Consider the following 57,671-nt stretch of genomic DNA (forward strand, 5'->3'; position numbering starts at 1 on the left):
CGCAGGTTACGCAAGCGATAATCCTCGATCTCCACGCCATCGAGCAGGATCTGCCCGGCATTGTGGTGATAAAACCTTGGAATCAGGTTGGCCAGGGTGGACTTGCCGCTGCCTGAACGGCCCACCAGCGCGATCATCTGCCCGGGCGCCGCCGAGAAGCTGATGTCGTGCAGCACCTCACGCTCGGTTTCCGGATAGGTGAAGCTCAGGTTGCGCACTTCCAGATGGCCCTTGACCCGATCCAGCTCCACGGTGCCGGTATCGACTTCAGGCTCCACATCCAGTTGTTCGAAGATGCTTTCGGCACCGGCGACACCCTTCTGGATGGTCGAGCTGACTTCCGACAGCTGGCGAATCGGCTTGGGCAGCAGGCCAGCGGCGGTGATGTAGGCCACCAGGTCACCTGCGGTTGCATCCCCGCGCAGCCACAGCACCAGGAACATCAGCACCGCCATGGCGGTATAGATGACCAGTTGCAGCATCGGCGTGTAGATCGCGCCGGTCTTGGTCATGCGCAGTTGTTTGTCGGTGTTGCTGGTGCTGGCGTTGGCGAAACGCTCTTCTTCGTACTTTTCGCCACCGAAGCTGCGCACCACCCGATAGCCCTGAATGGTTTCCGAGGCAACGTGGGTCACATCGCCCATCGCCACCTGGATCTTCTTGCTCTGCTTGCGGAATTTCTTGCTCGAACTGCCGACCATGACCGCGATCAGCGGCAGGATCGCCAGCATCACGATGGTCAGCTTCCAGTTCATCCACACCAGGTAAAGGAACAGGAAGACGATGGTCAGGCCTTCACGGATCACCACTTTGATCGCGTCGGTCGCAGCGCCGGTGACCATGGTCACGTTGAAAGTGATCCGCGAAATCAGGTGCCCGGAGTTGTGGGTGTCGAAATAGCGGTTGGGCAGCACCAGCAACTTGTTGAACAGTTGCACGCGCAGGTCGTGGACCAGCCCCAGTGAAACCTTGGCCAGGAAGTAGTTGCCCAGGTAAGAGCCCAGCCCCTGCCATGCGGCGATCAGCACGATCAGCAGCGGCACGGCCTGCAGCAGCTGCAGGTCCTTGAGGTAAGGAGTGTTGGGGAACAGCGCAGCTTCCGGGTTGGTCAGGCCATCGACGAAGTACTTGAGAATGCCTGCCAGCATGGGCTGGGTGGAGGCAAAGATAACGAAGCCAACGATGCTGAGCAGGAAAATGCCCACGTAGGGCTTCACATAGTTCAGCAGTCGAAGATAGATCTTCAGACTGGAGCTCTGTCCTTTATCGGACCCTTTGTCACTCATCGTAAAGCTCACTGGTTGAATTGAACGCGGGATTTTACCACAGCATGGCGCGGCGCCCTTGCCCATACCAGAACGCAGGCCAGGCCGATCGGCAACCAGCTGATGAACCATTCCGCCCGGGGCGACCCGGTCAGGCTGGCGGCGTCGAACTGCATGGCGCACGTCGAGAAGATCCAGACGCCCATCATGCAGCGGCCCAGAGCCGTCGAGCGCGCCAGCCATGCCTCACGCAGCACCAGCAGCCAGACCACGCTCCAGAGCACCAGCCCGGGCAAGCCCAGCAGGATGGTGGTATGAGTGAACAGGTTGTGGGAATGGTCGAAGACCTGGCCATCGGCAATGGTGACGCTGTAGTTTGTGCCGATTCCAAGGCCCTTCAGCGGATGCAGTTCGATCATCTGCAGCACCGCGCCGAAGATTTCAGGGCGGTAGGACGATCCGCGATCGGTCATCAGCGACTGGAACACGATCAGCCCGATCACACCCAATACCAGCACCGTGCCGCTGAAGATCCACGCACGTCGATCCCGCCACCAGAGTGGCAGCAGCGCCACGGTCAGCGCCAGGGCCAGCAACGCGCCGCGGCTCTGGGACATCACCACGAACGCCAGGCACAGCAGCAGGCTGCAAAGCCAGATGACCTGGGACAAGCGGCGCTGAGGCGGCAACAACAGGCTCCAGACCAGCGCCACGCCAATGACATAAGCGCCCAGGATCGGATGGCTCAGCTCGCCGATCCCCTCCAGGCGCAGGAACCAGGGTGCATGCAGGAAACCGTAGTAGCGGTACAGGGAATAGGCAGACGCCACACCCAGGCCCACGCCGCCCAGTTGCAGAAGGCGCACCACGTTGTCCGTTCGCCCCGCCGCGAGGATCGGAAAGAACAGGATGAACACGGCGATGTACAGCATCCGCTTGAGCTCACGGCTGCCATCGTCGGTCGCGCTCCACACCAGGCTGATGCTCGCCCACAGCGCCAACAGCACAAGCGCCACGCACAGCGCACGCTGCTCACGCCAGAACGTGCCCAGACACTCGCGGCCCGACCATGCCAGCGCAAGGGTGGGCAACCACAACAATGCCACCAGCCCCTGCTGGTAGATCTTGTTCGTCGGCGCGAAGGCTATCGCGACGACAAACCAAAGGAATCCCATGGACATCACAGCTTGTGCCCAGCGACTGGAATGCATTTTATCTCCCTAAAAACGAGTGGCTCAGCCGGCCGGCATGGTGAAAGCGTTCGCTTTTGGGCATCATGGCCCGTCAACCCGCTCGCAATCTCCACAAGGCTTTCTACTGATGCAATGCTCTCGGCTCTCTGAGGCCGCCTTAAATCAACTGATAGTCGGTGCCAATGTCCTGGAAGCCGACAGCTACGGCGCGAAAGTGTACAGGTTGCAGGACGGCAATATCCTTAAACTCTTCAGACGTAAGCGCTGGTTCTCATCTGCTTTGTTACGACCTTATTCCAGACGCTTCATCGACAACGCCGTCCAGCTGGAAAAACTGGGTGTTCCCACGCTCAAGGTCGTCAGTTACTACACCCTCGATCAGCCAGGCATGACAGCCGTACTCTACCAGCCGCTGCCAGGCCAGACGCTGCGTCAACTGGCGCAGGCGCCGGGTTTCAGCTGGACACAGGCACTCCCCGCGCTGATCGGCTTGATCCGCGAACTGCACCGTTCAGGCATCTATTTCCGTTCGTTGCATCTCGGGAATATCGTCGTCACCCCCAATGAGCAGCTTGGGTTGATCGACGTGGCCGACATGCGCTTCTTCAAGGCACCGCTTTCGCCGAGCCTGAAAAAACGCAATCTGCAGCACTTCGCGCGGTATATCGATCGTGAAAACCTGCACGCCGAATTTCCGTTGCGGGATCTCGAGCAGGCTTTGCTCGCCAACGGCTAGAGCGCCATCGGGCTGGGATTACCGGTCAGGGGTCAGCAAGGCTCGGGAATCGTTGCAGAACTCAAGCCACACCCGCTCTGGCGCCAGGGCGCGGTACTGGGAGGTCGAGATGCTGTCGCGCTCCTGATTGGCAAACTGATCGATGGCCGCCGCCCAGGCGGGCACATCCGCGACCGGCACATAGTGCCCGGCGGTGCCGAGCTGCTCGCGAAAGACTTCAAGATCGCTGGCCAGCACCGGCACACCGGCGATCACTGCCTCCTGCAACACCAGCCCCAGCCCCTCTTCGCGGGAAGGAATGACAACCCAGTCAAAGCCTCGATACAGCTGCGCAAGACCGGGCTTGTGGCCAGGCAGGAAGACCTTGCCCTGAAGCTTGAGCTGCCTGATTTTCTCTTCCAGTGATTTGCGATCAGGCCCCTCGCCGACGATGACCAGTTTGAGGTCAGGGTGATGGGACAGCGAGCGGGAAAACGCCTCAAGCAGATAATCGAAGCCCTTGTCCGGCACCAGGCGACCGATTGCCCCCAGCACGCGGGCGTTGTTGTCGGGAAGGTCCATCAGGCGCCGGGCCTGTTCGCGCTCCTGCAACCCCATGCAGAACAGCTTGGGGTCCAGCGCGCTGCGCAACGCGCGCACCGGCAGGCCCAGGACCGCCTGCATCGATGAAGCCAGGGTCATGGACACCGCCGCCAGGGTCAGCCGCTGAGCCGGAAAGCTCTGGAACAGCGCGCGCTGCTCTGCACTCAGGCGCGTGGCGCCATGAAACACCACCACCACCCGAAGCTCGGGCATGTTCATGAGCACGGGCAACAGCACCCGGGACGCGCCCAGACCGTCGAGCAGCACCACTTCGGCGCGGCTGTCGGACAGGGCCTTGCGCAGGCGCGCGTGCAGGATCGGCATGTAAAGCCGCCAGATGTGGCGCCCCTTCAGTTGCCGCGAGGTGAAACCCCACTCGCGGACCTCACCGGTCGAGCGCGCGGACTCGCTGTGCCTCCCCTTGAGAAACCAGGTCTTGATTTCGGTCGAGGGGTCGAGCTGCGCGACGATCTGTTGGTGAACCTTATGGACTGAAGAAAACGGCGCGCCGCTCGACCACATCACGTTTACGAGGCTCATTTTTCGCCACGTCCCGATGAGTAGGTCGCTACATCCATGCAGACTGAATCAATAAATGGTAAAGCCAATGCGCCCCCCAGGAGAGCAGCTTAATCTTGCGTCACAGACTATCAGCAGCCTGTCATCCCTTGAAATCAGTCAAAATCCTAAAACCGCCCGCACCCGCTCGACCCAGCTCAACGGAGCCCGCTCACGCAACGCTGGTTCGAGCTCGCGCACGATCCGTGCACCGATAGCTGCGAAGCTGAACTGCGACACTGCCAGATCGCGACCATTGACTGCAATACGTGCAGCCCGTGCAGTATCGTTACGAAGTATCGCAAGCTTTTGCCGCAGCTGTGGAATATCGCTGTAGAACACCACGTTCTGCATGTCCTGCAGGCCCAACGCGCGATTTTCCGCATCGCCTTGATCATAGGCAAAGAGCACGCATCCGCATGCCATCGCCTCGAAATTCTTGATCATGTATTCGCCCATGCCGACGTCGGCACTGACGAAGAAGCGAATGCGGTTCAGGGTGTCGCAATATTCCTCACCGGATTTGGTGCGCGTGACCACCAGATTCTCGACCTGGCCCAGTTCATCGAGCAACGCCTTGCGCCCGCTGTAGGCAACGCTGTTGGTGCTGCCGACGAACGCAAGCTCGATGTCGCGCTCGCGGCCCTGGTCGCTGAGCAGCGTCTGGTCGTAGCCCTTGGGCACGAAGACCGCGTCGAAGCCTTCCTGGCGCAAGCGCTCGCTGACCACGAAGCCGGAGCTCAAGACCCGCACCCACGGCAGCTTGCGATAGTGCGCGCTGAACTTGCCGGTGTATTTGCAGGGGATGTAATTCTGGTAGGCGTCGTGCTCCAGGATCACCAGATTGGGCACGGTGCGAATGAAGCTGGCCTGACGGATCTCCTGCTTGAAGCGCAGGAAGAACACGATGCGGTCGTATTTCGTCACGTCCACGTGCTGGCGGAAATAGCGCCGCAGGTGGCGTTGCTCGTCGGAGCTCAGCCAGCGCAGGTCGCATTCGCAGTTGGCGGCGACCCCTTCATAGAGACGATCCAGAATAGCGCGCTGCTCTTTCTGGACCAGAAATAGAACCTTCATGGGCTTCCTTTTAACACCGGATCTTTGTCAGCCCGGCCGCTCGACTCCAGGGAGTCGAGGGCGATCAGAGCTCTCTGCGCCAGAACAATTCGTGGCGACGCACGGCTTTTCTGAAAAATTCGTTTTCACCTTCCGCAGGCCAGCGTCGGCCCGCAAGAACTTTCTGCAGCCACCTTCGCACGCGACGCTTGAGCGGCGGCGATGGTTGCAGGTCATGCATCATACCCAAGGCCATGGCCTTGTCTCGCTGCTGTTGAACATCGAGTTCGATACTGTAGGGCACCAGCGTCACCGATGCATCGAACACCGGAGGCAGCGCGACACCGCTGTAGGCATTGCCCATGGGCCAGCGGTCATTGTCGTGCAGGTGATTGGCGTAACCCAGGACCGTCTGCGGCTGCCATTCGAGGCCTTGCAACGCCTCGAACACCGCTGCCTGCGAGCAGATGTGGTCCGGGTGCGGGTCGATGGTGGCGTGGGGCATCACCACCACGTCCGGCCTTGCGTGCAGCAACAGAGCGCGCAGGTCGGCGATCAGATTGTTCCACGTAGGCGCGCCGTCGGCGTCACCTGGCAGGGTCATGCTGTTGAACTGGCGAAACAGCCGGGTATCGCTCAGGTCGGCTTCACGGGAGGCGATCGGCTGATCCGGCGCCGCCTGCATGGCCGGCAATTGCAGGCAGAAGTAGCCCAGTTGCACGCAACGGGATTCCGGAACGCCCGCCCAGCGCGGCACGGTGATGCTGTCCCAGGCACGCAGGCGGCCTTTGATCCGCGCAGCATCCGCGCGGTTCATGCCCATCTGCTGATAGTGCTCGGCTTCGATTTCGCCGGCGGTCAGCGTGACGATCCAGCTTTCGTCGGCCTGGCTGTACAGGCCGAACGCAGCCAGCTCAGCGTCATCGGCATGGGGTGCGATCACCATCACCCGCTGGCGGCGAGCGTCAGCGTGCTGGAACGACCACAATTGCGGCGTGCCCTGAATCACACAGCGGCGGCCCCGAAGGCGCAACTGCCCGGCGCTCACCTGCGCGGCCAGACCTGTGAGATTGAGATAACGCAGGCCATTCACGCCCCGCTCGAACGCCTGGCTGTCGCTCACGCCGTCGCCTGTCAGCTCGATGGCAGGGTCGAAGAAACGACCCAGCAGCGTGGCTTTCACCCGCACGGCCAAGACCAAAGTCTGCGATGGATCCTGCGCCAGGGGCTGATCCAGGCACAGCCGGTCGCCTTCAAGCCGAACGCAGGGCACCAGGTTGCTCTCGGCGAACCGGTACTGGTAATCGTCAGCCGGCGAGTAGAACAGATGATCGGAGAACCAGGCTTCGTGGGCAACCCAGCCCAGGATCGCCAGCACCAGCGGCAACCACCAGGCCACCACGACACCGACCAGCACCAGAATGACCAATGCCAGCAGCAACGCCACCCGCTTGTTGCGGCGGTGGCGCTTGAGCAACTCCTGTTTGCGGCTCACACCTGAAACACCGGCATGGGGTTGCACCAACGATCCTTGTACTCACGATCGGCGCGACCAAAGGAGAAACGCAGCGTCTTGCCCCGGGCCCGGGCATCTTCCCAGGCGCTTTGGGTGTTGAGAAAGCTCAACACGCTGCCGGGGCTGAAGTCGCGGGTTTCGGGGTCAACGCCACCGTTGATGTATTCGATACTGACCCATTGCGGCGCTTCGACGCGGTAGATCAGTTGAATGGCAATCGGCGCATCGTTGAGGAAGATCACCGAACCGATCAACAATTCGCGCAGCAGTTCGACCACCTCGGCCATGCGCTCGGCACCCGTGGCCGCAAAGCCCCAGCGGCGCTGGAACAGGTCGCAGTACATGCGCGCGATCTCGGCGCTTGAGAAGTCGGTGATTGGCCGCACCACTCCGCCCGCCTCTTCCAGCAGGCGCAGTTCGCGGCGCTGGTTGTAGCGGAATTTCTTCGACAGGTCTTCCGGGGTGCGCGCCATTGCCAACGACTCGGCCTGCGGCTTGAGCTCGGCGAAGCGACCCTGATTCAACTCCGACAGGTAGCGGCCGCGATGACGCAGCGGTGCCTGGGCATCGACGGCCGCCGGCAGGATCAACTCGGCATTGCCCAGGTCGAACAGGCCTTTCTTGCCGTGGCTCTTGAGCACGTCCTTGGACAGCGCCAGAGAGCGGCCCCAGGTCGGGATCGCGGCTTTGAGCTCGCCACCCTGTTCAAAACCCAGGTAACGCACCGGGATATCGGCCAGTGCCGCCAGCCGTTCGACCACCAGCGGGTGAGTCGCGACGCTGCCGCCGAAACGCTGCCAGGCCTGTGCATAAGCAGGCGCGTCGATCTGCGTCCAGCCGCGTTCACGAATGGCTTGAAAACGATTGAACATCAGGACTCCGCAGTCAGGTCGGTGACTTGCGGCAGACGCCAGAACACCTTGCGCACGGCCTCATCGGAGAACCGCTCGCGCAGACGCTCCAGCATCATGTCGGCGCAGGACTGACGCTGCCCGGCATCGAGACGCGACAGGTGCACCAGGCCCTGGGCCAGATGCTCGGCATCGCCGAGCGGGAACAGGATGCCGACCCCCTCGACCACTTCTTTCGCACCGCCCGCCGAGGTGGCGATCAGCGGCACGCCGGCGACCATGGCTTCAAGCAGGACCATGCCGAACGGTTCGTGGTCCGAGCTCAGGGCAAAGGCATCGAACGCCTTGAAGTAACGGCTGGCCTCCGGCACCTGGCCCAGCAGCATGACCTGGCGACCGATCGCCAGCTCCATGGCCTGCTCCTTGAGGTCCTGCTCCAGACGCCCCTTGCCCATGATCACCACCAGGCTGTCGGCCGGCAGTTTGGACTGGGCCCGGGCAAAACCGCCGAGCAGCGTGGCCTGGTCCTTGTCCGGATGCAGACGCCCGACGTTTCCGACGATCCAGGCATCCTGCGGCAGCCCCAACACTTCCCGGGCCTGCTCGCGGGGCAACTGGGTCTTGGCCAGTTGATCGACGTCGATGCGGTTGTACAGCGTCTGGATGCGCCCGGTCGGCCACTTGGGCAGGCACTGGCGCATGTCGTCGCGCACGGCGTCGGACACGCCCAGCAGGCTCAGGCGCTGGCGGAACAGATGGGCAAACAGTTTGCGGCTGCGACGCTGGTAGTCGCCAAAGGCGTGGTGAACGCCGATGACGGGCAAGCGGGTACCGAGCAGCGCGATGTAGATCGGCTTGAAGCGGTGGGCGATGCAGAAGGTGAAGTTGCGCGAAGCGACGATCTTGCGCAGATCGCGGATGGCGCCCAGCTTCAGGCCGCGAATGGCCTTGGAGCTGTACTCCAGGAACAGCACCTCGTCCGAGGCGCAACCGTCCGCCACACCGGCGTCAGCCGCGCCGGTCAGGAATACCGTGGTGACACGGTACCCCTTGCCCGCAAACAGGCTGGCGTATTGACGGGCGCAGTCGAGAAACGGCCCGTCATAGCCGTGGCAGAACTGCAGCACATGACGCTCAGCCGAGCGTGTCATAGGTGTCCGCGCCGTCTTTGACCACCAGGATGTCTTCCATGATCAGGTATTGCAGGTCCGAGCCGAAGAACATGTTCAGCGCGTCGGTCGGCGAGCAGATCATCGGCTCGCCACGACGGTTGAGCGAGGTGTTCAGCGACACGCCGTTGCCGGTCAGGTTTTCCAGCGCTTTCATCATGTCGTAGTAGCGCGGGTTGTATTCGCGCTTGAGCACCTGGGCACGGGAAGTGCCGTCTTCGTGGACGACTTCCGGCACGCGGGTCTTCCACTCTTCAGCCACTTCGAAGGTGAAGGTCATGAACGGCGCCGGGTGATCGATCTTGATCATCTGCGGTGCGACGGTGTCGAGCATGGACGGGCAGAAAGGCCTCCAGCGCTCGCGGAACTTGATCTGATGGTTGATGCGGTCAGCCACGCCAGCCACGCTCGGGCAGCCGATGATCGAACGACCACCCAGTGCGCGCGGACCGAACTCCATGCGGCCCTGGAACCAGGCCACCGGGTTGCCATCGACCATGATCCTGGCGATCTGCTCGGGCATGTTGTCCAGCTTGCGCCACTTCGGCGCGCTCGGGTGACGGGCGCAGGCCGCGATCACGTCTTCGTTGCTGTACGAAGGGCCGAGATAGACGTGTTCCATCTTCTCGACCGGCACGCCACGAGCGTGGGAAACGTAGGCCGCAGCACCGACTGCGGTGCCGGCGTCACCGGAGGCCGGCTGAACGAACAGCTCCTTGACCTCAGGGCGGGCGATGATCTTCTGGTTCAGCTTGACGTTCAGCGCGCAGCCGCCAGCGAAGGCGATCTTGCCGGTTTCCTTGAGGATGTCACCCAGGTAGTGATCCATCATCTGCAACGCCAGCTTCTCGAACAGCGCCTGCATGCTGGCCGCGTAGTGGATGTACGGCTCGTCGGCGATGTCGCCTTCGCGCTTTGGACCCAGCCACTCGATCAATTTTGGCGAGAAGTAGAAACCCTTGCCCTTCTCTTTGTAGCGGCGCAGGCCGATGACGTTGGCGTACTCGGTGTTGATCACCAGTTCGCCGTTTTCGAAGCTGGCCAGACGCGAGAAGTCATACTTGCTGGCGTCGCCGTACGGCGCCATGCCCATGACCTTGAACTCGCCGTCGAGCATTTCGAAACCCAGGAACTCGGTGATCGCCCCGTACAGGCCGCCCAACGAATCCGGATCGTAGAATTCCTTGATCTTGTGAATCTTGCCGTTCTCGCCGTAGCCGAAGAACGTGGTGGCGTACTCACCCTTGCCGTCGATGCCCAGGATCGCGGTTTTCTCTTTGAAACCGGAGCAGTGGTAGGCGCTGGAAGCGTGGGCCAGGTGGTGCTCGACCGGTTCGATCTTGATCTTTTTCGGATCGAAGCCCAGTTGCTCCAGGCACCAGACGATCTTGTTGCGATAGCGCTTGTAGCGACGGTTACCCATCAGGATGGCGTCCAGCGCACGGTCCGGGGCGTACCAGTAACGCTTGGCATAGTGCCAGCGCGCCTCGCCGAACAGACTGATCGGGGCGAACGGAATGGCCACTACGTCAACATCGGACGGCTTGATGCCGGCCTGCTCCAGGCAGAACTTCGCCGACTCGTACGGCATGCGGTTCTTTGCGTGTTTGTCGCGCACGAAGCGCTCTTCTTCGGCGGCGGCAACCAGTTTGCCGTCGATGTACAGGGCCGCGGAAGGATCATGGCTAAGGGCGCCGGACAGGCCAAGGATCGTCAATGCCACTAGGGTCTAGCCTCTTAAGTCTGCTGGCAGGCGTCGTGCGCCTGATCAATAAGTGTGCCCGGCACAACGGCGGCGGGCAGCTAAAGGGCGGGATTATAGCGTAATGAAGACCGATATGGCGCTGGGCGAACAAAACCTGCGCCCGCAGCCTGGCAATACATAAGTACCGCACTGACATGACGCGCACGTGATTGATTAGGGGCCAATCACGCGAACCGTTCCGCGCCATACATGCCCATGGCAAATGGGCCCGTCAGGAAGTACCCAACATGCAAACATTTGATCCAGACAACGTCGTAACACTAAGCCCCCCGCAGGATCCCGCAGCCGCACTGCAATCGCTCAAGCGCTGGCAAACCGAACTGTCCACCGAACTCGCAAATCTGCCAAAGGCGCCCCAGGCGCTGCTCGATGCCTTGAAAGCGAAAGACGCCGGCCAGATCGAAACGCAGGTCGAAGCGTTCCTCCAGCAACTCAACGAATTCTGGCTCGCTCCCAGCGCCTTCAACAGCCCGCGGCGCAACTGGTTCGCCACCTCCCTGGCCCGGAGTTTCCGCGATGAGGTCGCGTTCAAGGCCCATGAACGTGAATTGAGCCGGGACGCCGCGCAGTGCCTGCCTGCTTTAGCAAAAGCCGGGCAGGAAAACCCGCAAGACTCGATAAACAGCCATTCGCTGCACATCAGAATCAACGACCAGACCCAGGCCGAAATCAAGGGTGCACTGGTCATGAGCACAGAAACCGGGAAGACCCTGCTGGCACTGCCGGGCAGTGGTCTGATCGAGTTCGCAACACGGGACGCCATGCTGGAAAAAGTCGTCGCCTGGCTCAACGACCCTGTGCTGCGCTGGGCATTGCTGGTGAATGCCGACCAACGCCATCAGGAAGCCGCCCTGGCGGTGATCGAGGACAGCCAGCTGTTCATCGAGGCCTTCAGCCTGTCAGACGTGCAACTGCAGGCCATCACCGTCGATCCCTATCGTCACGCGCTGGCCCGCCAGGCCAGCAAGCAGCGCAAGGACGTCCGCTACGTGTGCGGCGAAGGGCTGCTCGCCGATACGGCTCTGCATGCCCGCCAGATCGAGAGCGCTGCGGCCATGGACGGGCTGTTCGGCCCCTCGGGCATGCTCGTGCGCTGGCAGCAGGTACTCGACGAGCGCGAACTGAGCAAGAGCCTGCCGGACTGGCTCAAACTGGCCTCCCTGGATGACCGCAAGGCGTACATGGCCCGCATGGAGCGTTACGACCTGGCGCGCCTTGCCCTGTCGGGCGCCCTGAACGGCGCAGGTTCAGCCACTGAGTACGCGCAAGTCACCCTGCGCACTCACCTGGCCAGCGACCTGGGCTACGACCTGGCACCCGAGGCCATCACCGTCAGCACCCACCGCACCCTGCCTGTCACTGGCGAGGACTACGTCGTCAGCAATAACCTGCTGCAACTGGCACTGCATGGCCTGCATCCCGGCGATGAGCAGCCTGGCTCGGCATTTCTGACGCGAACCACCCTGAGCATCGGCAATGCACAGGCCGATGCCAGCCATCCCGCCCTGACCCCGACCTACATCGCCCGCCTGATCAACCAGCTCAAGCTGCGCGTCAGCTTCGGCCAGTACCAGTGTGCGGCCTACGCCAAGCAAGCCAACCAGACACTGTTGGCCGAGCAGATGCGCCTGCAACTGGGCGAGTCGATCCTCGCTGCAAAACTGCAAGGGCATATCACCCCTGAGGATTTCGAGCACATCGAGCAGTTCACGGCGTCCGCCGGCAAAAGCGCAAGACAGGTGACCGCCCAGCAGATCCGCATCAACGGCACTGACATCATGGGGCGCATGCTGGTGTTCAGGATTGCCGACAGCCAGGGCAATCTCGAACGACTGGTCATGTTCACTTCCCACTCGCCAAAACAGCAGTTCCATGGCTTCCACAACCAGACACAGTTGTTGCACGAACTGGTCGGCTGGACAGCCAGCCCCGACATGAGCCAGTACCTGCTGCAACAGGCGGCCGCTACCAACCGCCCGGCGCTGCAGGCGACACTTGAATCGTTGCGCAACAAACCCTTCCCCGGGAAGGACTTCCTCGAACTCGTCCCGCTGGCCAGCTACGACGACGCCTTGCAGGCCCAGGTCAATGAACTGATCGGCGTGATGCATTCCAATCAGGATGCCCACACACCGGACTGGCTGGTTACGGCAGACGACGCCCAGCGCCAGGAACTGGTCGCCCTGGAGGATGCGGTCAAAGGCGCAATCGACAACTACGCCGCCAAACCCCACACCCATGTCGAGGCCTTCGATGCGTACGTGCACCGGCGCGCCAGCCAGAGCATCAACAGGCTGCTGAACACGCCGACAGGCTCAGTGGACCCCGACCAGATCATCATCACCTCGGAACGCGAGACCCTGACCTACACCCAGATGATCCGCGACGGCTACGACGACTCCATCGGCCTGCTCACCCCCACCGCCGACACCGTGGCGACGTTCAGCGGCCCCGAAGGTGTCGATCTGAGCCGCCTGACGCCGGCCAACGTTACAGGCTCGGTGCGCGGCAAATGGCTGGCCGACGGCTACATCGAGCACATCAGAAGCACCCTGCTCGATCCCGTCTCTGCCGGCTATCGTTACCGCCGCCAGGCCAGCACCCTGATTACCCAGTTGCAGATGAAGGCCGCAGCGCTGCGCAGCGTGCTCAAAGGGCACATCGATGCAACCCACTACCAGTGGCTGCTGCCCTCGCTGCAAAACCTGCACGACGATGAACCGTCCACCCGCGAAAGCCATCCGGTCTACCCGCTGCAGATTCATATCGACAAGCCGTTCATCGCCTCGCGCACGCACCTGTTCGAGCACCTGGTCATACCGGACACCGACCTGAGCTACGTAGAGACTGTGCAAGGTTGCTTCGCCCTGCTGCCGACCACCATCAACCTGGCGGCCCTGCTCTACACCCCGCAAGCGCCTGACGGGCAAGAATTCCGGCTGTTCAGCAGCTTCGAGCAGTCTCTCGCCCAGCCGGGGATGATCGACTACTACAAGGACCGCTGCCGGGTCGACGCGCGCCGCATACTGTCGTTCTTCCTCAATGACATGAAACAAGGCAACGCCACCAAGGCTCCGCTGCTCAAGGACGCGATTCCGGAGTTCGCCCGGGCCTGCTTCGACCGCCCCATCGAGCGCAAGCTGCGTGATGTGGCCGACACCACCACCAGCCGCAGCGACATGCTCGAACGCCTGATCTGGAACAGCATCGATGTCATCGCCACTGTCCTGACCCTGCCCTTTCCGCCTGCCAGCTTCGCGGTCGGCATTGCCCTGTCCCTGCGCGACAGCCTGCGTGCACTCAAGGCGCTGACGGGGTCGAATCCCGAAGAGGCCGGCATGCACGTCATCGCTTCGGTGCTCAACAGCCTGGGCGCCGCGGGGGATCTCAGCGCAGGGCTGAAAGGCTTTGGTGGTGTGATGCGCAAGCTGTCCAGCGAGCCCTCTGCGGCGCCCCTGCCCGTCACGCTGCAACGCGCCTCGAGCCTGCCGACCTATGACGAACTGTTTCCCGTCCAGCTTCAGGATGAAGCGGCGTACGTCACCCGGCCCAACGTCAATCGCCACGTCGAGGTCTACAAACCATTAGGTTCCGGTTCCGACGAGGCCTATGCCACCCGGCACTACGCGGTTATGGATAACAACGGCGCATGGCAGCCTCTGGGCCAGGCCCCCGCTGTGCCACGCCCCCAGGGGCCGAGGGTGGTCAACGCTGACCGTGTAGTGGACATCTCGCTGGAAGGTTTGCCTCGGATCACCGAAGGCCACGCCCGAGGTGTCAGCCTGGGGATCAATGGCAAGTCGTACATCGAGATGGACGGTCTGGTCTACCAGGTCAACTACGACACTCATCTGCGCAGCTGGTACATCGTCGACCCTGCCAACCCCTATGCCTTTTTCGGTCGCCAGCCGGTGAGCCTGAACGACCAGGGTGGGTGGCAGTTGCGCCAGGCCCCGGCGCTGCGCGGTGGCGTCAACGGCAGGCATGGCACCTATCGCGCATTGGCCCAGGACAGCGCTGGCGATCAGGCAGCCGGCGTCAGTCGGGTCGAGTATGAGATGCCGGCCGACGTCCGGCGTGATCTTGATGTGATCCTGAAAACAGTCGAGGACGATCAGCTGGGGTTGGGACTGGGTGAATTCTTCGCGATCTACTACGGAGAAATGCGCCAGGTCTACGCCAGACTCAAAGGCAATCTCTACCGCGATGCCCAGGCGTTTTTCTCAACACCCCCCGTGCTGGCGCCAAGGCCAACGCTGCCTGCCGTCGATCCCTCGACCTCCGTGGGTAGCCTTCTGGAAAACCTGTTGACCCACAGCAACGGCCTGGTGCTCAGTGAGGGGCCCAAGTCCGTTGCCAGCAAACGCCTGTTGATCAGCCACATGCAGACACTGGTGGAGCAACGCGTGGAGGTTATCTACCTGCCGCATCTGTTCACTGACAAACACGTGAAAAAGCTGGCCAAATACCGCGCAAAGGGCAGCAAATTCCGCTCCGGATCCCATGAACTCAGGAATCACCTGGCCTCCATCAACGATGGAGCGCTGGACAACCTCAGCCAGGAATTCGACTACTACCACCTCATCAAACAGGCGCACCGTCACAACATCGAGATCCGCCCGCTGAGCGCATCGACGAGCTACCCGGTGGACGCACTGCCTCTCGCTGCCGCCGCCGATGACAGCACTGCGACGCAGAAGATGAGCAACTATTACGCTCACAGGGTCATCAGCGATGATGTCGCCAGCAATCCCGATCGGCGCTGGGTCGCGCTGCTCGAGCACAAGTTTGCCAACACCCGGGATAACGTGCCGGGCGTGGCAGAACTGGAAGGCGCAATCAGCGTCCACATCGCCGACCTGCCTGCCGACAGCGCGACGCTTATCCGCCGTGAAGCCGACCGGGCCCTGCCCGATGGCGGATTGATACGCAGTGACTACACCATAGGTTACGCCCGGTCAGTATCGGCCGAAGCGCCGCAATCCACCCTCGTGCAGGTGGAACACGCCGTGCAAGACACCCGCATCACCGACGGTGGCATGCGCTGGGACGGTATGTCAGGCTGGCAGCGCATCGCGCCTCAGGAGTGGGTACCCGTGGGTCCGCAAACGCCACTGCAACTGTCGCTGGCCGACGCTGCGTACGAAATGCCGGTGACCTCCAGGGACACACTTTACGAGCTCACGCTCTACAACCGCCGCGGTATGGACACCCGCTACATGTCTACCGATGAGCGCCTGCGCATCGTCGAGGACCAGTTCGCCACCTTGCGCGACAAACTTCGCGAAGACGCCGGGCAGGTCCTGACCGTCGAGCTGGCACCTCGCCCGACGATGCCAGTCATCGAGCCGCAGATCAGCACGCCGACCTTCATCGAGCGCCTGTATCAGCAAACCGACGGCATGGTCATCGGCGAGTACCACAGTTCCATCGGCAGCAAGAAACTCATCATCGACAACATGCCGCTGCTGGCTGAACAGAAAGTCCAGACGCTGTATCTGGAGCACGTGCTCACCGACCTGCACCAACTGGATCTCGACCGTTTCGCCGAGACCGGCGTGATGAACAAGCACCTGCTGCTAACCCTGCAAAAACTCGACACCGGCCATATGACCGATCCGGCCAAGGTGTATACCTTCGAGAGGCTGGTGGTGAAGGCCCGCGAGCACGGTATCGAAGTGCGCGCCATCGATTGCGCGGCCAGCTACCATCTCAAGGGGATGCGCAACGCGACAACGACCGCCCGCCAGGAAATGTTCAGCTACTTCGCCTCGCGCACCATCCGCAAGCACCAGGCAACGGTAGGCACGCACAAATGGGTAGCGCTGGTGGGTAACAGCCACAGCAATACGTTCGCCGACACCGTGCCGGGTCTGGCCGAACTGGAGGCTGCAATTGGCGTGCGGGTCAACGATGTGCCCCTCGGTTCACCTTCTGGTGTTTCCGTAGACGCCGGCGAGAACGTCGGAATTCACCTGAGCCTTCAGAAGCAGTTCATCAGAGGGGATTTCGAGGTGCGGGTCGAGGTGATGGAAACGCCCATTCCGATACCTGTCGGACCGATTGAGCGAGCCAAAGCAAAGCTTCCACTGCCAGGGATGTTCATCGTGGATCGCCAGGGCGATGTTCCGCTCATCGTTCACCGCTCACGGGATCTGGCGATTCATACCACGCCAGTGAAGATTGACGACGCTGGCAAGCTCTTCCTGGACCGCCCGACCTGGACAGCCGTGCATATGCAACCCTATGACGACATCGACGCACTGGTGCAGGCCCTGCAAGGCATGAACCTGACCCTCATCAAGTAACCCACCAGGGTGGCGACCCTCACGGGCGGCCACCCACCCCTCAAGGAGCCTTGGGCAGGCGCTGTTCCAGCAATTGGTGCAGCGCGCTGTCCGCCGGCCAGTTGCGCATGAAGCGTGCGCGATCCCTGGCGAAGGCCGCAGCGAAAGTGCTTTGGGAGCCGTGCTGACACATCGCATCCAGATCGATCAGCGCCCAGCGGTCCTGATGCCAGAACACGTTATGCCCCTTCAGATCGCCATGGCTGATTCGCTCGCGCAGCAATCTCGCGAACAGCTCGTCGAGCGCCTGCAACTCGCTTTCCGGTGCATCGCCCTGTGCGACATAGGGCGCGAAGCGCTCGATGATGTCCGGCCCCGGCAGGTACTCGGTGACCAGGTACGCCTTGCGCCGCAACCAGAAGAATCGCTGTTCCAGCAACGCAAGCGGCCTGGGCGTGGCGATACCGAGAAACATCAGGCGGTTGCCTTCGCGCCAGGAGTGCCAGGCACGGCTGGGGCGCCAGAAACGCTTGAGCCAGTGAGCGAAATTCTTGATGTTGTAGCGCTTGATGACCAGTTCACGCCCGGCCACGTCGGCCTTGGCGACGCTGGCGGCACCGCCGGTCTTGTACAGGTGGCCGCCGTCGATCAGCGCATCGGCCTGGTCGAGCACCGGCAGCATCGCGGGCTCTTCCTCACGGCGAATGGCGCGCAGGGCGAACGGGCCATCGGCCACGCTGAACAGGCTGCAGTCGCGGCCAACCTTGGTCAGGAAATCCTTCAGGCGCCAGCTGCTGACCTTGTCGATCTGCTTTTGCAGGGCCTCGACCGGCAGCGCATGCTCGCCGTTGCCCAGCAGGTAATAGACCAGCAGTTCTTCGGTGAAGGGCTCAAGTGACTTGGGCAACTGAGCGAAAAACACGCCGAGGTTTTCCAGCACCTTCTGCCGGGACAGCGGCTTGCCTGCTTCTTCAGCCCGGATGCCGGCGCCGTCGATCAGGTACAGCTTGCCGTCATGGCGCAGCAGGTTGTCCAGGTGCAGGTCGTCCTGCCACAGGCCCTTGGCGTGCATCTGCGCAACGGCGCCGAGTGCCTCGCCAATCACCGCCTGTTGCTCGTCAGCCAGGGGCGGCAACGATTCGACGGACTTCCAGGCATCGCCCAGGCTTTGCGCCTGATCGAGAAACTCGAACAGTAGCCAGCCACCTTCGCCTTCCTGCAACCCTTCGGCCAGCAGCAGTGGCGTGGTCAGGCCTTGCTCGGCCAACAACTGCACACCGGCGCGCTCACGCTGAAAATGCCGGGACGCCTTGCTGCCCACCAGCAGTTTGGCCAGCACCGGGCGACCACGCCAGACGCCGGCGCCCACGTAACGCTGCCCCGGCAGTACACGCAGCAAGCTGAGCAGTTGCAACTGCGCAGGACCTGCCGCATCGGCCAGTTCGATGCTCAACGGCAGCGCTGGCGTACGACCGGCGTTTTTCAGTTCAGACAAACGCATCGGCGTCCTCTTTATTCAAGCGAGATCGGTGACATTACAGGCCACGCATAACCTGTGGGAGTGAGCTTGCTCACGAAGACGGTCGATCTAACACAAAAGGTGTATGGGATGCACCGGCCCCTTCGTGAGCAAGCTCACTCCCACAGGTCCGCATTCCATTCCACACCATGTCTATCGGCCGCTGCGTTTATGGCTGCCGCGCCTTGCAAGCCGCTGCCACCAGGAATCCACCAGCCCGCTGTCGCTCGGCGCGTGCAGATAGGCGGCGAGCAGTTCGCGGATTTCGGCTTCGTTCCACATCGGCGCCCGGCGCAGCAGCGGCTCGATGTCCTTGACCCGGTCACGCTGGCCGAAGATCGACTTGCGGGTTTTCTCAAGGTCGATCAGTTGCGCCAGGTACGCGCCGCCGCGGGCCTTGAGAAAAATATGCTTGGGATAGAAACAGCCATGCACCTGCCCGGCCTTGTGCAGCGTGCGCGCCAGTTGGCCGCAGGCCTGCAGGATCGCCAGGCGCTGGGTCGCGGACAGTTCGGCCCACTGCGTCAGCAGCGCATCCAGGTCGGTCCAGCCGTCCAGGGCGCGGGTCATCAGGATCGCGCGGCGCTCGCCGTTGACCTTTTTCTCGCCGTAGAACACCGCATGCAGCGCCGGAATACCGAGCTTCTGGTACAGGCTGATGTTGCGGAACTCGCGAGAGAACGACGGCTCGCCGAACGGATGATGCAGCGTGTGGGTCAGGTAGTTGCTCTGGCGCTTGAGGTAATACCCCGAGCCCTCGAGCTCCAGACGAAACACGCTACTCCAGCCTCCGCGGCCGGTGTTGGGCTCATCGACGGCATCGAGCTCGACGTCCCACAATGAATCGAAATCCGCCAGGCCATGGCGCTCCAGCAGCGCACGGTCGGCGTCGGCAATGAACAGGCTCATTCGCGCCCCTCGAAAAAGCTGACGATATGACGAATGCGCTTCTTGTCCGAGTCATTCAGGCGCTCGCGCCCGCGGTATTGCAGATAGAAACGCAGGCGCTGGGTGGCGGACAGGTGATATTTGGCCACCTTGTCCAGACACGCCAGGTCCTTGGTGATCCGGTAGCGCAGCATGAAGCTGACCCAGAAAGCCCCGTTGGGGCAATCGATCAGGAACACCGTGGACTGATCGTCCACCAGCAGGTTGCGCCACTTCAGATCGTTATGGGTGAAGTGATTGTCGTGCATGGTGCGCGTGTAACGAGCCACCTGCTGACTGATGCGGTTGACCCACGAACGGTCCTTGAGACGTTCATCGTGATGCCGGGCAATTTCCGATAAATCCTCGGTGCGTGGCAATTCACGGGTAATCAACGCCCCGCGATCATAGGCCGCGCCATTGCGCTCCAGCCCCCAGGCCACCACTTCGGCAGTGGGAATGCCCCACTTGGCGAAGCGCTTTAGGTTCTGCCACTCGGACTTGACCCGAGGGCGCCCCAGATAGCGGCGCAGGCCCTTGCCCGCCGCGACGTAGCGCTTGACGTAGTAATTCACGCCACCGCGCTCGACGCGAATCACCTCGGACAGAGGGTCACGGGTCAGGCGCTCGCCCTGCAAGGCAAACACCGCATCCAGCGAGCCGAAGTCGTCAGCCAGCCCGGCGTATTCAGGTTCAAGGTTCCAACCCGCCATCAGAGCGCGTCCCCGTAGCGGAGTTTGCGCTGATACAGCTTCTCGGCCTTGGCCTCCAGCCACACCAGCAGCGCCGACTCCTCGGCGAGGATCTTGCGCAGCGGCTGCTGGAAGTAGCCCTTGAGAAAACGCAGCTTGTCGCGGCGGGTCAGGCCGATGTCCAGCGCCGAGAAATACAGCGCGGCCAGGTCCTTGTTGCGCCAGCGCATGGTGATCGCCGGGCGGGTCTGGGCACGGTGCAGGTCGATCACCGACAGCTTGAAGCTGTCAGGGGTGACCGGCGTGTCGGTGTGCAGCAGAAAGTGGCACAGGTAGCAGTCGCGGTGGTTGACCCCGGCGCGGTGCATCATGCCCACCAGGCGCGCCACTTCGGCAATGTAGGCCCGTTTCATGCGCGGCTCGGGCGGCTCTTTGACCCAATTGATGCTGACGTCTTCCATGCTGACGGTGGGCGCCAGCTCTTCGGTGACGATGAACGAATGCTGCGCCGCCGGGTTGCTGCCACGCTCGCCGTAGGCCACGGAGGTCATGGTCGGCACGCCGACTTCGGTGAGGCGGTTGATCGCTTCGAATTCCTTGCCCGCGCCCAGCACCGGCAGTTTGGCCGTCAGCAGGTTCTTGGCGACTTCGCCCCAGCCGATGCCGCGATGGATCTTGACGAAATAGCCCCGCCCGTCGACTTCGGTACGCAGGGTGCGGCGGTTTTCCAGCTCGCGATAGACCTCGCCCTGCAACTGCTCCACGGCGTCGAACGCATCGCGCCCGGCCCAGAGCGACTTGAAGGGTTCAGCAAGGATCAGTTTCATCCGTTGTGCTCCGCCAGAATCACATCCGCAGCGTGCTGCGGCATGCTGTAAAGGTCAGCCGTGTCGGCGAATGCCAGGCCGTTCTGGCCCCAGGTCGTACGCGCGGCATCGTCGGTGAGCATGCGCGCCAGGTACTGGTTGAGCTGGTTCTGCTCGAAAGGCTCGTCGAGCACCAGGCCGCTGTCGGCCTCGGCGATGTAATGGGCATAGCCGCACACCGCGCTCACCAGCACCGGCAAACCGGCCACCAGCGCTTCGAGCAGGACGGTGCCGGTGTTTTCGTTGTAGGCCGGGTGAATCAGCACATCGGCGCCCAACAGGAAACGCGGGATGTCACTGCGCCCTTTCATGAAGGTCACGTTGTCGCCCAGGCCCAGCGCGGTGCTTTGCAGCTGGAAGACCTTAGGGTCGTCCTGGCCGATGACAAACAGACGAGTGCGCTTGCGCAACGCCTGGGGCAAGGCCGCCAGCGCCTTGAGGCTGCGGTCCACGCCCTTGGTCTTGAAGCCCGAGCCGATCTGCACCAGCAGCAGGTCATCGTCGCCCAGCTTGAACTCACGACGAAACTCGGCACGAATCTCGGCGGCATTGGCCGGCGCGCGACGGTCTTGGGAAATCCCCGGCGGCAGCAGATGGAAGCGCGAAAGCGGGGTGTCGTAGTGCTTGATGAACAGCGGCTGCTGCACTTCGGAAATCATCAGCACTTCGGTTTTCGCATCCTTGGCGAACACCGCGCGCTCGTAGTCGGCGAAGTGGCGATAACGGCCCCAGTACTTGTACAGGCCGTGACGCAGGTTCTGCGCCTTGTCTTCATAGCAGCCGTCGGCGGCGTAATACACGTCCAGCCCAGGCATCTTGTTGAAGCCGATCAGACGGTCAACCGGGCGCCTGGCCAGGTCGGCGTTCATCCAGTCGGTGAGCTTTTCGTTGCGGCGGTGGTTGAAGATCGCCTTGACCGGCGCCACCAGCACCTCGAAGCCAGGGGGCACGTCACCTTCCCAGATCAGGGTGTAGACGCGGATCGAGTGGCCGCGCTGCTGACACTCCAGGGCAATGCGCATGAAATCGCGCTGCAAGCCGCCGAAGGGAAAGTATTTATAAAGCACGAATGCCAGTTGCATCAGGGATGTTCCTTTGCCGGCAGCAGCGCGACCAGTTCGGTCGCGACGCGCTCGGGAGAAAGGCGAGTGAAGCACAGCGGCCACTCGCGTTCGGTATCGAACCGGCGCTGGTCGGAAGCGTCAGGCCGATAGGTGCATTTCTTTTGCAGGCACGGCGCGCACGCCGGGTAATCGCCTGCCAGGTGAACCTGGGACTTGCCATACGCGCCGCTCAACCCCGGGTTCGTCGGGCCGTAGAGCGACAGGGTCGGCACGTCCATCGCCGCGGCCAGATGGCCAAGCCCGGTGTCCACCGCCACGCAACCCTGGGCACTGGCCAGCACTTTGGCGACGCCGGCCAGGTTCAATTTGGGGAGCACCTGGGCTTTATCAAGGCCCTGGGCGATACGCTCGGCGCGGGCCTTCTCCACCGGGTTGCCCCAGGGCAGGCGCACTTCAAGGCCCTGGGCGATCATGCGTTCGGCCAACTGACGCCAATACAGCTCGGGCCAATGCTTGGTCGCCCAGGTGGTGCCGTGCAGGAACAGCACGAAAGGCGCTGCGCGTTCGGCGTCCAGCAAACGGCTGCGGTCCAGGCCGTAATCCCCCACACCCTGGGGCACCTGATAGCCCAGCGCCTGGGCGAACAACTGGCGGGTGCGCTCAACGGCATGCTGCCCGCGAGGGACTGCGTAGGTCCGGTCATAGAAACGTGTGGCCAGTGGCTCGCGGGCGGAATTCTTGTCCAGCCCGGCAATCGGCGCCTTGACGTAACGGGTCAGCCAGGCGCTTTTCAGCAAGCCTTGGGCATCGATCACCAGATCATATTGGGTGTCGCGTAGACGCTGCTTGAACTGGCGCCACTGGCCGTTCTTGAAGGTCTGCCACAGGTTCTTGCGCCAGCGACGGATCGCCACGGGCACCACCCCGGCCACCGCCGGGTGCCAGGTCGGGATCTCCGCAAAGCCCTCTTCCACCACCCAGTCGAACTGGATGCCGGGGATCGCCCGCGCGGCATCGGTCAGGGCAGGCAGGGTATGAATCACGTCACCCAGCGACGAGGTCTTGATCAGCAGTACCCGCAAGTCAGGCAACCTCGACCGGCGTGCCGCCCAACTGGCCCAGCGCGTTGATCACCGAATCAGGCTCCAGCAGGCGCAGGCAGTTGTAGTGGCCGAACCGGCAGGTGCGTTCGAAGCACGGGCTGCACTCGATGCCCAGTTGCACGATCTCGACGTGGTCAGCCAGCGGCGGGGTAAAGCCCGGCGACGTCGAACCGTAGACCGCCACCAGCGGGCGGTTCAGCGCGGCGGCCACGTGCATCAGCCCCGAGTCGTTGGACACCACAGCATCGGCGCAAGACAACAGGTCAATGGCTTCGGCCAGCGAAGTGCCTCCGCTGAGGTTCACCGACTCTTCGCGCAGGCCCGGGATCAAGCGGTCACGAATGCTCTCGCCCACCGGGAAGTCATTCTTGGAGCCGAACAGCCAGACCTGCCAGCCTTCGCGAATCTTCGCCTCGGCGACCTTGGCATAGTGTTCGGACGGCCAGCGCTTGGACTCGCCGAATTCAGCGCCTGGGCACAGCGCCAGCACCGGACGATCCAGCGCCAGGCCGAACTTGGCCAGCGCGGCATCGCGGCTGGCGGTTTCGATCCGAAGGCTGGGCTTGGGATAAGGCCGCGGAATCTCGGTGCCCTTGTCATAGGCCAGGGCCATGAAGCGCTCGATCATCAGCGGGTACTGCTGTTTGTCCAGGGTGCGCACGTCACTGAGCAGGCCGTAGCGGAACTCGCCACGCCAGCCGGTGCGTTTGGGGATCCCGGCGAAGAACGGCACCAGCGCCGATTTCAGCGAGTTGGGCAGCAGGATGGCTTGGTCGTACTGGCCCTTGAGCGATTTGCCGATGTTGCGGCGGGTCGCCAGTTCAAGCGCGCCGTGGCCGAGCGGAAAGCTCAAGCCGTTGCGCACCTCTGGCATGCGCTCAAGGATCGGCCGGCTCCATTCGGGGGCCAGCACATCGATTTCGCACTGCGGGTGACGCTGTTTCAGGCACTGGAACAGCGTCTGCGCCATTACCATGTCACCGACCCAGCTGGGCCCTACGATCAGAATTCTCATGCTCAATCCAAAAACCACCAGAAACGAGCAGGGAGGCCTATCAGACTGCGTGACGCTTCCACACAGCCTGACGCCTCCCTGTCATAGCTTTATATAGATCCGTTGGGCGGACCTTTCAGTGTTCTTTCCGGCCTCTTCGCGGGCAAGCCCGCTCCCACAGGGTCATGTGATCACCTGTGGGAGCGGGCTTGCCCGCGAAGAGGCCGGCAGATCCGTCAAACAATCCTGCCTGTATCAACTCAACCCCAACTGCGCCCAGATCCGCATCACCTCATGCCGCTCGTCAGCGAACTGATCGCCACTGACCACCCCCGGATTCTTCTGCAGGGCCTGCTTGTGGGCGGCTGAACGGTACGCCTTGTACACCTCGCGCAGCAGGCTGGCATCGGCGGCGGGCATCAGTCCGACCTGCTCGAGACCTTCCAGAATGCGGATGTTATCGGTGTAACGGGACAGCTCGGGGTGCTCTCTGGACCACGCCAGGGCCGCGTATTGCACCATAAATTCGATATCGACGATACCACCGGCGTCTTGCTTGAGGTCGAACGACGACGTGGCGTCGAAGGCATTCGGGCCTTTGCCGGCCGCCGTGCCCTTGGTGCCGAGGTTGTCGCGCATCTTGGCGCGCATCTCGCTGACTTCCACCCGCAGCGTGTCCGGGTCCCGCTCGCGGCCCAGCACGGCAGCGCGCACTTTCTCGAAGCCCTGGCCCACATCCTGGCTGCCCACCAGCACCCGCGCCCGCACCAGCGCCTGATGCTCCCAGGTCCAGGCCTCGTTCTCCTGATAGCGCGCAAAGGCCCCCAGCGAACTGACCAGCAGGCCCGAAGCGCCCGAAGGCCGCAGGCGCATATCCACCTCGTAGAGCTGGCCGGAGTTGGTCTGAGTGGTGATCAGATGAATGATGCGCTGCCCCAACCGGGTGAAGAACTGCGCGCCGTCGATGGGCTTGGCACCGTCGGTCTCGGCCTGGGGGTCGCCATCGTGGACGAACACCAGGTCCAGGTCCGAACCATGCCCCAGCTCGATGCCACCGACCTTGCCATACCCGACAATCACAAAGCCCGGATCGCACAGGGTGCCGTCCGGACGCCGCGGCGCGCCGTGGCGTGCAACGGTGTGTCGCCAGGCCAGCGCCAGCACCTGTTCCAGAATCGCCTCGGCCAGCCAGGTCAGGTAGTCGCTGACTTTCATCAACGGCAGGCTGCCGGTGATTTCGGACGCCGCCACCCGCAGGCTGTGGGCCAGCTTGAAGTGCCGCAGCGCTTCCATCTGCTGTTCCAGATCATCCTCGGGGATGCGCGTCAGACGCTCGCGCAGTTCGGCGCCCAATTCCAGCGCCTGGGGTGGGCTGAACAGGCGGCCTTCGTTGAGCAATTCGTCCAGCAACAGCGGGAAGCGGGCGATCTGCTCGGCGATCCACGGGCTGGCAGCGCACAGGGTCAGCAGCCTGCGCAGTGCACCTGGGTTTTCGGTGAGCAGCACCAGGTACGCCGAGCGCCGGGCCACGGCTTCGACCAGTGGCAACACGCGCTCAAGCACCAGGTCAGGGTCGGAATGTTCCACCGCCTGGGCCAACAACCGGGGAATGAAGGCATCGAGCCGCTCACGTCCCAGCCGCTGCATCGAGCGCAGTTGCGAGCTGTTGCGCAGGTTGTTCAGATGGTTGAGCGCCTTCTGGGCGTCGGCGAAACCGCCCTGCTGCAACTGACGGCAGGCGCTTTCTTCATTTTGAGAATCTTCCCACAGCGGCAGCCACTCGCCGCCGACAACCTCTTCGCCACCGTCCTGAGGATTTTCCTCTTCATCGGGGTCGGCGATGACCTGACGAAAGTGCCAGTCCACCCGGCCACGCCAGTACATCAGCTTTTCATGGAAGCTGTCCCAGTCGGCAAAGCCCATGATGAGGGCAATGCGCGCCTGGTCCTGCGGGTCATCGGGCAGCATCTGGGTCTGGCGGTCGGCGATGGCCTGGATGGCGTGCTCGGTGTAGCGCAGGAATTCATAACCTTCGCGCAGCTCGCTTACCACCGCTGGCGGCAAGTAGCCCTGCCCTTCGAGGGTTTTCAGCACTTTGAGCAAGGGGCGCTGTTGCAGGCTCAGGTCGCGGCCGCCGTGGATCAACTGGAAGGCCTGGGCGATGAACTCCACTTCACGGATGCCGCCCGAACCCAGCTTGATGTTGGCGGCCATGCCCTTGCGCCGCACTTCCTGCTGGATCAACTGCTTCATGGTGCGCAGGGCTTCGATGGCGGAGAAGTCCAGATAACGCCGATAGACGAACGGTCGCAGCATTTCCAGCAGTTCCGCGCCCTTGGCCTGGTCGCCGCCGACCACCCGGGCCTTGATCATGGCGTAGCGCTCCCAGTCGCGGCCCTGATCCTGATAGTACTGCTCCAGCGCATTGAAGCTGAGCACCAGTGCACCGGACGAGCCGTAGGGGCGCAGGCGCATGTCGACGCGGAACACAAACCCGTCCACCGTGACCGGATCCAGCGCCTTGATCAGCCGCTGGCCGAGGCGGATGAAGAACTCCTGGTTGTCCAGCGGGCGCTTCACGCCCTGGGTTTCGCCGCCTTCGGGGTAGGCGAAGATCAGGTCGATGTCCGAAGACAGGTTCAGCTCCACCGCCCCCAGCTTGCCCATCCCGAGGATGACCATCTGCTGCGGCTCGCCGCTGCGCCGTCCGGTGGGCGTACCGAATTGCTGGCAATGACGCTCGTACAGCCATTTATAAGCAAGGTCGATACTGCCATCAGCCATGTCGGAAAGGTCACGGCAGGTTTCGACCAGATCCGCCTGGCGGGTCAGGTCGCGCCAGATAATTCGCACTTGCTGGCGCGTACGTTGCCGACGTAGATTACGCCCCAGCTCATCGTCGCTGGTGGCAAGATCCACTGCCGCGGCGATCTGCCCACGCAACTCCCCGGGCGCGAAACTGCGCTCCAGCTCGCCGGATTCGGCCAGCTCCAGCAACATCTGCGGATCACGGATGATGTGCTCGGCAACAAAATCACTGGCCGCACAGACGCGGTCGAACGCACCACGGCGCTCGACGGGCCAGGCAGCGAAAGCCGCCTGATCCGTGTCAGTCATGGATTCAAGAGCGACACCAAAGGATTGTTGTGCCCGTGTGACCAACGGCAGCAGGATGGCCGGCAGGTCAGCCAGCAAGGGAAGGCTCATGGTCTATCCTTGATCGGCGTTCAAAAGACTACCCGATGTGGTGGTTTTACCTACATAACAGGCTGGACTGTCGAACAAAGGTTAAAAATTGCTGACTAAAGATATTTATTGGTTGTCAGCATAACGTTTCACTTGATCTGTTTGTTGTTTCAACCAAAATCAGCGATTCGTTTCACAGCTTCACACGAGCGAAAACATCGTTCAGCTGTAGTTTTACTACTGTATATACAAGTCGAAAAGCTGAAACGGCCAAAGATTTGTAGTAAAACTACACAACGCCGGGTACAACGCCGGCGATCCAAGAATTTTTATACCGTCTGCCCACAAGGCCAGTCGCAACAAACTCAGGCGACCGATTCTGGAAGCCTTTCCGCCCTGGAGCAAGCCATGCAAGACCTCGATCCCGTCGAAACCCAGGAATGGCTGGACGCCCTGGAATCGGTTCTCGACAAAGAAGGCGAAGACCGTGCTCACTATCTGATGACCCGTATGGGTGAGCTGGCCACACGTAGTGGTACACAGCTGCCGTACTCCATCACCACGCCATACCGCAACACTATCCCGGTTACCCGCGAAGCGCGTATGCCAGGCGACCTGTTCATGGAACGCCGCATTCGCTCGATCGTTCGCTGGAACGCTTTGGCGATGGTGATGCGCGCCAACATGCAAGATCCCGATCTGGGCGGCCACATCTCCACCTTTGCCTCCAGTGCGACGCTGTACGACATCGGCTTCAACTACTTCTTCCAGGCTCCGACCGAAGAACACGGCGGCGACCTGATCTACTACCAGGGTCACGCATCGCCAGGCATCTACGCTCGCGCCTTCCTGGAAGGCCGCTTGAGCGAAGAGCAGATGCTCAAGTTCCGTCAGGAAGTGGACGGCGGCGGTCTGTCTTCTTACCCGCACCCGCACCTGATGCCGGACTTCTGGCAGTTCCCTACCGTTTCCATGGGTCTGGGCCCGATCACCGCGATCTACCAGGCACGCTTCATGAAGTACCTGGAAAACCGTGGGTTCATTCCGGCCGGCAAGCAGAAGGTCTGGTGCTTCATCGGTGACGGCGAGTGCGACGAGCCGGAAACCCTGGGCGCGATCTCCCTGGCTGGCCGTGAAAACCTGGACAACCTGATCTTCGTCATCAACTGCAACCTGCAGCGCCTCGACGGCCCGGTTCGCGGCAACGCCAAGATCATCCAGGAACTGGAAGGCGTATTCCGTGGCGCCGCCTGGAACGTCAACAAGGTCATCTGGGGCCGTATGTGGGACCCACTGTTCGCCCAGGACGAAGACGGCCTCATGCAGCGTCGCATGGACAAAGCCATCGACGGCGAGTACCAGAACTACAAGGCCAAAGACGGCGCCTACGTGCGCAAGCACTTCTTCGGCGACGATCCAGAGCTGCTCAAGCGCGTCGAGAACCTGTCCGACGACGAGATCTGGAAACTCAACCGTGGCGGCCACGACCCGTACAAGGTCTACGCAGCGTACCACCAGGCGGTCAACCACAAAGGCCAGCCTACCGTCATCCTGGCCAAGACCATCAAGGGTTACGGTACCGGTGCGGGCGAAGCGAAGAACACCGCGCACAACACCAAGAAAGTCGATATCGAGTCGCTGAAGAAATTCCGCGATCGCTTCGACATTCCGCTGAACGATTCCGAACTCGAATCGCTGCCGTTCTACCGTCCGGCCGAAGACAGCGCCGAAATGAAGTACCTGCGCAAGTGCCGCGAGAAGCTGGGCGGCTCCCTGCCACAGCGTAACCGCGGCAACATCAGCATCCCGACGCCTTCGCTGGATACCCTCAAGTCCGTCCTGGACGGCTCGGGCGACCGCGAAATCTCCACCACCATGGCGTTCGGTCGTATCCTGGCCTCGATGGTCAAGGATAAGGAACTGGGCAAGCGCATCGTTCCGATCCTCGCCGACGAAGCCCGTACCTTCGGTATGGAAGGCATGTTCCGCCAGTTGGGTATCTACTCGCCTGTCGGCCAGCTGTACGAGCCAGTCGACCGCGACCAGGTCATGTACTACCGCGAAGAGAAAGACGGCCAGATCCTGCAGGAAGGCCTCAACGAGGCAGGCGCGTTCTCCTCGTTCATCGCGGCGGGTACTGCCTACAGCAACTACAACACCCCGATGCTGCCGGTCTACATCTTCTACTCGATGTTCGGCTTCCAGCGTATCGGCGACCTGGCCTGGGCGGCTGGCGATGCCCAGACCCGCGGCTTCCTGCTGGGCGGCACCTCCGGGCGTACCACGCTCAACGGTGAAGGCCTGCAACACGAAGACGGTCACAGCCACATTCTGGCCAGCACCATCCCGAACGTGCGCAGCTATGACCCTGCCTATGCCTACGAGCTGGCAGTGATCATGCAGGAAGGCACGCATCGCATGATGACGCTGCAGGAAAACGTCTACTACTACATCACCGTGATGAACGAGAACTACCACCAGCCAGCAATGCCGGCCGGTGTAGAGCAAGGCATCATCAAGGGCATGTACCTGCTCGAGGAAGACAAGCGCGAAGCGGCTCACCACGTTCAGCTGATGGGCTCCGGCACCATCCTCAACGAAGTGCGCGAAGCAGCGAAGATCCTGCGCGAGCAATTCAACATCGGCGCCGATGTGTGGAGTGTCACCAGCTTCAACGAACTGCGTCGCAACGGCCTGGCCGTTGAGCGCAGCAACCGCCTGAAGCCAGGCCAGAAGCCACAATTGAGCTACGTTGAAGAGTGCCTCAATGGCCGCAAGGGTCCGGTGATCGCGTCGACCGACTACATGAAACTGTTCGCTGACCAGATCCGTCAGTGGGTTCCTACCAAGGAATACAAGGTCCTGGGCACTGACGGCTACGGCCGTTCGGACAGCCGCAAGAAGCTGCGTCACTTCTTCGAAGTCGATCGTCACTTCGTGGTGCTGGCCGCTCTGGAAGCCTTGGCTGATCGTGGCGATATCGAACCTAAGGTCGTGGCTGAAGCCATCACCAAGTTCGGCATCGATCCTGAGAAGCGTAACCCGCTGGACTGCTGAGCCGTAAATCGAGAAGAGCGCTGAAAGCCATGCGCGAAACAGCCGCCGATGCGGAATTTACTTCGGTAAATGAGCATCTCCGGCTGTTTCGTTGCTGGTGCACCAGCGCAGTCGAGTGAACAGGTTCTCCTGAGGAGAGACATTGTGAGTGAGTTAATTCGTGTACCCGACATCGGCAGCGGTGACGGTGAAGTCATTGAGCTGTTCGTCAAGGTTGGCGATCGCATCGAAGCCGACCAGAGCCTGCTGACCCTGGAGTCGGACAAGGCGAGCATGGAAATCCCGGCGCCGAAGGCCGGTATCGTCAAGGCGCTGAAAGTGAAGCTGGGCGACCGTCTGAAAGAAGGCGACGAACTGCTGGAGCTGGAAGTGGAAGGCGAAGCCGCCGCTGCTCCTGCTGCCGAGCCTGCTGCTGCCGCACCTGCGCCAGCGGCTGAAAAGCCTGCGCAAGCAGCTGCTCCGGAACCAGCTGCTGCTCCTGCCCCTGCGGCGGCCGCAACCGTTCAAGACATCCACGTGCCGGACATCGGCTCGTCGGGCAAGGCTCGCATCATCGAGCTGCTGGTCAAGGTGGGCGACAGCATCGAAGCTGATCAATCGCTGATCACCCTGGAATCCGACAAAGCCTCGATGGAGATCCCGTCTCCAGCCGCTGGCGTAGTCGAAGCCATCAGTGTCAAGGTCGAAGACGAAGTCGGCACTGGCGACCTGATCCTGAAACTGAAAGTGGCCGGCGCTGCGCCTGCTGCTGCACCGGCCCCTGCTGCTGCCCCGGCTCCGGCCAAGGCTGAAGCACCTGCCGCAGCACCGGCTGCAGCTCCAGCGCCGAAAGCTGAAGCAGCACCTGCTCCTGCCGCTGCGCCAGCCAACAACGGCGCCAAGGTTCACGCAGGCCCGGCTGTTCGTCAGCTGGCCCGCGAGTTCGGCGTCGAGCTGAGCGCTGTGACCGCAACCGGTCCACACGGCCGCGTGCTGAAAGAAGACGTGCAGGTTTACGTCAAGGCCATGATGACCAAGGCCAAGGAAGCGCCTGCTGCTGGCGGCGCTACCGGCGGCGCGGGCATCCCGCCGATTCCGGAAGTCGACTTCAGCCGTTTCGGCGAAATCGAAGAAGTGCCGATGACCCGTCTGATGCAACTGGGCGCGTCCGGTCTGCATCGCAGCTGGCTGAACATTCCGCACGTCACTCAGTTCGACCAGGCCGACATCACCGACCTGGAAGCTTTCCGCGTTGCGCAGAAAGCTGTCGCCGAGAAAGCCGGCGTCAAGCTGACCGTGCTGCCACTGCTGCTCAAGTCCATCGCGCACCTGCTCAAGGAACTGCCGGACTTCAACAGCTCCCTGGCGCCAAGCGGCAAGGCTGTGATTCGCAAGAAGTACTTCCACATCGGTTTCGCGGTGGATACTCCTGACGGCCTGCTGGTTCCGGTCATCAAGAACGTCGACCAGAAGAGCCTGCTGCAACTGGCAGCCGAAGCGGCCGAGCTGGCTGAAAAAGCGCGCTCCAAGAAGCTGTCGGCCAACGACATGCAAGGCGCCTGCTTCACCATCTCGAGCCTGGGTCACATTGGCGGCACCGGCTTTACGCCGATCGTCAACGCGCCGGAAGTCGCGATCCTGGGCGTGTCCAAGGCCACCATGCAACCGGTCTGGGACGGCAAGGCCTTCCAGCCACGCCTGATGCTGCCGCTGTCGCTGTCCTACGATCACCGCGTGATCAACGGCGCCGCAGCTGCCCGCTTCACCAAGCGTCTGGGCGACCTGCTGGCCGACATCCGCACCATCCTGCTGTAAGCCGTACAAGGCCCGTTTCTCGCGAGACGGGCCTTCGCTGTTTTTCGAGCTGCCACGCTCGTACCTCAACCCCGCTCATATGGCGGGGCTTTTTTTGCCCGTTACATGGGCAACACCGACCTGTAGGAGTGAGCTTGCTCGCGATTGCGTCGGGTCAGCTATTCAGATGCAAACTGACACACCGCTATCGCGAGCAAGCTCACTCCTACAGGGATTCGGATTGCTGCCGATAACCAGAAGCACCAAAAACAACCACTTACACCTCTTTCCCGACAAATCCGACCAATAACCTTCAGTTAATCCCCGATTTGCCGACAGATTTATAGCACTAAGCCATCGCGCTCACTTGTCAGCCCGTTCGCCATGATGCAACCTTGCGACACGCGATTTAACGATGGGCTCCTTGCCCACGCGCGACCGTACTCTTAAAGCGAGTTCCTTCATGAAAAGCCAACCTGATGCTGCCGCCCGATCGGCAGCCGAGGTCGTGACGCAATTGCCGGTGCCCTCGCGGCTCGGCATGCTGCGTTTCGAGCGGCTGAATGAACCCAGCTGGGCCATGCTGTACCTGGACCCAAGTTGCGAAAAGCAGTTCGACATGCCCGCCATCGAGCTGTGCGCCCTCATTGGTGCGCCCTACGCCAGCCTGATGGAGCCCGAGGCCCGCTACCAGTTGCACGACGCCATCGCGCAGCAACTGGCCAACAATTCCCATTACGTGATCCGCTACACCCTGCACACCGCCCGTGGCCCCTTGGGTCTGATGGAAATCGGTGAGGGCTATCGCCAGCACAATCGCGACCTGTTGCGCGGCTACCTGATGGTGGTCGACGATGTGTTCGAAGCCAGTGGCCTGAGCTTCACACCTGACCTGGAAATCCAGAACTCGCGCCTGCAAATGGCGCTTGAGTTGAACCAGCGCGCCCAGTACGAACAGTTGCAGCACCTGGAGCGAGTACGTGCCCAGCAGAGCCTGATCCTGCGCCTGGCGCGGCACCGCTACAGTTCGAGCAACTCGCTGCAGGAAGCCGCCGAGTTGATCACCAAGAACGCCTGCGAAATCTACGACATCGCACGGGCGGCGATCTGGAACCTCAACGGCAAGATCCTCGAACCCATCGCCGAGTACCGGCGAGAGACCGACGAATACCTCAAGCCCGCGCCGATCGACATCAGCCATTTCCCCAGCTACCTGGACGCCCTGCACACCAGCCGCGCCATCGATGCCAACGACGTGGCCCAGGACCCGCGCACCCGGGAGCTGGCCGAACGCTTGCTGCCGCGCGACATCAACGCCATCCTCGACGCCAGCGTGCGCATCGATGGCCACGTGGTGGGCGTGTTGTGCCTGGAACAGACCGGCACGCCACGGGAATGGCAGGCGGACGAGATCGCCTTCGCCGGTGAGCTGGCCGACCAGTTCGCCCACGCGATCAACAACCACAACCGCCGTACCGCCACCAGCGCCCTGCACCTGTTCCAGCGGGCCGTGGAGCAAAGCGCCAACGCCTTTCTGCTGGTCAATTGCGACGGCGTGGTGGAATACGTCAACCCAAGCTTCACCGAGATTACCCAGTACAGCGCCGACGAAGTCCACGGCCACCGCCTGTCGGAATTGCCGGCGCTGGAAAACCTGAGTTCCTTGCTGCTCGATGCCAACTCGAGCCTTGCGACCAGCAACAGCTGGCAGGGCGAGTTCAAGAGCCGGCGCAAGAATCTGGAGCCCTACTGGGGCCAGCTGTCGATTTCCAAGGTCTACGGTGACAACCGCGAGCTGACCCATTACATCGGCATCTACGAAGACATCACCCAGGCCAAGCTCTCCCAGCAGCGGATCGAGCGCCTGGCGTACACCGACAACCTGACCAACCTGGGCAACCGTCCGGCGTTCATTCGCACCCTGGACGAGCATTTTGCCCGGGACATCGAAACGCCCATCAGCCTGCTGCTGGTCGACATCGACAACTTCAAGCGCATCAACGACAGCCTCGGCCACCAGACCGGCGACAAGCTGCTGATCAGCCTGGCCCGACGTCTGCGCAACAGCCTGAGCCCGACCGGCATTCTGGCGCGTTTCGCCAGTAACGAATTCGCCGTGCTGCTGGACGACACCGGCCCCGAAGACGGCCAGCGCATTGCCAGCCAGGTGCTGACCACCCTCGACAAGCCGATGTTCGTCGATAACCAGTTGATCAGCGTGACCGGCTCCGTGGGCCTGGCCTGCGCGCCCCTGCACGGCCGCGATCCGCAGACCCTGATGAAAAACGCAGGCCTGGCGCTGCACAAGGCCAAGGCCAACGGCAAGCATCAGGTACAGGTGTTCACCGAAGCGCTCAACGCCGAAGCCAGCTACAAGCTGTTCGTCGAGAACAACCTGCGCCGGGCCCTGACCCAGAACGAACTGGAAGTCTTCTATCAGCCCAAACTGTGCCTTCGTACGGGCCGTTTGCTGGGCATGGAAGCGCTGCTGCGCTGGAACCATCCGGAAAAGGGCATGATCCGCCCGGACCAGTTCATCAGCGTCGCCGAAGAAACCGGCCTGATCATCCCGATCGGCAAGTGGGTGGCGCGCCAGTCTTGCCGCATGAGCAAGCAGCTGACCGCCGCCGGTTACGGCAAGCTGCACGTGGCGATCAACGTCTCGCCCAAGCAGTTCTCCGACCCCGAGTTGGTCAGCTCCCTGGCCAATATCCTGCGCGAAGAACAGCTCGACCCGTCGCTGCTGGAGCTGGAACTGACCGAAGGCCTGTTGCTGGAGGCGACCGAAGACACGCGCCTGCAACTCGAATCGCTGAAAACCCTGGGCCTGACCCTGGCCATGGACGACTTCGGTACTGGCTACTCGTCGTTCAGCTACCTGAAGAAATTCCCCATCGACGTGATCAAGATCGACCGCAGCTTCATCCGCGACATTCCGGATGACCAGGACGACATGGAAATCACCTCGGCGGTCATCGCCATGGCGCACAACCTCAAGCTGACGGTGGTCGCCGAAGGCATCGAGACCGCCGAGCAACTGGCATTCCTGCGCCGCCACCGTTGCGACGTGGGCCAGGGCTACCTGTTCGACAAGCCGATTCCCGGCGAAGAGCTCATCAGCAAGCTGCGCCGCTACCCGAAAGCCTCCCAGGCCTGACGCCCCTTCCCCACCCAGGCGATGTGCGGCACACTGCCGTTCTTTGATTTGTCATCGCTGCCCCCATATACCTTTTTCACTGACAAACCCTGTCGGTCATCCTGCCCCTTGAGGATTTGCCCCATGGTCTTGCGCTCGGAAATTCTTGTGAACAAAACTGAACTGCCTAACGCCCAGCAGGCTTTGCCGGGCCGCGAAACACCGATGGCCCTGCCGGAGAAGCACTTCGTCAACGACACCCCGCTGCTCGGCCCCTTCTTTGAAGACGTCGAATTCGCGATTTTCGGCCTGGGTTGCTTCTGGGGCGCCGAGCGTCGTTTCTGGCAACGTGATGGCGTTGTCAGCACAGTCGTCGGCTACGCGGGCGGCTTCACGCCGAACCCGACTTATGAAGAAGTGTGCTCCGGCCTGACCGGCCACAGCGAAGTGGTACTGGTGGTGTACGAGCCTGCGAAAGTCAGTTACGAAGAGTTGCTGGCGATGTTCTGGGAACTGCACAACCCGACCCAGGGCATGCGCCAGGGCAATGACATCGGCACTCAGTACCGCTCGGTGATCTACGCCACCAACCCGGAACAACTGGAAGCAGCCAAAGCCAGCGCCCAGGTGTATCAGGCCGAATTGACCAAGGCCGGCCTGGGCGACATCACCACCGAAATCGACCAGGCCCCGACCGTGTACTTCGCCGAGGCGTATCACCAGCAATACCTGGCGAAAAACCCGCAGGGTTATTGCGGCATCGGCGGCACCGGCGTGTGCATGCCACCGAGCCTGAATCCTTAAGCCTCACCACATCCCCTGTAGGAGTGAGCTTGCTCGCGATTGCAATGTGTCAGGTTCGAAAATGGTGACTGATACACCGCAATCGCGAGCAAGCTCACTCCTACAAGGATCGGGGACACCCAAGGGATTTACTCAAGCTTCAGCAATCAACCAATCCAGCCGCCAGTCACCACCGGTCTGCGCCAATGTCTTGGCCAGCCACGGCAGCAACTCGCGCAGCTCCTCTTCCAGCCCCCACGGCGGGTTGGCAATCGCCAGGCCCGAGCCGGTCAGGGTGTTGGGCGTATCCACCGGATGCACCAGCAGCTCCACACGCAGCAGCTTGGGCGCGCCGGTTTCGGCCAGTTCCTGATAGAAACGCTTGAGCGCGCGCTGGTCCTTGATCGGGTACCAGATCGCCGCGACGGTCTGGCGCATGCGGCCGATGGTTTCCTTGAGCGCCACCGAGCAGCGCTTCATCTCGTCCAGTTGCTCGAACGGCGGGTCGATCAGCATCACGGCACGCTTTTCCTGCACCGGCAGCAAGGCACGGGGCACATGCCAGCCTTCGCCCAGGTGCACGGCCACGCGCTTGTCGTATTTCATGTTGTCCTTGAGCAGCGCGCCGTCTTCGGGGTGCTTCTCGTTGAGCAGCACGCGGTCCTGCTCGCGAGTCAGGCGCCGGGCCAGCTCCGGGGAACCCGGGTAGTAGCGCAGCTCGCCGGTCTTGCGGTTCATGTGCCGCAGCACATCCAGATAGCCCTGGGCCATGGCCGGCACGTCTTCGGCGTCCCACAGGCGGCCGATCCCTTCGATCCACTCACCGGTGCGCGTGGCCTGGTCGCCCTGCAGGTCGTACAGGCCCAGCCCTGCGTGGGTGTCGAGGTAGGCGAACGGCTGCTCCTTGCGCGACATCAGTGCGATCAGGCGAGTCAGGACGATGTGTTTCAAGACGTCGGCGTGGTTGCCGGCGTGGAAGGCGTGACGGTAGTTCATGGCGGCTCCTGGAAGGCCGGGCAGTTTAACAAAACCGCCGCGCCTGCGCAGACCGCTCATGCCCATTGGGCCTGACAAAAAACCCGGGCAAAAAAATCCCCGGTTAAGCCGTTACAAAACCGGGGTTGAGGGAGTTGCGCGGGCTAGAGGGTGACCAAACCATGGCCCGCGCAAGTATGAATGGGGCCATTATGCCCAGTTAACTAAACGGTTACATAGCCAAAACCGACACACTGATGTGCATCCCAGACATTGCCGACGGCAGGTATTGCCGAGCGTGCGGCGCGCTACCAGAATCGGTCCAACCCCAATAAAAGGAGCGAGCGTCATGATGCATGCAGACCTGATCGACCAGGACGATCTTCTCGGTCAACTCAGATCCATCGGCTTTGAAATGCCATCAGGGGCCACTGCCGAACAAGCCTGCGCCCAAGCCGTCTGCGGCCTGAACGACGACCGCGCCCGGGCATTGCGTCAATTGGTGGAAAGACTGTTGAGTGGCGGCGCGACCATCCTTCCGGCCGTGCGCCAGGCCATTGACCAGCAGTTGCTGCCGGCGTTGGCGACCTACAACAAAAGCAAAACTTACTGACTCCCCTGTAGGAGCGCGCTTGCCCGCGACGGCGTCGCCATGTCCAACATCGTTGATGACTGACACTTCGCTGTCGCGGGCAAGCGCGCTCCTACAAGAGGCTTGCGCTTCCCTTACAACCTCACACTCGCAAACGTCGACTCATTACGCGCCTGGCTCAACGCCGACAGCGGGCCTGAGAGCGGCGCCAGGACCATGGCCTGCGGAATCGGCAGCATCGCCACCTGTTGCGCGGTGTTGGAGCCTACGCGCTCGTCACGCGGCGGGATGCCGAAGTATTCGCGGTAGCACTTGGAGAAGTGCGGCGTGGACACGAAGCCGCAGACCGACGCCACTTCGATGATCGACATCGGCGTCTGCTTGAGCAACTGACGCGCGCGGATCAGGCGCAGCTTGAGGTAGTAGCGCGATGGCGAACAGTGCAGGTATTTCTGGAACAGCCTTTCGAGCTGCCTGCGGGAAACCGAGACATAGACCGCCAGTTCGTCGAGGTCGATCGGCTCTTCGAGGTTGGCCTCCATCAGCGCGACGATTTCCTGCAGTTTTGGCTGGTTGGTGCCGAGCATGTGCTTGAGCGGCACGCGCTGGTGATCCTGTTCGTTACGGATGCGCTCGTACACGAACATCTCCGAGATCGCGGCGGACAGTTCACGGCCGTGATCGCGGCTGATCAGGTGCAGCATCATGTCCAGCGGCGCGGTCCCACCGGAGCTGGTGAAACGGTTGCGGTCCAGGGTGAACAGGCGGGTGCTCATGGCCACGCGAGGGAAAGCTTCCTGCATCGCTGCCAGACATTCCCAGTGCACGCTGCAATCGAAACCGTCCAGCAGGCCTGCGCACGCCAGCGCCCAGCTGCCGGTGCACACCGCGCCCAGGCGGCGGGATTGACGAGCCTGGCTTTGCAGCCAGCTCACGTGTTCGCGGGTCACGGTGCGTTGAATGCCGACACCGCCGCAGACGATCACGGTGTCCAGCACCGGTGCCTTGTGCATGGCCGCATCCGGGGTGATTTGCAGGCCGTCGCTGGCCCAGACCTGGCCACCGTCGACACTCAGGGTGGTCCAGCGATACAGCTCGCGACCGGACAACTGGTTCGCCATGCGCAGTGGCTCTACCGCAGATGCGAGAGAGATCAGTGTGAAATTGTCCAGCAGCAGGAAGCCGATGGATTGAGGCGCACGGTTCTGGGGTTGGGCCCCGGAGTTGAACGAAGTCATCACAGTATCTCCTCACACGAAAGCGGCTGATGGCCCCAATCAGGGCTCTTGTTGTTCTGCCCTCTCACTGGAGAGCTATGCCTATTGCAACGCAAATGCCATGCCTAAAGTTGAATGAGCATTCAATTACTCTCGTTTGCGACGTCGTGATGCGTCTATTCGGGAGCGACATGGCCGTTCAGTTAGCGACCTATCGATTCAAAAGCCGCGCAGGCATTGGAGAGGTGAGCAAATCGGTAGCACTTGTGTGACACGCCGAAATATTTGCCAACAGGAGAGTGTCACCCTATGCACAGGTGACGGGCGGTCGTGGGGGTTACACAGGTGTGGCATGGCGTTGCGCTATGCCACAGGGTTCACGCGCCAAAACGTGGCGAAGGCTCTAGGCCGTGAGCTAAAAGCGAGCAGCGGGTGTTTCAGATACCGGGGTGGGTCTGGTGCACCGCCATCGCGAGCAAGCTCACTCCTACAGGTTTTGGGTCGTCCATCAATCTTCGCCCGGCCCACTCCCCTGTAGGAGTGAGCTTGCTCGCGATAGCGTCAGATCAGTCAGCATCCATAGATCGAATCAACACTCCACCGCGCTGACCGCCAACCCGCCGCGCGACGTTTCTTTGTATTTGTCGTGCATGTCGGCCCCGGTGTCGCGCATGGTGCGGATCACCCGGTCCAGGGAGATGAAGTGCTCGCCGTCGCCACGCAGGGCCATCTGGGCGGCGTTGATGGCTTTCACAGCCGCAATTGCGTTGCGCTCGATGCAGGGCACCTGCACCAGCCCCGCGACCGGGTCGCAGGTCAGGCCCAGGTTGTGCTCCAGGCCGATCTCGGCGGCGTTGCACAGCTGTGCAGGCGTGGCGCCGAGAATGTCCGCCAGCCCGGCCGCGGCCATGGCACAGGCCGAACCGACTTCACCCTGGCAGCCCACTTCGGCGCCGGAAATCGAGGCGTTCTTCTTGCACAGGATGCCGATGGCTGCTGCCCCGAGGAAGAAGTCCACCACATTGGCTTCGCTGACTTCATCACTGAACTTGACGAAGTAATGCAGCACCGCCGGGATGATCCCCGCCGCGCCATTGGTCGGCGCGGTGACCATGCGCCCGCCGGCGGCGTTCTCTTCGTTGACCGCCAGGGCGAACAGGTTGACCCATTCCATGGCGTTGAGCGTCGAGCCGATGACATTCGGCTTGCCCAGTTCCTGAAGGCTGCGATGCAGACGCGCCGCGCGGCGTCGAACGTTCAAGCCGCCTGGCAGCGTGCCTTCATGTTTCAGGCCGTGGTCCACGCAGTCCTGCATCGCACGCCACAGGCGCATCAGGCCTGCGCGAATTTCCTCTTCGCTGCGCCACACCTTCTCGTTGGCCAGCATCAGTTCCGACACCCGCAAGCCGTGTTGCTTGCACAACCGCAGCAGTTCGTCGGCGCTGGAGAAGTCATAAGGCAGCACGGTGGTGTCCGCATCCAGCACGCCGCTGGCGGCCTGGGCTTCATCGACGACGAAACCGCCGCCGACCGAGTAATAGGTGTCGCGATGAATCTCGCCTTCGGTGGAGAAGGCAATCAGGCGCATGGCATTGGGGTGATACGGCAGGTTTTCGTCGAGCAGCAGCATGTCGCGCTGCCAGATGAACGTCACGCGGTGATCGCCGCTGAGTTTCAGGGTGTCGGTTTCACGCAGCTCGGCGATGCGCTGGTCGATCTGGGTCGGGTCGATTGCGTCCGGCCACTCACCCATCAGGCCCATGACGACAGCCTTGTCGCTGCCGTGCCCGACGCCGGTGGCCGACAGCGAGCCATACAGCCGCACTTCGACACGATTGACCTGCGCCAGCAGGTCGCGCTCACGCAGGGTCTGCACGAACAGTGCTGCGGCACGCATGGGGCCGACGGTGTGTGAGCTGGAAGGTCCGATACCGATTTTGAACAGGTCGAAAACGCTGATAGCCATTAACCGCAAGCCTCCGAAAACAGGGGGTTTCCGGCGCGCCAGGCGGCCGGCGACGGAGCTGCTACGCTTCTAGCTGCGGTCCGTCGAGATAGGGGCATCATCAGCCTTTTATCGCGAGGGGCGGCGTCTACAACCGACTCAATCATGCCCACAAACGCCGCGCCCCGACGCTGGCGCACAGGAGCACGTCCCCCACAAAACCTGTCACTGTTTTCGACACTTTTTGCCGTAAAGCCACTCGGCTCTCTAGCCCAACTGCCGGTCGACGAACGGGGAAAAAAGCTGGAAGCGACGTCACACACACTGGATGCGACTCCCTCTGTACTGGTTACGACGCACCCTGTAGGCGTTTGGTTTTCGCTGTTCCATGATCGTTAGCGACTCGATCGCCAACGCAGTGATAGAGCTGTTTTCCCTTTTGACTCGCCGACACCAAGAAAGCGCATCAGCCAAAAAGGTTGATGACGAGAAGAAAACACCTGAGGAGTCCCAACCATGAAAGGTTCACAAAAGCTGTTGCTGGGCGTCGCGTTGAGTCTGCCGATGCTGGCACAGGCCGCAGAGCCGGCAGCATGCAAGATGGTCAATTTCTCGGATGTCGGCTGGACCGACATCACCGCAACGACCGCCGTGACCAGCGCCGTGCTCCAGTCGCTGGGCTACAAGACCAAGACCACGATGATTTCCGTGCCCGTGACCTACAAGTCGCTGGCCGATGGCAAGAACATGGACGTGTTCCTCGGCAACTGGATGCCGACGATGGAAAACGACATCAAGGCCTATCGCGATGCCGGTACCGTCGAAACCATCCGTCCCAACCTCGAAAACGCCAAGTACACCCTCGCCGTTCCCGAAGACCTCTACAACAAGGGTCTGAAAGACTTCGCCGACATCGCCAAATTCAAGGACGAGCTCAAAGGCCAGATCTACGGCATCGAGCCAGGCAACGACGGCAACCGCACCATTCAAAGCGTGATCGACAAGAACCAGTTCGGCCTCAAGGATGCAGGCTTCAAGGTCGTCGAATCCAGTGAAGCCGGCATGCTGGCGCAGGTCGACCGCGCCATCAAGCGCAATCAGGCCATCGTGTTCCTGGGCTGGGAACCGCACCCGATGAACACCCGCTTCAAGATCAAATACCTGACCGGCGGCGACGACTCCTTCGGCCCCAACTTCGGTCAGGCCACGGTCTACACCAACGTACGCAAAGGCTACGCCACAGAGTGCCCGAACGTTGGCCAACTGCTCAAGAATCTGTCCTTCACCTTGCCAATGGAAAGCTCTCTGATGGGCAACATCCTGGACGACAAGATGAAGCCTGATGCAGCCGCCAAGGCGTGGCTGAAGAAGAACCCGCAAATCCTCGACACCTGGCTGGCGGGTGTCACCACAGTGGACGGTAAACCTGGCCTGGAAGCCGCTAAAGCCGAGCTGACTAAGTAAACAGACACCCAGGCGGGTTCACGCCCGCCTGCTGTCCTCTTTTCATCCCGCACGCGGACAATCGATATCATGCTGACTGATCATAAAATCCCCTTAGGCCAGTACATTGCCGGCTTTGTCGAATGGCTGACCCAACACGGCGCCAGCACCTTCGACGCCATCGCTTCGTCACTGGAAGCCATGATCCACGGGCTGACCGCAGGTCTGACCTGGTTCAATCCTTTCGTCCTGATCGGCCTGATTGCTCTGCTTGCTCATTTCATTCAGCGCAAATGGGGCCTGACCGCCTTCGTCGTGGCCTCCTTCCTGTTGATCCTGAACCTGGGTTACTGGCAGGAAACCATGGAAACCCTCGCCCAGGTGTTGTTCGCCACCCTGGTGTGCGTGGTCATCGGCGTGCCGCTGGGCATCGTCGCGGCGCACAAGCCGTGGTTCTACACCGCGATCCGCCCGGTCCTTGACCTGATGCAGACCGTCCCGACTTTCGTTTACCTGATTCCAACCCTGACCCTCTTCGGCCTGGGCGTGGTGCCAGGCCTGATCTCGACTGTGGTCTTCGCGATTGCAGCGCCGATCCGCCTGACGTACCTGGGCATCTGCGATGTCCCGCAAGAACTGCTCGACGCCGGCAAGGCCTTCGGCTGCTCCCGTCGTCAACTGCTGTCCCGTATCGAACTGCCCCACGCCATGCCAAGCATCGCGGCCGGTATCACCCAGTGCATCATGCTGTCGTTGTCGATGGTGGTGATCGCAGCACTGGTTGGCGCCGACGGTCTGGGTAAACCCGTGGTCAACGCACTGAACACTGCTGATATCGCTCTGGGCTTCGAAGCGGGCCTGGCGATCGTATTGCTGGCGATCATGCTCGACCGTATCTGCAAACAACCCGACGCTAAAGTGAGGGCTGACGCATGAGCATCATCAAATTCGACCAGGTAGACGTTGTCTTCTCCAAAGACCCGCGTGAGGCACTCAAGCTGTTGGATCAAGGCCTTGCGCGGCCAGAAATCCTGAAGAAAACCGGCCAGATCGTTGGCGTGGAAAAAGCCAGCCTGGAAATCAACAAGGGTGAAATCTGCGTACTGATGGGCTTGTCCGGCTCGGGCAAATCCAGCCTTCTGCGCTGCATCAACGGCTTGAACACCGTCAGCCGCGGATCACTGTTCGTCGAGCACGAAGGCAAGCAGATCAACATCGCCAACTGCACACCGGCAGAGCTGAAAATGATGCGCACCAAGCGTATCGCCATGGTGTTCCAGAAGTTCGCGCTGATGCCCTGGCTGACCGTTCGCGAGAACATCAGCTTCGGCCTTGAAATGCAGGGTCGCCCGGAGAAAGAACGTCGCCAGCTGGTGGACGAGAAACTCGAACTGGTGGGCCTGACCCAGTGGCGCAACAAGAAGCCCGACGAGCTGTCCGGCGGCATGCAGCAGCGTGTGGGCCTGGCCCGTGCACTTGCGATGGACGCCGACATCCTGTTGATGGACGAACCGTTCTCGGCACTCGACCCGCTGATTCGCCAGGGCCTGCAGGATGAACTGCTGGCACTGCAGAAGAAACTCAGCAAGACCATCGTATTCGTGAGTCACGACCTGGACGAAGCCCTCAAGCTCGGTACCCGTATCGCGATCATGAAGGACGGCCGGATCATCCAGTACAGCGTGCCGGAAGAGATCGTGCTCAACCCGGCGGACGAATACGTGCGTACCTTCGTGGCCCACACCAACCCGCTGAACGTGCTGTGCGGTCGCAGCCTGATGCGCCCGATCAACGATTGCACCCGCATCAACGGCTCCCAGGTGTGCCTGGATCCGGGCAACGATTCGTGGATCGACCTGGCCGACGGCAACACCATCAAAGGCCTGCATCAGCACGGCGCGCCCGTTGACCTGCAAAGCTGGGAACCGGGCCAGGCGGTGGAAAACCTGGGTCGCAAACCGACGGTCGTGCACTCGAACATCGGCATGCGCGAAGCCCTGCAGATCCGTTACCACACCGGCAACAAGCTGGTGCTGCAAGAGAACAACCAGCTGGTCGGCATTCTTGGCGACAGCGAGCTGTATCACGCGCTGTTGGGCAAGAACCACGGCTAAACGCAGCTCACGCTTCAACGCAATACCTGTAGGAGTGAGCTTGCTCGCGATACGTCGGCACATCCAACCCATGGGCTGACTGACACACCGAATCGCGAGCAAACTCACTCCTACAAATGATCGTTTTCCAATTCTGAATCGGTGGTGTTAGTGGCTTTTCCGCACGCCCATGATTTTTTGTTGATTGAACGTTCAATTAAAAAGCACTAGACTGAAGGCCGTTTTTCAGTCGTTCACGATCACCCGGCGAGCCAAGGAGACTCACAGATGCCCAAGGTCGGTATGCAACCCATTCGTCGTCAACAGCTGATCCAGGCCACCCTCACGGCGGTCGATCAGGTCGGGATGGGGGACGCGAGCATTGCGCTGATCGCCAAGCTGGCGGGAGTCTCCAACGGCATCATCAGTCACTACTTTCAGGACAAGAACGGCCTGATCGCAGCGACCATGCGCCATCTGATGAATGCACTGATCGTCAACGTCGCCGAACGCCGTCAGGCGTTGGGCGATGACAGCCCCAGGGCGCACCTGATGGTCATCATCGAGGGCAACTTCGACGCCAGCCAGGTCAACGGCCCGGCAATGAAAACCTGGCTGGCCTTCTGGGCCACCAGCATGCACTCGCCGTCGCTGCATCGTTTACAGCGCATCAACGATCACCGCCTGTACTCGAACCTGTGCTGCCAGTTCCGCCGCGTACTGCCGCTGGATCAGGCACGCACCGCAGCCCGCGGTCTGGCCGCGCTGATCGACGGTTTGTGGCTGCGCGGCGCGCTGTCAGGCGACGGCTTCGACACCCAACAGGCGCAACAGATCGCCTACGAATACATGGACATGCAACTGGCAAAAGCGGCGCGCTGCTCCTGATACAGACGGCAGGCCGCCGAACATCGATCCCGACAGCGCCCGGCGCCCGGGATCAACGCCCATCACAGACAACTGCGAGGACTCTATGGCCCGTTTCGAACTGCAAAAACTCTACATTGACGGTGGTTACGTCAACGCAAGCAGCGACGCAACCTTTGAAGCCATCAACCCGGCCACCGGCGAAGTCCTCGCCAAGGTTCAGCGCGCCAGCAAGGCCGACGTCGAACGCGCCGTGGAGAGTGCCGAAAAAGGCCAGAAAATCTGGGCCGCCATGACCGCCATGGAACGCTCCCGCGTCCTGCGTCGCGCCGTCGACATCCTGCGCGAGCGCAACGATGAACTGGCCGAACTGGAAACCCTGGACACTGGCAAGGCGATTTCCGAAACCAAATACGTGGACATCGTCACCGGTGCCGACGTGCTCGAATACTACGCAGGCCTGGTGCCGGCCATCGAAGGCGAGCAGATTCCGCTGCGCAACTCCTCGTTCGTCTACACCCGCCGCGAGCCGCTGGGCGTGACCGTCGGTATCGGTGCCTGGAACTACCCGATCCAGATCGCCCTGTGGAAATCCGCCCCGGCCCTGGCCGCAGGCAACGCGATGATCTTCAAGCCAAGCGAAGTCACCTCGCTGACCACCTTGAAACTCGCTGAAATCTACACCCAGGCCGGCCTGCCTGACGGCGTGTTCAACGTGCTGACCGGCAGCGGCCGCGAAGTCGGCACTTGGCTGACCGAGCACCCGCGCATCGAGAAAGTATCGTTCACCGGCGGCACCGACACCGGCAAGAAAGTCATGGCCAGCGCTTCGAGCTCGTCGCTCAAGGAAGTGACCATGGAACTGGGCGGCAAGTCGCCGCTGATCATCTTCGACGACGCCGACCTGGATCGCGCCGCCGACATCGCCATGATGGCCAACTTCTACAGCTCCGGTCAGGTCTGCACCAACGGCACCCGGGTGTTCGTGCCGAGCGCACTGAAGGCCGCGTTCGAAGCGAAGATTGTCGAGCGCACGAAGCGCATCCGCGTCGGCAACCCGCAGGACGACAACACCAACTTCGGCCCACTGGTGAGCTTCGCGCACATGGAAAGCGTGCTGGGCTACATCGCCAAGGGCAAGGAAGAAGGCGCACGCCTGCTGATCGGCGGTGATCGTCTGACCGAAGGCGAATTCGCCAACGGCGCGTTCGTGGCGCCGACCGTGTTCACCGACTGCACCGACGAGATGACCATCGTCAAAGAGGAAATCTTCGGCCCGGTCATGAGCATCCTCACCTACGACACCGAAGAAGAAGTGATCCGCCGCGCCAACGACACTGAGTTCGGCCTGGCAGCAGGCTTGGTCACCCGCGACATCAACCGCGCGCACCGGGTCATTCATCAGCTGGAAGCCGGTATCTGCTGGATCAACGCCTGGGGCGAATCCGACGCCAAGATGCCGGTCGGTGGCTACAAGCAGTCGGGCATCGGCCGCGAAAACGGCATCAGCTCGCTGGCGCAGTACACGCGCATCAAATCGGTACAGGTCGAGCTGGGCGATTACGCCTCGGTGTTCTAACCCGCCCCACTCCTACAGTCGAACGCAATCACTGTAGGAGTGAGCTTGCTCGCGATGACGTCGGTACATCTTGCATCTCTGCTGACTGACCCGCCGCTATCGCGAGCAAGCTCACTCCTACAGGTCCCGACGCCAGTTCGGCTAGCGCACTAGCATGGGGTGCTAGGGGTCGAGCATGCATATTGCTCCCCCTGTTCCTCTCGACCGCCCACTTTCTGAAGAGGGAGCATCATCAATGTCCCAAGAATTCGACTACATCATCATCGGCGCCGGCTCGGCCGGTAACACCCTGGCAGCCCGTCTCACCGAAGACGCGGGCGTCACCGTGCTGCTGCTCGAAGCCGGCGGTCCGGATTACCGCGCTGACTTCCGCACGCAAATGCCCGCCGCGCTGGCCTTCCCGCTGCAGGGGCGTCGCTACAACTGGGCTTACGAAACCGAGCCCGAGCCGCACATGAACAACCGCCGCATGGAATGTGGCCGGGGCAAGGGCCTGGGCGGCTCGTCGCTGATCAACGGCATGTGCTACATCCGCGGCAACGCCATGGACTACGACGGGTGGGCGAAACACCCGGGGCTTGAGGACTGGTCCTACCTGGATTGCCTGCCGTATTTCCGCAAGGCCGAAACCCGCGACATCGGCGCCAACGACTACCACGGCGGCGAAGGCCCGGTCAGCGTGACCACGCCCAAGGCCGGCAACAACCCGCTGTTCCACGCCATGGTCGAAGCCGGCGTACAGGCCGGTTACCCACGCACGGACGATCTCAACGGCTACCAGCAGGAAGGCTTCGGCCCGATGGACCGCACCGTCACCCCAGCGGGCCGTCGCGCCAGCACCGCGCGCGGCTATCTGGATGAAGCCAAGCAGCGTGACACCCTGACCATCGTCACCCACGCCCTGACCGACCGCATTCTGTTCGACAACAAGCGCGCGGTCGGCGTGGCTTATCTGGTGGGGGACAGCGACACCCGCATCGAGGCCCGTGCCCGCAAGGAAGTGCTGCTGTGCAGCGGCGCCATCGCCTCGCCGCAGATCCTGCAACGCTCCGGCGTCGGCCCTGCCGATCTCCTGAAGAAGATGGACATCCCGCTGGTGCACGACCTCCCAGGCGTAGGTGAAAACCTGCAAGACCACCTGGAGATGTACCTGCAATACGCCTGCGAGGAGCCGGTGTCGCTGTATCCGTCGCTGCTGTGGTGGAACCAGCCGGCCATCGGCGCCAAGTGGATGTTCCTGGGCAAGGGCATCGGCGCAAGCAACCAGTTCGAGGCCGGTGGGTTCATTCGTTCCCGCGAGGAGTTCGAATGGCCGAACATTCAGTATCACTTCCTGCCGGTGGCGATTAACTACAACGGCAGCAATGGCGTGAAAGAACACGGCTTCCAGGCCCACGTCGGTTCCATGCGCTCGCCGAGCCGTGGTCGCGTGCAGCTCAAGTCGAAGAACCCGCGCGAGTACCCGAGCATTCTCTTCAACTACATGGCCACCGAGCAGGACTGGCAGGAGTTTCGCGACGGCATTCGCCTGACCCGCGAAATCATGGCCCAGCCGGCGCTGGATCAATACCGCGGCCGCGAAATCAGCCCAGGCCTGGACGTGCAGACCGATGAGCAGCTCGACGCCTTCGTGCGCGAACACGCCGAGACCGCCTTCCACCCTTCGTGCTCGTGCAAGATGGGCACCGATGAGATGGCAGTGGTCGATGGTCAGGGCCGGGTTCACGGGTTGCAGAACCTGCGGGTGGTCGATGCGTCGATCATGCCGATCATCACCACCGGCAACCTCAACGCACCGACGATCATGATGGCCGAGAAAATTGCCGACAAGATCCGTGGCCGCACCCCATTGCCGCGCAGCACCGCCAAGTACTTCGTGGCAGGCGATGCACCGGTGCGTGGCAAGCCGATGCGTGAGGTGGCTACAAAAACGCAATAGCCAAGCCACCACAACCCCTGTAGGAGTGAGCTTGCTCGCGATAGCGGCGGGACAGTCAGCAGAAAATGCAAGATGTGCCGACGTCATCGCGAGCAAGCTCACTCCTACAGGTCCGTGCGATCACGGAAGGTCCGCGTGATAACACTTCCGCGCTATGATTCGGCCCATTGCCCGTCCGAATTCAGCCAGGAGCCTTCGCGCATGTTCGATTTCTCCGCTCAGCTCAAGCAGCGGTTCGCTGCGTTGAAGAGCAGCGCACAGTTCTTCTCCCTGCGTTACGTCAAACAGACCAGCCAGCACCTCTCGGTGCGCAAGAACGTCGCCGAACCGCCGCAACTGAGCAGCGACGAAGGCGCGATGCTGACGGCGCGGGTCAATGGCGTCGAAGCCTACGCCGCCACCAACGACATCTCCCAGCACGGCCTGCAAGCGGCCCTTGAACGCGCCGAAACCCTCGCGCGCATGCTGGCGCCCCACGCACTGCTCGACCTGAGCGAGCAGCCGGTGGCCACCGCTCGCGCCGATTACCTGTCACCCAACCTGGACAGCGCCTTCGCCTCCCTGGGCGACTGCTATGCCCTGCTCGGCAGCGAGTCGGCGGCGGTGCCCAAGGACGAGCGGCTGGTGAACTGGCAAGTCAGCCTGGGGCTGGAAAACGTCGAGCAGATCTACCTCAACAGCGCCGGTGCCGAACTGCGTCAGGCCCAGCGCTTCGTCTTCCCGGGACTGAGCGTGACCGCCTACGACGGCCAGGACAGCCAGACCCGCAGCCTGGGCCGGGAAAACTTCGGCCAGCAAGGTGGCGCTGAAGTCATCACCTCCTGCGGGATCATCGGCGCGGCAACCAACGTGGCCGATCAGGCGCTGCAACTGGTGATGGCGCCCAACACGCCGACCGGTGCCCGTGACCTGCTGCTGACACCGGACCAGATGATCCTGCAGATCCACGAATCCATCGGCCACCCGCTGGAGCTGGACCGCATCCTGGGCGACGAGCGCAATTACGCGGGCACCAGTTTCGTGAAGGCCAGCGACTTCGGCAGCCTGCAATACGGCTCGAACCTGCTCAACGTGACCTTCGACCCGGACATCCCCGAACAACTGGCCAGTTACGCTTTCGACGACGACGGCACCCTGGCCAGCAAGCAGTTCCTGATCCGCAACGGCGTGCTCGAACGTCCGCTGGGCGGCGCGCTGTCGCAGTACCGCAGCGGCATGGACGGCGTTGCCAACAGCCGCGCCTGCAGCTGGAACCGCGCGCCGATCGACCGCATGGCCAACCTCAACATCGAACCGGGTGACCGGTCGATGGAGCAACTGATTGGCGGCATCGAACACGGCATTCTGATGAGCACCAACCGTTCCTGGTCGATTGACGATGCCCGCAACAAATTCCAGTTCGGCTGCGAGTGGGGCCAGTTGATCGAAAATGGCGAACTCAAGGGCGTGGTGAAAAACCCGAACTACCGCGCCATCTCGGCGCAGTTCTGGCGCAACCTGAGCGCCGTAGGCGATGCCAGCACCTTCAAGGTGCTTGGCACGCCGAACTGCGGCAAGGGCGAGCCCAACCAGGTGGTCCGCGTGGGGCACGCCTCGCCTGCGTGCGTGTTTTCCCGTGTCGACGTTTTCGGAGGTGACGCCTGATGTCCCATCAAGATCAGTTCCACCGCCTGGTTGACTGGCTGCGCAGCGCGGTCAGCGCCACGCAACGCTTCACCCTCAGCTACAACGCCGAGGCATCGGACTTCATCCGCTTCAACCACGCAAAGGTGCGGCAGGCCGGGCAGGTTCAGCAGGCCAGTGTCTATTTCAAGCTGATCGAAGACGGCCGCCACGCCGACCTGAACCTGACACTGTCGGGCGACAGCGAAGTGGATCGCCAACGCCTGAGCGATGCCCTCAAGCAACTGCGCGAAACCCTGCCGCTGCTGCCAGCCGATCCCTGGCTGCTGCTCAACGACGACGCCTGGCAAAGCAGCAACGTGCAGGACCTGCCGCTGCCTGACAGCGCCCATGTGGTCGAGCAGATTGCGCAACTGGGCGAAGGCCTGGATCTGGTGGGCATCTACGCCGCCGGGCCGATCTATCGCGGCTTCGCTAGTTCGAGCGGTGCGCTGGGCTGGCATCAGGCGAACAGCTTCAACTTCGACTGGAGCCTGTTCCACGAAAACGGCCAGGCGGTGAAAGCCAACTACGCCGGTCACCAGTGGGATGACGCCGCGTTCAGCAGCCGCTTCGCCCTGGCCCGCGAGCAACTGACCTTTCTCGGTCAGCCAGCCCGCACCCTGGCACCCGGCCAATACCGCGCCTACCTGGCCCCGGCTGCACTGGAAGAAGTCACCGGCATGCTGTGCTGGGGCGGTTTCTCCGCGCAGTCGCTGGCCGACAAGACCAGCCCCTTGCAGCGCCTGTACGACGGTCAGGCCGCGCTCAGCCCGCTGGTGAGCATCGATGAACAGGTCAGCGGCTCGCTGTCGCCTGCGTTCTCCGGCGAGGGCTACCCGCGCTCGGACCTTGCGCTGGTAGCCGAAGGCGCAGCCCGTGATCGCCTGGTGGACTCGCGCAGCGCCGCCGAATACGGCCTGGCCGCCAACGGCGCCGGTTGGGGTGAATCGCCCAGCGCACTGAGCATGAGCGGTGGCTCGCTGGCACTGGACGACGTGCTCAAGGAGTTGGGCACGGGGCTGTACATCAGCAACCTGTGGTACCTGAACTTCTCCGACCGCACCGCCGGGCGCATGACCGGCATGACCCGCTTCGCGACGTTCTGGGTCGAAGACGGCAAGATCAAGGCGCCGGTCAGCACCATGCGTTTCGACGACAGCGTCTACAGCCTGCTGGGCAGCGCACTGGAACAATTGACCACGCAGAGGGAACTCATCCTGTCGACGAGTACCTACAGTCAACGTCAGACAGCCTCCAACCTGCTGCCGGGGGCGCTGGTCAGTCGCCTGACGCTGACTTTGTAGATTCACCACCGCCCCCGTAGCAGCACGGCTTGCCGGCGGGAGCGGTGTGTCAGACGGCACATTCGTCACAGATACACCGCTCCCGCCGGCAAGCCGTGCTGCTACGAGGCGAGTTACCAGGCGCCCCATTTCACTCAAAGGACCCAGGACTCACATGCCGACCTCGACGCCGCAACTGGACGCCCGCACCCTGCGCTGGATGCCCTGGGTGATCGCCATCGCGTTTTTCATGCAAAGCCTGGATGGCACCATCCTCAATACCGCGCTGCCGTCCATGGCCCGTTCGCTGTCCGAAGACCCGCTGCGCATGCAGTCGGTCATCATCGCCTACATGCTGACCATCGCCCTGCTGATCCCGGCCTCGGGCTGGATCTCCGACCGTTTCGGGATCAAGCGGATCTTCTTCAGCGCCATCCTCTTGTTCAGCTTCGGCTCGCTGCTCTGCGCGGCGGCCAATTCCCTCGGCATGCTGGTCGCAGCCCGAGTGGTCCAGGGGCTGGGCGGCGCATTGATGATGCCGGTCGGCAGGCTGATCGTGCTGCGCGCCTACCCGCGAACCGAGCTGGTGCGCATCCTCAGTTTCATCACCATGCCCGCCCTGCTCGGCCCGCTGATGGGCCCGACCGTGGGCGGCTGGCTGGTGGAGATCCTCAGCTGGCACTGGATCTTCCTGATCAACATCCCGGTCGGCATCCTCGGCTGCTTTGCCGTGCGCAAGTTCATCCCGGACCTGCAGGGTGGCGGCCGTACGCCGTTCGATCTGGTCGGGTTCACCCTGTTCGGCGCGTCGATGGTGCTCATCACCATCGCCCTCGAAGGCCTGGGCGAACTGCACCTGCCGCATTTGCGCGTGGTGATGCTGCTGTTCGGCGGCATGGCGTGCCTGGCGGCCTATTGGCTGCGAGCCGGGCACGTGGAGTCGCCGCTGTTTTCCGCTTCGCTGTTTCGTACCCGCAGTTTCGCGGTGGGCATCATGGGCAACCTGTTCGCCCGGCTGGGCAGCGGCGCGTTGCCGTTTCTGGTGCCGCTGATGCTGCAGGTCGCGCTGGGGTATTCGCCGTCCCATGCCGGGATGAGCATGATCCCGCTGGCATTGGCGGCCATGTTCGCCAAACCCCTGGCGACCCGGGCCATCGAGCGCCTGGGCTATCGCATCGTGCTCACCGGCAACACCCTGCTGCTGGGCGCGCTGCTGGCCAGCATGGCGCTGATCGATGCCGATACGCCTTACTGGGTGCTGCTGATTCACCTGGCGTTCCTCGGCGGGGTCAACTCGCTGCAGTTCTCGGCCATGAACGCCGTGACCCTGATCGACCTCGATGACGCCAGCGCCGCCAGCGGCAACAGCCTGCTGTCGGTGGTGGCGCAGTTGTCCCTGAGCCTGGGCGTCGCCTGCGCGGCGGCGTTGCTGGGCGGGTTTACCGATGACGTTGCCACCGGCGAAGTCAGCAGCGTGCTCGGTGCGTTCCAGTTGACCTTCCTTTGCGTGGGCGTGCTGGCGATGCTGGCCGCGTCGATCTTCCTGCAGCTGTCGCCGCGCATGCCCCCGGAAAATCCGCCACGCAAACCTCAGACCGAGCCCGAGATCGAAGCCTGACACGCCGTGAATACTTGGACACAACTTTCCCTGTGGGAGCGGGCTAGCCCGCGAAGAGGCCAGAACATCCGCAGCATTTTGTCCGTCAGGGCTGCCGTCTTCGCGGGCTAGCCCGCTCCCACAGAGTGATTGCCAAAGGAACGTCCGCGATCAACAAAGCTCCACCATTTATCGCCCGCGGCCCCAAGACAGGGGCTGCGACCTGATACACTGCGCGCCATTTTGTTTTGCAGGCCACCCTTGTGACTAACACCGCGTTCAACTCATTGCCCCTTTCCGCCGCCATGCTGGCTAACCTGGAGTCCCTTGGTTATGCCCAGATGACGCCGATTCAGGCGCAGAGCCTGCCGGTGATGCTCAAGGGCATGGACCTCATCGCCCAGGCCAAGACCGGCTCGGGCAAGACCGCAGCCTTTGGTGTCGGCCTGCTCAATCCGATCAATCCGCGCTACTTCGGTTGCCAGGCTCTGGTGCTGTGCCCCACCCGCGAGCTGGCGGATCAGGTCGCCAAGGAAATCCGCCGTCTGGCCCGCTCCGAAGACAACATCAAGGTGCTGACCCTGTGCGGTGGCGTGCCGTTCGGCCCGCAGATCGGCTCGCTGGAGCATGGCGCGCACATCATCGTCGGCACGCCGGGGCGCATCCAGCAGCATTTGCGCAAAGGCTCGCTGGTGCTCGACGGCCTCAACACCCTGGTGCTGGACGAAGCCGACCGCATGCTTGATATGGGCTTCTACGACGCCATCGAAGACATCATCCAGCAGACCCCAGAGCGTCGTCAGACCCTGCTGTTCTCGGCCACGTACCCTGTGGGCATCAAGCAACTGGCGTCCAAGTTCATGCGTGACCCGCAGACCGTGAAGGTCGAAGCGCTGCACGCCGACAGCCAGATCGAGCAGATCTTCTACGAAATCTCTCCGGAGCAGCGCCTGGAAGCGGTGGTCAAGGTCCTCGACCACTTCCGTCCGCAGTCCTGCGTGGCGTTCTGCTTCACCAAGCAGCAGGTGCAGGAAGTGGTCGATCACCTGACCGCCAAGGGCATGTCGGCTGTCGGCCTGCACGGTGATCTGGAGCAGCGTGACCGCGACCAGGTGCTGGCGATGTTCGCCAACCGCAGTACTTCGGTGCTGGTCGCCACCGACGTGGCCGCCCGCGGCCTGGACATCGACGCGCTGGACATGGTGATCAACGTAGAGCTGGCCCGGGACTCTGAAATCCACATCCACCGCGTCGGCCGTACCGGTCGCGCAGGCGAAACCGGGATTGCCGTCAGCCTCGTCGCACCCGGCGAAAGCCAGCGCGCCCGCGCCATCGAAGAACTGCAGAAAGCCTCGCTGAACTGGCAGCAGATCGACGACCTCAAGCGCAAGGAAGGCGGCAAGCTGCTCCCGCCGATGACCACCCTGTGCATCGGTTCGGGCCGCAAGGACAAACTGCGTCCGGGCGACATCCTCGGCGCGCTGACCGGCGAAGCGGGTATCCCCGGCACCCAGGTCGGCAAGATCGCGATCTTCGACTTCCAGGCCTACGTGGCCGTGGAGCGCAGCATCGCCAAACAGGCGCTGGAGCGTCTGAACAACGGCAAGATCAAGGGCAAGTCGTTGCGGGTGCGGATTCTCTAAGCACGCAACACCGCACCGCCCTCATCGCGAGCAAGCTCACTCCTACAGGTCCGCGCGTAACCTGTAGGAGTGAGCTTGCTCGCGATGACGTATTCACAAACACTGCAAAACTTTCAGAACACCCGAGGACACCGCTTTGCCCGTTACTGACGTTGTGATCATCGGCGCCGGCGCCGCCGGTTTGATGTGCGCCTTCACCGCCGCCAATCGTGGCCGCAAGGTGATGCTGATCGATCACGCCAACAAGCCGGGCAAGAAAATCCTCATGTCCGGTGGCGGTCGCTGCAACTTCACCAACATGTACACCGAGCCTGCGAACTTCCTGTCGCAGAACCCGCACTTCTGCAAATCGGCCCTGGCCCGCTACACCCAGTGGGATTTCATCGAACTGGTAGCCAAGCACGGCGTGCCGTACCACGAGAAGAAACTCGGCCAGCTGTTTTGCGACAACAAGTCCAGCGACATCCTCGGCCTGCTGCTCAGCGAGTGCGATGACGCAGGCGTCGCGCTGCACATGGACACCTCGGTGCAGACCATCGAGAAGACCGACGCCGGCTACCTGTTGCAAACCACCCTGGGCGACATCAGTTGCCAGTCGCTGGTGATCGCCACTGGCGGGCTGTCGATTCCGACGCTGGGCGCCACCGGTTTCGGCTATCAGGTGGGCAAGCAGTTCGGTCACACCCTGCTGCCGACCCGAGCAGGGCTTGTGCCGTTCACCATCACCGACCAGTTGAAAGAGCTGTGCACCGAGCTGACCGGCACCTCGGTGGACTGCCTGGTGAGCTGCAACGAGATCAGCTTCCGCGAGAACATCCTGTTCACCCACCGCGGCCTGAGCGGCCCGGCGATCCTGCAGATTTCCTCGTTCTGGAATCCGGGTGACGCGGTTGAAATCAACCTGATGCCCGACCACGATGCCCACGCCTGGCTGACCGAACAACAGGCCCAGCGCCCCAACAGCGAACTGAAAACCCTGCTCGGCGAAATCTTCACCAAGAAGATGGCCAACCTGATTGCCGAGCAATGGTTCATGTCCAAACCGATGAAGCAGTACACCCACGCGGAACTGGCCGACATCGCCGAAAAACTGGCGAGCTGGCAGGTGGTTCCAGCCGGCACCGAAGGCTATCGCACCGCCGAAGTGACGCTGGGCGGCATCGATACCCGTGAAGTGTCATCCAAGACCATGGAATCGCTGAAATCGCCGGGGCTGTATTTCATCGGCGAAGTGCTGGACGTCAGCGGGCACCTGGGCGGCTTCAACTTCCAGTGGGCCTGGGCCTCGGCGTACGCGGCGGCGCAGTACGTCTGACCTTCGGCAAAACCCGGTCCCGTAGCAGCACGGCTTGCCGGCGGGAGCGGTGTGTCAGGCGGCATATCCGTCATAGACCCACCGCCCCGCCGGCAAGCCGTGCTGCTACGGGTGTATCGCATCAGTCCGAAGGACGGCACGGAATAAATTTTGCTAAGCAGATGTACAGCGCTCATCAGGCGCTGTACATATCTCTGTGCAGATTGACTAGCGAACAGGCCGTCGGCGTACATGGCATCGAAATCGTGGCGTAACACCTTCCGCCGCCTCTGGGCGCTGGACAAGTTTTCCTACAGCGTGCGGGTATTCATCGCACTCACCGGCAGCATGGCCCTGTGCTGGTACCAGAACGAAATGTCGCTGGTCATCCCGCTGTTCCTGGGGATTATCGCCAGCGCCCTGGCCGAGACCGACGACAGTTGGCAAGGCCGTCTCAACGCGCTGGCCGTGACCCTGGTGTGCTTCAGCATCGCTGCGCTGTCGGTCGAGCTGCTGTTCCCCTACCCCGTCATCTTCATTTGCGCCTTCGCCCTCGCGGCATTCTGCCTGACGATGCTCGGCGCCCTGGGCGAACGCTACGGCGCCATCGCCTACGCCACCCTGATTCTCTCGGTCTACACCATGATCGGCGTGGACCAGCGCGGCGGCGAGGTGACCGATTTCTGGCACGAACCCATGCTGCTGGTGGCGGGTGCGGCCTGGTATGGCCTGCTCTCGGTGCTGTGGCAGATGCTGTTTTCCAACCAGCCGGTGCAACAGGCGCTCGCCCGGCTGTTCCGCGAACTGGGTTTGTACCTCAAGCTCAAGTCCGAGCTGTTCGAACCCATTCGCACGCTGGACGTCGAGGCCCGGCGCCTGGAGCTGGCCAAGCAGAACGGCAAGGTGGTCGCCGCGCTCAACGCGACCAAGGAAATCATCCTCAACCGGGTCGGCAGCGGTCGCCCCGGGTCCAAGGTCAGCCGCTACCTGAAGCTGTACTTCCTGGCCCAGGACATTCACGAGCGCGCCAGCTCGTCGCACTACCCCTACAACTCGCTGGCCGAGGCGTTTTTCCACAGCGACGTGCTGTTCCGCTGCCAGCGTCTGCTGCGCCAGCAGGGCAATGCCTGTCGTGATCTGTCGGTGTCGATCCAGTTGCGTCAGCCCTTCGTCTACGACGACAGCTTCGCCCACGCGCTGGATGATTTGCGTGCGTCCCTGGAGCACCTGCGCATTCAGAGCAACCCGGCCTGGCGCGGCCTGCTGCGTTCGTTGCGGGCGCTGGCCAACAATCTCGCCACCCTTGACCGCCTGCTCAGCGACGCCAGCAACCCCGACGCCCTGGCCGATGCCACCGACAGCAGCCTGCTGGACCGCTCGCCGCGCAACCTCAAGGATGTCTGGACCCGCCTGCGGCTGCAGCTCACCCCGACGTCCCTGTTGTTCCGTCACGCCTTGCGC

At 62.2% G+C, this 57,671-nt stretch carries 38 protein-coding genes (2 of these 38 cut by a window edge); 19 read left to right on the plus strand and 19 right to left on the minus strand.

Annotation, left to right across the window (positions count from 1 at the left end; all coding sequences use genetic code 11):
- Positions 1–1,286, minus strand: partial view of a lipid A export permease/ATP-binding protein MsbA gene (gene msbA / locus NPS29_RS07540; protein WP_274131720.1) — the 5' portion only. It extends 523 nt beyond the left edge of the window; 1,286 of the gene's 1,809 nt are visible here — the first part of the coding sequence; the start codon lies at positions 1,284–1,286; its stop codon lies off the left edge, out of view.
- A gap of 8 nt (positions 1,287–1,294) precedes the next feature.
- On the minus strand, positions 1,295–2,440 hold the full coding sequence (locus tag NPS29_RS07545) for an O-antigen ligase family protein (protein WP_274131721.1): 1,146 nt from the start codon (positions 2,438–2,440) through the stop codon (positions 1,295–1,297).
- 145 nt (positions 2,441–2,585) lie between these two features.
- Between NPS29_RS07545 and NPS29_RS07550 the strand changes: the two genes are divergently transcribed.
- Entirely contained in the window at positions 2,586–3,194 is a 609-nt protein-coding gene (locus tag NPS29_RS07550; protein WP_274131816.1) for a toluene tolerance protein, read from the plus strand.
- A gap of 18 nt (positions 3,195–3,212) precedes the next feature.
- Here NPS29_RS07550 and NPS29_RS07555 read toward each other — a convergent pair whose 3' ends face one another.
- The 6 genes from NPS29_RS07555 to NPS29_RS07580 all read right to left on the minus strand — a co-directional run bounded on the left by NPS29_RS07555 (position 3,213) and on the right by NPS29_RS07580 (position 10,649).
- Complete coding sequence (locus NPS29_RS07555) at positions 3,213–4,316, minus strand: glycosyltransferase (protein WP_274131722.1); 1,104 nt, start codon at positions 4,314–4,316, stop codon at positions 3,213–3,215.
- A gap of 138 nt (positions 4,317–4,454) precedes the next feature.
- A complete protein-coding gene (locus NPS29_RS07560; RefSeq protein WP_274131723.1) occupies positions 4,455–5,411 on the minus strand; it encodes a glycosyltransferase family protein in 957 nt (318 codons plus the stop codon).
- Positions 5,412–5,475: 64 nt separating this feature from the next.
- Positions 5,476–6,885 carry a PIG-L deacetylase family protein gene (locus tag NPS29_RS07565; protein WP_274131724.1) on the minus strand — a complete coding sequence of 470 codons (1,410 nt, stop codon included), beginning with the start codon at positions 6,883–6,885 and terminating at the stop codon, positions 5,476–5,478.
- Positions 6,882–7,778, minus strand: coding sequence for an antimicrobial resistance protein Mig-14 (locus NPS29_RS07570; RefSeq protein ID WP_274131725.1), 897 nt, complete (start codon positions 7,776–7,778; stop codon positions 6,882–6,884). The genes NPS29_RS07565 and NPS29_RS07570 overlap by 4 nt, the downstream gene beginning before the upstream one ends.
- Positions 7,778–8,908: a glycosyltransferase gene (locus NPS29_RS07575; RefSeq protein WP_274131726.1), complete on the minus strand. Its 1,131-nt coding sequence runs from the start codon at positions 8,906–8,908 to the stop codon at positions 7,778–7,780. The genes NPS29_RS07570 and NPS29_RS07575 overlap by 1 nt, the downstream gene beginning before the upstream one ends.
- Positions 8,892–10,649 (minus strand): carbamoyltransferase family protein, encoded by a 1,758-nt coding sequence (locus NPS29_RS07580; RefSeq protein ID WP_274131727.1) that lies wholly within the window; start codon positions 10,647–10,649, stop codon positions 8,892–8,894. Before NPS29_RS07580 ends, NPS29_RS07575 begins: the two co-directional genes overlap by 17 nt.
- Before the next feature lie 269 nt (positions 10,650–10,918).
- Between NPS29_RS07580 and NPS29_RS07585 the strand changes: the two genes are divergently transcribed.
- Positions 10,919–16,999 carry a membrane-targeted effector domain-containing toxin gene (locus NPS29_RS07585; RefSeq protein WP_274131729.1) on the plus strand — a complete coding sequence of 2,027 codons (6,081 nt, stop codon included), beginning with the start codon at positions 10,919–10,921 and terminating at the stop codon, positions 16,997–16,999.
- Positions 17,000–17,039: 40 nt separating this feature from the next.
- Here NPS29_RS07585 and NPS29_RS07590 read toward each other — a convergent pair whose 3' ends face one another.
- The 8 genes from NPS29_RS07590 to glnE all read right to left on the minus strand — a co-directional run bounded on the left by NPS29_RS07590 (position 17,040) and on the right by glnE (position 27,350).
- A complete protein-coding gene (locus NPS29_RS07590) occupies positions 17,040–18,479 on the minus strand; it encodes a lipopolysaccharide kinase InaA family protein (protein WP_274131730.1) in 1,440 nt (479 codons plus the stop codon).
- 171 nt (positions 18,480–18,650) lie between these two features.
- Positions 18,651–19,406 carry a lipopolysaccharide kinase InaA family protein gene (locus NPS29_RS07595; protein ID WP_274131731.1) on the minus strand — a complete coding sequence of 252 codons (756 nt, stop codon included), beginning with the start codon at positions 19,404–19,406 and terminating at the stop codon, positions 18,651–18,653.
- On the minus strand, positions 19,403–20,137 hold the full coding sequence (locus NPS29_RS07600) for a lipopolysaccharide kinase InaA family protein (RefSeq protein ID WP_274131732.1): 735 nt from the start codon (positions 20,135–20,137) through the stop codon (positions 19,403–19,405). The genes NPS29_RS07595 and NPS29_RS07600 overlap by 4 nt, the downstream gene beginning before the upstream one ends.
- Complete coding sequence (rfaP, locus tag NPS29_RS07605) at positions 20,137–20,943, minus strand: lipopolysaccharide core heptose(I) kinase RfaP (protein WP_274131733.1); 807 nt, start codon at positions 20,941–20,943, stop codon at positions 20,137–20,139. Before rfaP ends, NPS29_RS07600 begins: the two co-directional genes overlap by 1 nt.
- Entirely contained in the window at positions 20,940–22,064 is a 1,125-nt protein-coding gene (locus NPS29_RS07610; protein ID WP_274131734.1) for a glycosyltransferase family 4 protein, read from the minus strand. The genes rfaP and NPS29_RS07610 overlap by 4 nt, the downstream gene beginning before the upstream one ends.
- The gene (gene waaC, locus NPS29_RS07615; protein WP_274131735.1) at positions 22,064–23,128 is read right to left on the minus strand and encodes a lipopolysaccharide heptosyltransferase I; all 1,065 of its coding nucleotides are present in this window, start codon (positions 23,126–23,128) and stop codon (positions 22,064–22,066) included. The genes NPS29_RS07610 and waaC overlap by 1 nt, the downstream gene beginning before the upstream one ends.
- A gap of 1 nt (position 23,129) precedes the next feature.
- Positions 23,130–24,164 (minus strand): lipopolysaccharide heptosyltransferase II, encoded by a 1,035-nt coding sequence (waaF, locus tag NPS29_RS07620; RefSeq protein ID WP_274131736.1) that lies wholly within the window; start codon positions 24,162–24,164, stop codon positions 23,130–23,132.
- Positions 24,165–24,398: 234 nt separating this feature from the next.
- On the minus strand, positions 24,399–27,350 hold the full coding sequence (glnE, locus tag NPS29_RS07625; protein ID WP_274131737.1) for a bifunctional [glutamate--ammonia ligase]-adenylyl-L-tyrosine phosphorylase/[glutamate--ammonia-ligase] adenylyltransferase: 2,952 nt from the start codon (positions 27,348–27,350) through the stop codon (positions 24,399–24,401).
- 387 nt (positions 27,351–27,737) lie between these two features.
- Here glnE and aceE point away from each other — a divergent pair, with 387 nt between their 5' ends.
- The 4 genes from aceE (at position 27,738) to msrA (ending at position 36,099) form a co-directional block, all read left to right on the plus strand.
- Positions 27,738–30,386 (plus strand): pyruvate dehydrogenase (acetyl-transferring), homodimeric type, encoded by a 2,649-nt coding sequence (gene aceE / locus NPS29_RS07630; protein WP_274131739.1) that lies wholly within the window; start codon positions 27,738–27,740, stop codon positions 30,384–30,386.
- A gap of 144 nt (positions 30,387–30,530) precedes the next feature.
- Positions 30,531–32,180: a dihydrolipoyllysine-residue acetyltransferase gene (gene aceF, locus NPS29_RS07635; RefSeq protein ID WP_274131740.1), complete on the plus strand. Its 1,650-nt coding sequence runs from the start codon at positions 30,531–30,533 to the stop codon at positions 32,178–32,180.
- Between the two features lie 442 nt (positions 32,181–32,622).
- Positions 32,623–35,316 (plus strand): sensor domain-containing phosphodiesterase, encoded by a 2,694-nt coding sequence (locus NPS29_RS07640; RefSeq protein ID WP_274131741.1) that lies wholly within the window; start codon positions 32,623–32,625, stop codon positions 35,314–35,316.
- Between the two features lie 123 nt (positions 35,317–35,439).
- Positions 35,440–36,099, plus strand: coding sequence for a peptide-methionine (S)-S-oxide reductase MsrA (msrA, locus tag NPS29_RS07645; protein WP_274131742.1), 660 nt, complete (start codon positions 35,440–35,442; stop codon positions 36,097–36,099).
- A gap of 132 nt (positions 36,100–36,231) precedes the next feature.
- On the opposite strand, the gene NPS29_RS07650 is transcribed toward msrA, so the two are convergent.
- A complete protein-coding gene (locus NPS29_RS07650) occupies positions 36,232–37,074 on the minus strand; it encodes a 23S rRNA (adenine(2030)-N(6))-methyltransferase RlmJ (RefSeq protein ID WP_274131744.1) in 843 nt (280 codons plus the stop codon).
- A gap of 328 nt (positions 37,075–37,402) precedes the next feature.
- On the opposite strand from NPS29_RS07650, the gene NPS29_RS07655 reads away from it, so the two are divergent.
- The gene (locus NPS29_RS07655; RefSeq protein ID WP_274131746.1) at positions 37,403–37,666 is read left to right on the plus strand and encodes a hypothetical protein; all 264 of its coding nucleotides are present in this window, start codon (positions 37,403–37,405) and stop codon (positions 37,664–37,666) included.
- A 113-nt stretch (positions 37,667–37,779) separates the two neighbouring features.
- On the opposite strand, the gene NPS29_RS07660 is transcribed toward NPS29_RS07655, so the two are convergent.
- Positions 37,780–38,883, minus strand: a complete 1,104-nt coding sequence (locus NPS29_RS07660) for a GlxA family transcriptional regulator (RefSeq protein ID WP_274131748.1) — start codon at positions 38,881–38,883, stop codon at positions 37,780–37,782.
- Between the two features lie 568 nt (positions 38,884–39,451).
- Entirely contained in the window at positions 39,452–40,828 is a 1,377-nt protein-coding gene (locus NPS29_RS07665; RefSeq protein WP_274131750.1) for an L-serine ammonia-lyase, read from the minus strand.
- Positions 40,829–41,323: 495 nt separating this feature from the next.
- Here NPS29_RS07665 and NPS29_RS07670 point away from each other — a divergent pair, with 495 nt between their 5' ends.
- The 12 genes from NPS29_RS07670 to yccS form a co-directional block, all read left to right on the plus strand.
- Positions 41,324–42,271 carry a choline ABC transporter substrate-binding protein gene (locus NPS29_RS07670; protein WP_274131752.1) on the plus strand — a complete coding sequence of 316 codons (948 nt, stop codon included), beginning with the start codon at positions 41,324–41,326 and terminating at the stop codon, positions 42,269–42,271.
- 66 nt (positions 42,272–42,337) lie between these two features.
- Positions 42,338–43,186: a choline ABC transporter permease subunit gene (gene choW / locus NPS29_RS07675; RefSeq protein WP_274131817.1), complete on the plus strand. Its 849-nt coding sequence runs from the start codon at positions 42,338–42,340 to the stop codon at positions 43,184–43,186.
- Positions 43,183–44,364 (plus strand): choline ABC transporter ATP-binding protein, encoded by a 1,182-nt coding sequence (gene choV, locus NPS29_RS07680; RefSeq protein WP_274131753.1) that lies wholly within the window; start codon positions 43,183–43,185, stop codon positions 44,362–44,364. The genes choW and choV overlap by 4 nt, the downstream gene beginning before the upstream one ends.
- A 267-nt stretch (positions 44,365–44,631) precedes the next feature.
- On the plus strand, positions 44,632–45,231 hold the full coding sequence (gene betI, locus NPS29_RS07685) for a transcriptional regulator BetI (RefSeq protein WP_274131754.1): 600 nt from the start codon (positions 44,632–44,634) through the stop codon (positions 45,229–45,231).
- An 85-nt stretch (positions 45,232–45,316) separates the two neighbouring features.
- A complete protein-coding gene (gene betB, locus NPS29_RS07690; RefSeq protein ID WP_274131755.1) occupies positions 45,317–46,789 on the plus strand; it encodes a betaine-aldehyde dehydrogenase in 1,473 nt (490 codons plus the stop codon).
- Positions 46,790–47,024: 235 nt separating this feature from the next.
- Positions 47,025–48,728 (plus strand): choline dehydrogenase, encoded by a 1,704-nt coding sequence (gene betA / locus NPS29_RS07695; RefSeq protein WP_274131756.1) that lies wholly within the window; start codon positions 47,025–47,027, stop codon positions 48,726–48,728.
- A 201-nt stretch (positions 48,729–48,929) separates the two neighbouring features.
- A complete protein-coding gene (locus NPS29_RS07700; RefSeq protein ID WP_274131758.1) occupies positions 48,930–50,372 on the plus strand; it encodes a TldD/PmbA family protein in 1,443 nt (480 codons plus the stop codon).
- A complete protein-coding gene (locus tag NPS29_RS07705; protein WP_274131759.1) occupies positions 50,372–51,697 on the plus strand; it encodes a TldD/PmbA family protein in 1,326 nt (441 codons plus the stop codon). The genes NPS29_RS07700 and NPS29_RS07705 overlap by 1 nt, the downstream gene beginning before the upstream one ends.
- A 154-nt stretch (positions 51,698–51,851) precedes the next feature.
- Positions 51,852–53,294: a multidrug transporter subunit MdtD gene (gene mdtD / locus NPS29_RS07710; protein ID WP_274131760.1), complete on the plus strand. Its 1,443-nt coding sequence runs from the start codon at positions 51,852–51,854 to the stop codon at positions 53,292–53,294.
- A gap of 242 nt (positions 53,295–53,536) precedes the next feature.
- Entirely contained in the window at positions 53,537–54,916 is a 1,380-nt protein-coding gene (dbpA, locus tag NPS29_RS07715; protein ID WP_274131761.1) for an ATP-dependent RNA helicase DbpA, read from the plus strand.
- A gap of 136 nt (positions 54,917–55,052) precedes the next feature.
- Positions 55,053–56,231 carry an NAD(P)/FAD-dependent oxidoreductase gene (locus tag NPS29_RS07720; protein WP_274131763.1) on the plus strand — a complete coding sequence of 393 codons (1,179 nt, stop codon included), beginning with the start codon at positions 55,053–55,055 and terminating at the stop codon, positions 56,229–56,231.
- A gap of 231 nt (positions 56,232–56,462) precedes the next feature.
- Positions 56,463–57,671, plus strand: partial view of a YccS family putative transporter gene (yccS, locus tag NPS29_RS07725; protein ID WP_274131765.1) — the 5' portion only. It continues 999 nt past the right edge of the window; only the first 1,209 of its 2,208 coding nucleotides appear in the window; the start codon lies at positions 56,463–56,465; its stop codon lies off the right edge, out of view.

This window comes from Pseudomonas putida (assembly GCF_028682175.1).
GTDB classification, from domain to species: Bacteria; Pseudomonadota; Gammaproteobacteria; order Pseudomonadales; family Pseudomonadaceae; genus Aquipseudomonas; species Aquipseudomonas putida_AD.

What these genes read in the sequence shown, in the direction of transcription:
- NPS29_RS07575 (WP_274131726.1), bottom strand. Translation starts at nt 8,908, where the DNA reads ATGACACGCTCGGCTGAGCGTCATGTGCTGCAGTTCTGCCACGGCTAT.
- betI (WP_274131754.1), top strand. Translation starts at nt 44,632, where the DNA reads ATGCCCAAGGTCGGTATGCAACCCATTCGTCGTCAACAGCTGATCCAG.
- NPS29_RS07655 (WP_274131746.1), top strand. Translation starts at nt 37,403, where the DNA reads ATGATGCATGCAGACCTGATCGACCAGGACGATCTTCTCGGTCAACTC.
- NPS29_RS07545 (WP_274131721.1), bottom strand. Translation starts at nt 2,440, where the DNA reads ATGGGATTCCTTTGGTTTGTCGTCGCGATAGCCTTCGCGCCGACGAAC.
- mdtD (WP_274131760.1), top strand. Translation starts at nt 51,852, where the DNA reads ATGCCGACCTCGACGCCGCAACTGGACGCCCGCACCCTGCGCTGGATG.
- NPS29_RS07585 (WP_274131729.1), top strand. Translation starts at nt 10,919, where the DNA reads ATGCAAACATTTGATCCAGACAACGTCGTAACACTAAGCCCCCCGCAG.
- NPS29_RS07700 (WP_274131758.1), top strand. Translation starts at nt 48,930, where the DNA reads ATGTTCGATTTCTCCGCTCAGCTCAAGCAGCGGTTCGCTGCGTTGAAG.
- rfaP (WP_274131733.1), bottom strand. Translation starts at nt 20,943, where the DNA reads ATGAAACTGATCCTTGCTGAACCCTTCAAGTCGCTCTGGGCCGGGCGC.
- waaF (WP_274131736.1), bottom strand. Translation starts at nt 24,164, where the DNA reads ATGAGAATTCTGATCGTAGGGCCCAGCTGGGTCGGTGACATGGTAATG.
- glnE (WP_274131737.1), bottom strand. Translation starts at nt 27,350, where the DNA reads ATGAGCCTTCCCTTGCTGGCTGACCTGCCGGCCATCCTGCTGCCGTTG.
- NPS29_RS07600 (WP_274131732.1), bottom strand. Translation starts at nt 20,137, where the DNA reads ATGGCGGGTTGGAACCTTGAACCTGAATACGCCGGGCTGGCTGACGAC.
- NPS29_RS07610 (WP_274131734.1), bottom strand. Translation starts at nt 22,064, where the DNA reads ATGCAACTGGCATTCGTGCTTTATAAATACTTTCCCTTCGGCGGCTTG.
- NPS29_RS07665 (WP_274131750.1), bottom strand. Translation starts at nt 40,828, where the DNA reads ATGGCTATCAGCGTTTTCGACCTGTTCAAAATCGGTATCGGACCTTCC.
- NPS29_RS07650 (WP_274131744.1), bottom strand. Translation starts at nt 37,074, where the DNA reads ATGAACTACCGTCACGCCTTCCACGCCGGCAACCACGCCGACGTCTTG.
- NPS29_RS07670 (WP_274131752.1), top strand. Translation starts at nt 41,324, where the DNA reads ATGAAAGGTTCACAAAAGCTGTTGCTGGGCGTCGCGTTGAGTCTGCCG.
- NPS29_RS07560 (WP_274131723.1), bottom strand. Translation starts at nt 5,411, where the DNA reads ATGAAGGTTCTATTTCTGGTCCAGAAAGAGCAGCGCGCTATTCTGGAT.
- NPS29_RS07550 (WP_274131816.1), top strand. Translation starts at nt 2,586, where the DNA reads ATGCAATGCTCTCGGCTCTCTGAGGCCGCCTTAAATCAACTGATAGTC.
- NPS29_RS07595 (WP_274131731.1), bottom strand. Translation starts at nt 19,406, where the DNA reads ATGAGCCTGTTCATTGCCGACGCCGACCGTGCGCTGCTGGAGCGCCAT.
- msrA (WP_274131742.1), top strand. Translation starts at nt 35,440, where the DNA reads ATGGTCTTGCGCTCGGAAATTCTTGTGAACAAAACTGAACTGCCTAAC.
- NPS29_RS07640 (WP_274131741.1), top strand. Translation starts at nt 32,623, where the DNA reads ATGAAAAGCCAACCTGATGCTGCCGCCCGATCGGCAGCCGAGGTCGTG.
- NPS29_RS07705 (WP_274131759.1), top strand. Translation starts at nt 50,372, where the DNA reads ATGTCCCATCAAGATCAGTTCCACCGCCTGGTTGACTGGCTGCGCAGC.
- NPS29_RS07570 (WP_274131725.1), bottom strand. Translation starts at nt 7,778, where the DNA reads ATGTTCAATCGTTTTCAAGCCATTCGTGAACGCGGCTGGACGCAGATC.
- NPS29_RS07660 (WP_274131748.1), bottom strand. Translation starts at nt 38,883, where the DNA reads ATGACTTCGTTCAACTCCGGGGCCCAACCCCAGAACCGTGCGCCTCAA.
- betB (WP_274131755.1), top strand. Translation starts at nt 45,317, where the DNA reads ATGGCCCGTTTCGAACTGCAAAAACTCTACATTGACGGTGGTTACGTC.
- aceE (WP_274131739.1), top strand. Translation starts at nt 27,738, where the DNA reads ATGCAAGACCTCGATCCCGTCGAAACCCAGGAATGGCTGGACGCCCTG.
- choV (WP_274131753.1), top strand. Translation starts at nt 43,183, where the DNA reads ATGAGCATCATCAAATTCGACCAGGTAGACGTTGTCTTCTCCAAAGAC.
- NPS29_RS07590 (WP_274131730.1), bottom strand. Translation starts at nt 18,479, where the DNA reads ATGCGTTTGTCTGAACTGAAAAACGCCGGTCGTACGCCAGCGCTGCCG.
- betA (WP_274131756.1), top strand. Translation starts at nt 47,025, where the DNA reads ATGTCCCAAGAATTCGACTACATCATCATCGGCGCCGGCTCGGCCGGT.
- NPS29_RS07555 (WP_274131722.1), bottom strand. Translation starts at nt 4,316, where the DNA reads ATGAGCCTCGTAAACGTGATGTGGTCGAGCGGCGCGCCGTTTTCTTCA.